64 protein-coding genes (1 of these 64 running past the window's edge) are annotated in these 57,440 nt (G+C 46.1%); all 64 read left to right on the top strand.

Annotation, left to right across the window (positions count from 1 at the left end; all coding sequences use genetic code 11):
- The first annotated feature begins 530 nt into the window (after window positions 1-530).
- Window positions 531-1,061 (top strand): YqeG family HAD IIIA-type phosphatase, encoded by a 531-nt coding sequence (locus tag REC12_RS19100; RefSeq protein WP_308897251.1) that lies wholly within the window; start codon window positions 531-533, stop codon window positions 1,059-1,061.
- A 95-nt stretch (window positions 1,062-1,156) separates the two neighbouring features.
- Complete coding sequence (gene aroE / locus REC12_RS19105; protein ID WP_308897253.1) at window positions 1,157-1,996, top strand: shikimate dehydrogenase; 840 nt, start codon at window positions 1,157-1,159, stop codon at window positions 1,994-1,996.
- 11 nt (window positions 1,997-2,007) lie between these two features.
- On the top strand, window positions 2,008-2,445 hold the full coding sequence (locus tag REC12_RS19110; protein WP_308897255.1) for a type II secretion system protein: 438 nt from the start codon (window positions 2,008-2,010) through the stop codon (window positions 2,443-2,445).
- Between the two features lie 73 nt (window positions 2,446-2,518).
- Window positions 2,519-3,664: a chorismate synthase gene (gene aroC, locus REC12_RS19115; RefSeq protein ID WP_308897256.1), complete on the top strand. Its 1,146-nt coding sequence runs from the start codon at window positions 2,519-2,521 to the stop codon at window positions 3,662-3,664.
- Between the two features lie 19 nt (window positions 3,665-3,683).
- A complete protein-coding gene (locus REC12_RS19120; RefSeq protein ID WP_308897257.1) occupies window positions 3,684-4,217 on the top strand; it encodes a shikimate kinase in 534 nt (177 codons plus the stop codon).
- Entirely contained in the window at window positions 4,189-5,283 is a 1,095-nt protein-coding gene (aroB, locus tag REC12_RS19125) for a 3-dehydroquinate synthase (RefSeq protein ID WP_308897258.1), read from the top strand. The genes REC12_RS19120 and aroB overlap by 29 nt, the downstream gene beginning before the upstream one ends.
- Before the next feature lie 269 nt (window positions 5,284-5,552).
- Window positions 5,553-5,885, top strand: a complete 333-nt coding sequence (locus tag REC12_RS19130) for a type II secretion system protein GspG (protein WP_308897261.1) — start codon at window positions 5,553-5,555, stop codon at window positions 5,883-5,885.
- A gap of 79 nt (window positions 5,886-5,964) precedes the next feature.
- Entirely contained in the window at window positions 5,965-6,357 is a 393-nt protein-coding gene (locus REC12_RS19135; protein ID WP_308897263.1) for a type IV pilus modification PilV family protein, read from the top strand.
- Window positions 6,344-6,904, top strand: coding sequence for a PulJ/GspJ family protein (locus REC12_RS19140; RefSeq protein ID WP_308897264.1), 561 nt, complete (start codon window positions 6,344-6,346; stop codon window positions 6,902-6,904). Before REC12_RS19135 ends, REC12_RS19140 begins: the two co-directional genes overlap by 14 nt.
- Entirely contained in the window at window positions 6,889-7,200 is a 312-nt protein-coding gene (locus REC12_RS19145; protein ID WP_308897265.1) for a hypothetical protein, read from the top strand. The genes REC12_RS19140 and REC12_RS19145 overlap by 16 nt, the downstream gene beginning before the upstream one ends.
- A 2-nt stretch (window positions 7,201-7,202) precedes the next feature.
- On the top strand, window positions 7,203-8,909 hold the full coding sequence (locus REC12_RS19150; RefSeq protein ID WP_308897538.1) for a GspE/PulE family protein: 1,707 nt from the start codon (window positions 7,203-7,205) through the stop codon (window positions 8,907-8,909).
- Window positions 8,910-9,049: 140 nt separating this feature from the next.
- Entirely contained in the window at window positions 9,050-10,249 is a 1,200-nt protein-coding gene (locus REC12_RS19155) for a type II secretion system F family protein (RefSeq protein ID WP_308897266.1), read from the top strand.
- A 44-nt stretch (window positions 10,250-10,293) separates the two neighbouring features.
- Window positions 10,294-10,797 (top strand): type II secretion system protein, encoded by a 504-nt coding sequence (locus REC12_RS19160; protein WP_374214232.1) that lies wholly within the window; start codon window positions 10,294-10,296, stop codon window positions 10,795-10,797.
- Window positions 10,798-10,845: 48 nt separating this feature from the next.
- Entirely contained in the window at window positions 10,846-11,625 is a 780-nt protein-coding gene (locus REC12_RS19165) for a prepilin peptidase (protein WP_308897269.1), read from the top strand.
- Window positions 11,626-11,639: 14 nt separating this feature from the next.
- Entirely contained in the window at window positions 11,640-13,109 is a 1,470-nt protein-coding gene (locus tag REC12_RS19170; protein ID WP_308897271.1) for a competence protein ComA, read from the top strand.
- Window positions 13,110-13,112: 3 nt separating this feature from the next.
- Complete coding sequence (locus REC12_RS19175; RefSeq protein ID WP_308897273.1) at window positions 13,113-13,664, top strand: hypothetical protein; 552 nt, start codon at window positions 13,113-13,115, stop codon at window positions 13,662-13,664.
- An 88-nt stretch (window positions 13,665-13,752) separates the two neighbouring features.
- Window positions 13,753-14,322: a LysM peptidoglycan-binding domain-containing protein gene (locus tag REC12_RS19180; protein ID WP_308897275.1), complete on the top strand. Its 570-nt coding sequence runs from the start codon at window positions 13,753-13,755 to the stop codon at window positions 14,320-14,322.
- Between the two features lie 120 nt (window positions 14,323-14,442).
- Window positions 14,443-14,889 carry a type II 3-dehydroquinate dehydratase gene (gene aroQ / locus REC12_RS19185; RefSeq protein ID WP_308897276.1) on the top strand — a complete coding sequence of 149 codons (447 nt, stop codon included), beginning with the start codon at window positions 14,443-14,445 and terminating at the stop codon, window positions 14,887-14,889.
- Between the two features lie 14 nt (window positions 14,890-14,903).
- On the top strand, window positions 14,904-15,965 hold the full coding sequence (locus tag REC12_RS19190) for a M24 family metallopeptidase (protein ID WP_308897278.1): 1,062 nt from the start codon (window positions 14,904-14,906) through the stop codon (window positions 15,963-15,965).
- Window positions 15,966-16,055: 90 nt separating this feature from the next.
- The gene (gene efp, locus REC12_RS19195; protein ID WP_308897280.1) at window positions 16,056-16,613 is read left to right on the top strand and encodes an elongation factor P; all 558 of its coding nucleotides are present in this window, start codon (window positions 16,056-16,058) and stop codon (window positions 16,611-16,613) included.
- A gap of 65 nt (window positions 16,614-16,678) precedes the next feature.
- Window positions 16,679-18,355, top strand: a complete 1,677-nt coding sequence (locus tag REC12_RS19200; protein ID WP_308897282.1) for a ribonuclease J — start codon at window positions 16,679-16,681, stop codon at window positions 18,353-18,355.
- Between the two features lie 179 nt (window positions 18,356-18,534).
- Window positions 18,535-20,073: a putative bifunctional diguanylate cyclase/phosphodiesterase gene (locus tag REC12_RS19205; protein WP_308897284.1), complete on the top strand. Its 1,539-nt coding sequence runs from the start codon at window positions 18,535-18,537 to the stop codon at window positions 20,071-20,073.
- 335 nt (window positions 20,074-20,408) lie between these two features.
- A complete protein-coding gene (spoIIIAA, locus tag REC12_RS19210) occupies window positions 20,409-21,446 on the top strand; it encodes a stage III sporulation protein AA (RefSeq protein WP_308897286.1) in 1,038 nt (345 codons plus the stop codon).
- On the top strand, window positions 21,446-21,955 hold the full coding sequence (gene spoIIIAB, locus REC12_RS19215) for a stage III sporulation protein SpoIIIAB (RefSeq protein ID WP_308897540.1): 510 nt from the start codon (window positions 21,446-21,448) through the stop codon (window positions 21,953-21,955). Before spoIIIAA ends, spoIIIAB begins: the two co-directional genes overlap by 1 nt.
- Window positions 21,956-21,974: 19 nt before the next feature.
- Window positions 21,975-22,172, top strand: coding sequence for a stage III sporulation protein AC (spoIIIAC, locus tag REC12_RS19220; RefSeq protein ID WP_308897287.1), 198 nt, complete (start codon window positions 21,975-21,977; stop codon window positions 22,170-22,172).
- An 11-nt stretch (window positions 22,173-22,183) separates the two neighbouring features.
- A complete protein-coding gene (gene spoIIIAD, locus REC12_RS19225) occupies window positions 22,184-22,570 on the top strand; it encodes a stage III sporulation protein AD (protein WP_308897289.1) in 387 nt (128 codons plus the stop codon).
- 4 nt (window positions 22,571-22,574) lie between these two features.
- The gene (gene spoIIIAE, locus REC12_RS19230; RefSeq protein WP_308897290.1) at window positions 22,575-23,759 is read left to right on the top strand and encodes a stage III sporulation protein AE; all 1,185 of its coding nucleotides are present in this window, start codon (window positions 22,575-22,577) and stop codon (window positions 23,757-23,759) included.
- 13 nt (window positions 23,760-23,772) lie between these two features.
- Window positions 23,773-24,348, top strand: a complete 576-nt coding sequence (locus REC12_RS19235) for a stage III sporulation protein AF (RefSeq protein ID WP_308897292.1) — start codon at window positions 23,773-23,775, stop codon at window positions 24,346-24,348.
- A 31-nt stretch (window positions 24,349-24,379) separates the two neighbouring features.
- Window positions 24,380-24,937 (top strand): SpoIIIAG-related protein, encoded by a 558-nt coding sequence (locus REC12_RS19240; protein ID WP_374214233.1) that lies wholly within the window; start codon window positions 24,380-24,382, stop codon window positions 24,935-24,937.
- 3 nt (window positions 24,938-24,940) lie between these two features.
- A complete protein-coding gene (locus tag REC12_RS19245; RefSeq protein ID WP_308897295.1) occupies window positions 24,941-25,519 on the top strand; it encodes a SpoIIIAH-like family protein in 579 nt (192 codons plus the stop codon).
- Window positions 25,520-25,643: 124 nt separating this feature from the next.
- Window positions 25,644-26,003 (top strand): response regulator, encoded by a 360-nt coding sequence (locus REC12_RS19250; protein ID WP_308897297.1) that lies wholly within the window; start codon window positions 25,644-25,646, stop codon window positions 26,001-26,003.
- Between the two features lie 226 nt (window positions 26,004-26,229).
- The gene (gene accB / locus REC12_RS19255) at window positions 26,230-28,137 is read left to right on the top strand and encodes an acetyl-CoA carboxylase biotin carboxyl carrier protein (protein ID WP_308897298.1); all 1,908 of its coding nucleotides are present in this window, start codon (window positions 26,230-26,232) and stop codon (window positions 28,135-28,137) included.
- Between the two features lie 11 nt (window positions 28,138-28,148).
- Window positions 28,149-29,495 (top strand): acetyl-CoA carboxylase biotin carboxylase subunit, encoded by a 1,347-nt coding sequence (gene accC, locus REC12_RS19260; protein ID WP_308897300.1) that lies wholly within the window; start codon window positions 28,149-28,151, stop codon window positions 29,493-29,495.
- A 248-nt stretch (window positions 29,496-29,743) separates the two neighbouring features.
- A complete protein-coding gene (locus REC12_RS19265; RefSeq protein ID WP_308897302.1) occupies window positions 29,744-30,139 on the top strand; it encodes an Asp23/Gls24 family envelope stress response protein in 396 nt (131 codons plus the stop codon).
- Between the two features lie 51 nt (window positions 30,140-30,190).
- Window positions 30,191-30,706 (top strand): alkaline shock response membrane anchor protein AmaP, encoded by a 516-nt coding sequence (amaP, locus tag REC12_RS19270; protein ID WP_308897304.1) that lies wholly within the window; start codon window positions 30,191-30,193, stop codon window positions 30,704-30,706.
- Complete coding sequence (locus tag REC12_RS19275; protein WP_308897306.1) at window positions 30,703-30,951, top strand: DUF2273 domain-containing protein; 249 nt, start codon at window positions 30,703-30,705, stop codon at window positions 30,949-30,951. Before amaP ends, REC12_RS19275 begins: the two co-directional genes overlap by 4 nt.
- 11 nt (window positions 30,952-30,962) lie before the next feature.
- Entirely contained in the window at window positions 30,963-31,433 is a 471-nt protein-coding gene (nusB, locus tag REC12_RS19280; RefSeq protein ID WP_308897308.1) for a transcription antitermination factor NusB, read from the top strand.
- A gap of 215 nt (window positions 31,434-31,648) precedes the next feature.
- A complete protein-coding gene (locus tag REC12_RS19285; protein WP_308897310.1) occupies window positions 31,649-32,491 on the top strand; it encodes a sulfide/dihydroorotate dehydrogenase-like FAD/NAD-binding protein in 843 nt (280 codons plus the stop codon).
- Complete coding sequence (gene gltA, locus REC12_RS19290; RefSeq protein WP_308897311.1) at window positions 32,491-33,885, top strand: NADPH-dependent glutamate synthase; 1,395 nt, start codon at window positions 32,491-32,493, stop codon at window positions 33,883-33,885. The genes REC12_RS19285 and gltA overlap by 1 nt, the downstream gene beginning before the upstream one ends.
- 153 nt (window positions 33,886-34,038) lie before the next feature.
- Window positions 34,039-34,890, top strand: coding sequence for a bifunctional 5,10-methylenetetrahydrofolate dehydrogenase/5,10-methenyltetrahydrofolate cyclohydrolase (locus REC12_RS19295; RefSeq protein ID WP_308897312.1), 852 nt, complete (start codon window positions 34,039-34,041; stop codon window positions 34,888-34,890).
- Window positions 34,890-35,525 (top strand): cyclodeaminase/cyclohydrolase family protein, encoded by a 636-nt coding sequence (locus REC12_RS19300; protein WP_308897314.1) that lies wholly within the window; start codon window positions 34,890-34,892, stop codon window positions 35,523-35,525. The genes REC12_RS19295 and REC12_RS19300 overlap by 1 nt, the downstream gene beginning before the upstream one ends.
- A 204-nt stretch (window positions 35,526-35,729) precedes the next feature.
- Window positions 35,730-36,932 (top strand): exodeoxyribonuclease VII large subunit, encoded by a 1,203-nt coding sequence (xseA, locus tag REC12_RS19305; RefSeq protein WP_308897315.1) that lies wholly within the window; start codon window positions 35,730-35,732, stop codon window positions 36,930-36,932.
- Window positions 36,933-36,935: 3 nt separating this feature from the next.
- Window positions 36,936-37,238 (top strand): exodeoxyribonuclease VII small subunit, encoded by a 303-nt coding sequence (gene xseB / locus REC12_RS19310; RefSeq protein WP_308897316.1) that lies wholly within the window; start codon window positions 36,936-36,938, stop codon window positions 37,236-37,238.
- 7 nt (window positions 37,239-37,245) lie between these two features.
- Window positions 37,246-38,112: a polyprenyl synthetase family protein gene (locus REC12_RS19315; protein ID WP_308897318.1), complete on the top strand. Its 867-nt coding sequence runs from the start codon at window positions 37,246-37,248 to the stop codon at window positions 38,110-38,112.
- A 14-nt stretch (window positions 38,113-38,126) separates the two neighbouring features.
- Window positions 38,127-38,567, top strand: a complete 441-nt coding sequence (locus REC12_RS19320) for a divergent PAP2 family protein (protein ID WP_308897320.1) — start codon at window positions 38,127-38,129, stop codon at window positions 38,565-38,567.
- A gap of 26 nt (window positions 38,568-38,593) precedes the next feature.
- Window positions 38,594-39,205, top strand: a complete 612-nt coding sequence (locus REC12_RS19325; protein ID WP_308897322.1) for a CNNM metal transporter family protein — start codon at window positions 38,594-38,596, stop codon at window positions 39,203-39,205.
- On the top strand, window positions 39,180-41,066 hold the full coding sequence (gene dxs, locus REC12_RS19330) for a 1-deoxy-D-xylulose-5-phosphate synthase (protein ID WP_308897324.1): 1,887 nt from the start codon (window positions 39,180-39,182) through the stop codon (window positions 41,064-41,066). The genes REC12_RS19325 and dxs overlap by 26 nt, the downstream gene beginning before the upstream one ends.
- Window positions 41,067-41,110: 44 nt before the next feature.
- The gene (locus REC12_RS19335) at window positions 41,111-41,920 is read left to right on the top strand and encodes a TlyA family RNA methyltransferase (RefSeq protein WP_308897326.1); all 810 of its coding nucleotides are present in this window, start codon (window positions 41,111-41,113) and stop codon (window positions 41,918-41,920) included.
- A 3-nt stretch (window positions 41,921-41,923) separates the two neighbouring features.
- Complete coding sequence (locus REC12_RS19340) at window positions 41,924-42,742, top strand: NAD(+)/NADH kinase (protein WP_308897328.1); 819 nt, start codon at window positions 41,924-41,926, stop codon at window positions 42,740-42,742.
- 111 nt (window positions 42,743-42,853) lie between these two features.
- Window positions 42,854-43,306, top strand: a complete 453-nt coding sequence (argR, locus tag REC12_RS19345) for an arginine repressor (RefSeq protein ID WP_308897541.1) — start codon at window positions 42,854-42,856, stop codon at window positions 43,304-43,306.
- A gap of 10 nt (window positions 43,307-43,316) precedes the next feature.
- Window positions 43,317-44,990, top strand: a complete 1,674-nt coding sequence (recN, locus tag REC12_RS19350) for a DNA repair protein RecN (protein ID WP_308897329.1) — start codon at window positions 43,317-43,319, stop codon at window positions 44,988-44,990.
- Between the two features lie 329 nt (window positions 44,991-45,319).
- Window positions 45,320-46,576: a SpoIVB peptidase gene (spoIVB, locus tag REC12_RS19355; protein WP_308897331.1), complete on the top strand. Its 1,257-nt coding sequence runs from the start codon at window positions 45,320-45,322 to the stop codon at window positions 46,574-46,576.
- Between the two features lie 216 nt (window positions 46,577-46,792).
- A complete protein-coding gene (gene spo0A / locus REC12_RS19360; RefSeq protein ID WP_308897333.1) occupies window positions 46,793-47,617 on the top strand; it encodes a sporulation transcription factor Spo0A in 825 nt (274 codons plus the stop codon).
- A gap of 213 nt (window positions 47,618-47,830) precedes the next feature.
- On the top strand, window positions 47,831-49,561 hold the full coding sequence (locus REC12_RS19365) for a sigma 54-interacting transcriptional regulator (protein WP_308897335.1): 1,731 nt from the start codon (window positions 47,831-47,833) through the stop codon (window positions 49,559-49,561).
- Window positions 49,562-49,870: 309 nt separating this feature from the next.
- Window positions 49,871-50,938: a Leu/Phe/Val dehydrogenase gene (locus REC12_RS19370; RefSeq protein ID WP_308897337.1), complete on the top strand. Its 1,068-nt coding sequence runs from the start codon at window positions 49,871-49,873 to the stop codon at window positions 50,936-50,938.
- Between the two features lie 209 nt (window positions 50,939-51,147).
- On the top strand, window positions 51,148-51,858 hold the full coding sequence (locus tag REC12_RS19375; protein ID WP_308897339.1) for a hypothetical protein: 711 nt from the start codon (window positions 51,148-51,150) through the stop codon (window positions 51,856-51,858).
- Between the two features lie 15 nt (window positions 51,859-51,873).
- Window positions 51,874-52,095, top strand: a complete 222-nt coding sequence (locus REC12_RS19380; RefSeq protein WP_308897341.1) for a 4Fe-4S dicluster domain-containing protein — start codon at window positions 51,874-51,876, stop codon at window positions 52,093-52,095.
- Window positions 52,088-53,161 carry a 3-methyl-2-oxobutanoate dehydrogenase subunit VorB gene (locus REC12_RS19385; RefSeq protein ID WP_308897343.1) on the top strand — a complete coding sequence of 358 codons (1,074 nt, stop codon included), beginning with the start codon at window positions 52,088-52,090 and terminating at the stop codon, window positions 53,159-53,161. The genes REC12_RS19380 and REC12_RS19385 overlap by 8 nt, the downstream gene beginning before the upstream one ends.
- Entirely contained in the window at window positions 53,158-53,907 is a 750-nt protein-coding gene (locus REC12_RS19390) for a thiamine pyrophosphate-dependent enzyme (protein ID WP_308897345.1), read from the top strand. The genes REC12_RS19385 and REC12_RS19390 overlap by 4 nt, the downstream gene beginning before the upstream one ends.
- Window positions 53,907-54,455, top strand: a complete 549-nt coding sequence (locus REC12_RS19395) for a 2-oxoacid:ferredoxin oxidoreductase subunit gamma family protein (protein ID WP_308897347.1) — start codon at window positions 53,907-53,909, stop codon at window positions 54,453-54,455. The genes REC12_RS19390 and REC12_RS19395 overlap by 1 nt, the downstream gene beginning before the upstream one ends.
- A gap of 112 nt (window positions 54,456-54,567) precedes the next feature.
- Window positions 54,568-55,107 carry an NUDIX domain-containing protein gene (locus REC12_RS19400; RefSeq protein ID WP_510167179.1) on the top strand — a complete coding sequence of 180 codons (540 nt, stop codon included), beginning with the start codon at window positions 54,568-54,570 and terminating at the stop codon, window positions 55,105-55,107.
- Entirely contained in the window at window positions 55,104-56,273 is a 1,170-nt protein-coding gene (locus tag REC12_RS19405; RefSeq protein WP_308897349.1) for an endonuclease Q family protein, read from the top strand. The genes REC12_RS19400 and REC12_RS19405 overlap by 4 nt, the downstream gene beginning before the upstream one ends.
- A gap of 30 nt (window positions 56,274-56,303) precedes the next feature.
- Window positions 56,304-56,903: a stage II sporulation protein M gene (locus REC12_RS19410; RefSeq protein ID WP_308897351.1), complete on the top strand. Its 600-nt coding sequence runs from the start codon at window positions 56,304-56,306 to the stop codon at window positions 56,901-56,903.
- Window positions 56,904-57,199: 296 nt separating this feature from the next.
- A protein-coding gene (gene ald / locus REC12_RS19415; RefSeq protein WP_308897353.1) for an alanine dehydrogenase crosses the window boundary here: on the top strand, window positions 57,200-57,440 show its 5' portion. Its footprint extends 875 nt past the window's final position; the window shows 241 of its 1,116 coding nt (coding positions 1-241); its start codon is at window positions 57,200-57,202; the stop codon falls past the right edge of the window.

Here is a 57,440-nt window from a genome sequence, read left to right on the forward strand (position 1 = left end):
TAAAGTTGAACCATTTGATTTTTAAATTCGTCAGTAAATGATCTGCGTTCTCGCTTGGTCATAGCAATCTCCTCAACTTTCATAATTGTTTCAAGTTTACTAGACCTTAAGAGAACTGTCTATTTTAGTGTAACCTATCCAGATGATATGTAAATTAGAGTGTATTGCAACAACAACTTACGGGTATATTTTATCCGCTGACTAAGTCGCTCTAAGACTCCCGCTTTGGCAAGCGGTGAGTTAAGAGTGGCTTAGCCCCTGGATAAGTGCGACTAATAGTGGTTGAATCCGCTGTTTCCTTTAATATTATCAATAGTGTGCTCATGACAAAATGTTTCCATAATGTTAGTATTGCAAATGAAATTCTAATGCATTTGAGGCGCCGGAGATTTCCTGATCTTACGTATCTAGGATTGAAAAAGCTATTTTAAAACGAGTGAATAAGGCAAATTCAAATAAATGTTCCCTCGACTTGCTCTAGAACCATTCTCTAAGGTATAATTATGAAAAGTCTATACTTGGAGGGTTCAATGTTTGACTATTTTCGACCGACACTTCAAGCTCTTTCTCTAGATCATATCGTGATTGAGCAACTTGTTCAAGATGGAATCAAGGGTCTCATTATAGATTTAGACAACACTATGACGCCTTGGAATGATCTTGAAGTGGGTCCAAAGGTTGCAGAATGGTTTATTAAAGTTAAAGCGGCTGGTATTTCAGCATGCGTCGTGTCGAATAATAAAAGACGGCAACGCGTTGCCGCTGTTGCAGAGCAGTTGGCCATTCCTTTTGTTTTTGGGGCGACAAAGCCGCGCGGAAGAGCTTTTCGGGCGGGAATGAAGCTTCTGGGGACAGGGCAAGAGGATACTGCGGTAATTGGGGATCAGTTGTTTACAGATATTTTAGGTGGAAACCGGCTTGGTCTCTACACAATTTTAGTGACTCCTATTAATGAGCATGAATTTATAGGGACACGGGTCATGCGTCGTTTGGAAAGAGTGCTTGTCTGGATAATGAAGCATTTTGCCCCTGCGAAACCGGCAAGTCCTAAAATCCATTAAGATGAAACAACAAAGGAATGGTCAGCCATTCCTTTTTCTCTATCGAATTGTCCTGAATCCATTGCTTTTTAAGCATTTTGTAAAGGAAGGTTACTATGGAAAAGCATTATGCAGTCATAGGCGATCCTATCGAGCATTCTTATTCACCGGGGATGCACAATGCAGGATATGACTCCTTAGGCATTGATGCGGTTTACCATCGCTTTCAGGTTCGCTCTGATCGTTTGGCTGAAGCAGTCGAGGGACTGTGTGCTTTGGGGTTTGCCGGGTGGAACGTGACCTTGCCTCATAAAGAAAGTATTATTGCCCATCTGGATGTCCTTACTCCTCAAGCGCTGCGTGCCGGTGCGGTGAATACCGTGAAAATTCACGAAGGAAAGAAGATAGGCCACAATACGGATGGGGATGGCTTTATCCGCTCGATAGAAGGAGATCTCCAAAGTATGGCGGGTAAAAAAGCGGTTCTTCTCGGTGCCGGCGGAGCTGCCAAAGGGATTGCCTTGGCTCTTGCCGAGCGGGGAATGCAAATACATATTCTTAATCGTACCCCTGAAAAGGCTATGGAGTTGGCTCATATTGTCCGGGAACTGGGGGAAAAAGGAAGCTGGGGCTCCTTTGAGCCCGGTCCATGGCTCAAAGATGTCGATCTTTTAGTTCAAACCACGTCATTAAGTTTACACGAAGGACCTTTTCCTTTTACTTTAGCGGGGATTTCTCGGCAGGCACTCGTGGTAGATATTATAGTGAAGGCCAGGGAAACGGCTTTTTTAGAGGAAGCCAGAAAACAGGGATGTCGCACATTTGGCGGAATGGACATGCTGTTATATCAAGGGGCCTTGGCCTGGGAATTCTGGTTAGGCGGACAAGCTCCCATTGAGGCTATGCGCAAGGGCCTGAAGGACCAACTGCTGCAACAAATGTTTTATAAGGGATAAGGAAGAAAACTATGTCTAAGGTAAGCGATAAAGAACATGGCTTTACCCTTCTGGAGATGCTGCTTGTTTTAACTTTTGTGGCGAGTGCGGGCTTTGTGCTTTTGCTCAAGCCCTCTAACCACCTAGAGAGAGATCGTCTTGCTTTTGCGACAACCCAATTATTAGAAGAAATACGAGATACCCGGCAGGCGGCTTTGGCGGAGAATGACTGGTATCAGGTTAAGTTTTACCCGCAAGCAGGAGACCATCATTATGAGATTTTGCGCGAAGGAACTAGAATTAAGGATGTTCATTTAAGGGATGGGGTTCAATTCTTAGGTCAACCGGAAAGTTTATTATTTAATGCCTCGGGAAGAAGTGCGGGTACAACGATTACTTTAACCAACTCTTTAGGTGAGCGCAAAAGCGTTGTTGTTGCGCCTGTGGCTATGCGGATCAGAGAAAAGTAGTTATTTAGGAAAGTGACTGCGAATACGAAATTTGAAGATAATTTTCAGCAGAATTAGAGGGAAGGGATTGAGTATGCGCTTTTTAACAGCAGGGGAATCTCATGGCCAAAAACTAGTCGGAATTATTGAAGGACTTCCCTCGGGAATGAGAATTTCCCAGGATCTTGTCGATCAAGCTTTAAAAAAACGCCAACAAGGCCCGGGACGCGGTGGCCGGATGGCTATTGAGCAAGATAAGGTTCATTTTCTGTCCGGTGTTCGTGGGGGATGCAGCACGGGGGCTCCACTGGCTATGGAGATTTTGAACCGGGATTGGGAAAACTGGGAGAAAATTATGGCTTGGGGAGAAGACGCTGACTTAGAAAGCCGCAAAGTGTTGACTCCGCGGCCAGGTCATGCCGATTTAACAGGAGCACTTAAATATCGAACTGAGGTCCGCAACATTCTAGAGAGGGCCAGCGCTCGCGAAACCGCTATGCGCGTGGCGATCGGCAGTGTTGTGAGACAAGGGTTGTCCCAACTGGGGGTGGAGATTCGAGGGCGGGTTCTGGCAGTCGGCGGAATTCAGGCCCCGTTGTCCGATGATGAGGACTACTGGGAGCGGGTTCGGCAATCAGAGTGGTCCGTGGGAGATCCTGACGCTGAGCGTAAAATGGGAGAGCAACTCCTGGCAGCACGAGAGTTGGGTGAATCTTTGGGAGGAACGTTAGAAGTTCAAGTTCTTCATCTTCCCGCCGGGTTAGGTTCACACGTGCAATGGGACCGTAAACTTGACGGGAAATTGGCTCAAGCAGTTCTCTCCATCCAGGCAATCAAAGGAGTTTCTTTTGGTCTGGGGTTTGATGCCGGCGCCAAAATGGGTTCGCAGGTTCATGACCCCATAGAGTATACTCAGGGTCAAGGCTATCATCGAGCTTCCAATCACGCGGGCGGCATTGAAGGCGGGATGAGCAACGGTGAACCGCTTGTTCTTCAAGCCGTTATGAAACCTATCCCCACCCTGTATCGGCCGCTTAATACGGTTCATTTAGAGACGAAGGAGACCGTTAAAGCCAGTGTGGAACGCTCAGACATCTGCGCAGTTCCCGCCGCTTTAGTAGTTTTAGAACATGTGGTAGCTTGGGTTATTGCAGAGGCAGTTCTTGAGAAATTCCCTGCCGACAGTTTTACGGAATTAGAAACAGCTTGGGAAAAGTATAAAGAGTATCTGAAATTATAGGGAGAGAGGAAGGATCTCCATGCGAAACATTGTTCTCATTGGGTTTATGGGAACCGGCAAAAGCACTGTCGGGAGGCGTTTGGCACAGTCGCTCGCTTGGAACTTTGCCGATACGGATTATGAAATTGGAGAAGTGACGAAGTTAAGTGTGAGTGAAATTTTTCGCCGGCATGGAGAGACTCGTTTTCGGTCAGAAGAAAGAATCGTTGTCGAGCGGTTGTCTCAGGAAGAGAAACTTGTCATTGCGACGGGCGGGGGGACGGTACTGAATCCGTCAAATTGGAGGGCCTTGGCTGAGAACGGAATTATTATCAGCTTATATGCTACCTTAGAGGTTATTCTCAATCGGATCGGTCATAGGAATGACCGCCCTCTCCTTAGGAATACCAGAGAAGAGATTGAAAGCCTGTGGTCAGAACGGCAGCCCTATTACGAAAAGGCTGATTTTACGATTGATACCACGTTTAAAACGATTGATGAAGTTGTGAGCGAGATTCTTGCTCTACTTGGGGGGATGGCTATCCATGAATTCACCAGAATGGCAAAAGATTGAAGTATTGGCGGATAGGAAATATCCGGTTTATTTAGGAACTTCCCTTGAAGAATTAGGTGCTTATTTGCCTGCGCTGCCTGAAAAAGTCGAACATATTCTGATCATCTCACACCAAAAGGTCCTGGACTTATATGGCGGGCGGCTTATGAAAGGCCTGGGAGACTATCGCGTCAATTTGCTAGTCGTTCCTGCGGGGGAAGCAGAAAAGTCTTTAGAACGTTTAAGCCAATTGACTACGGCGGCTTTAGGCTATGGTGCTGATCGTAAAACCCTGGTCATTGCTTTGGGCGGAGGAGTGATTGGGGATCTGGCCGGTTTTTTTGCCAGTGTTTTTATGCGGGGAGTGCGCTTGATACAAGTTCCTACCACCTTGTTGGCTCAGGTGGACAGCAGTATTGGCGGTAAAGTTGCCGTCAATCATCCGGCCGGCAAAAACATTTTAGGTGCTTTTCATCCGCCGCAAGCTGTTTGGACTGATTTTACGACTTTAGAAAGTTTGCCTTGGCTTGAAGTAGAAAATGGCTTGGCGGAAAGTATTAAACACGCCTTAATTGCCGATCCCGGGCTTTTCAATTTCTTTGAAACTCAAGTAGACAGTATAAAGCAGCGTGATCCTTTGATCTGGCGAACGATGGTGACAAGGTCTTCCTCAGTTAAAGTTAAGATAGTATCTCAGGACGAGCGGGAACAGGGGATTCGCGGGCTGTTGAACTTGGGCCATAGCTTTGGGCATGCTTTGGAAACCGAAATGAATTATCGAGGTGTAACCCACGGCCAGGGAGTTAGCATTGGTATCGTTGCGGCCGCCCATCTAGCCGGCGCTAAAGGATTCATTTCCTTAGCCGAAGTGGAGAGAATTAAACAATTGCTGCGCAATTATGGCTTGCCGATAGCAATCCCAGGTCAAAATCCTCAAGCCTTGCTGCAGCGGATGCAAGCGGACAAAAAAAATCAAGGGGGACGCAAAATTCTAATTCTGCCGCAAGGAATCGGGAATGCTGTGATTTCTCAAGACTGTACGGATAATGAAATCCTGGCTGCCTGGCAGCAAGTCATTTCGGGTTAGGGAAGCTTTTAAGAGTTGCTTGAATTTTATATAGAACTATAAGAGTAAGGTCTGACAGAGCGAAAAGATTCTGTCGGATCTTTTGTTTTATTTTCTATAAGAGATGGAAAATGCTTGAATTCAGAGATTAATTGGATAGAAGAAATAATGATTACTAATCTGGTAAGGATATGTCGAGCAAAGAAGGAGTTTTAAGACGAACAGAGAAGGGTTACAGAAAATAAGCCAATTTAGGGGAGAATGCTGAATAATAGCTGGAGTGAATTGTTTTGCAGAAGAATGAGCAATCAGGATATAGCTTATGGGAACTGGCCTTGGTATTGTTTTTGATGGGTGTCCTTCTTTGCCTGGTCGTCCCACACTTTAGCTCATCAGCTTATTTTGTCAGAAATCAAGTTGACATGGCTAATAAACAGAGGATAGAAGGCGCCGCTCAGATATATCGCTTGGATGTTGGGCGTTATCCTGTCCGTGTTTCTGATTTAGTTTCCCTACCCGTGGGTGTCAGTGGATGGCGAGGGCCTTATTTGAAGGAAATACCTGTAAGTCCTTTCAACTCAGGCCAGGATTATCAAATTGACGCTTATGGACAAGTAAAATAGAAAAGGGAGTGGATAATCAGAGTTACTTGAGTGTTAAGAATTATTTGCTGTTTGGTTTATTTGGAAAATACGGGAGGAGATGGCGACGGGGAAAGATGGATGTGCCAAAGGTTATATATTGTTTGATGTGTTATTGGCGGTTTTTCTTTATTCAATAGGTTTTATGGCCTTGTTTGGGCTGATAGAGGAGGGGATTTTCGAAACTCGTCAAGCTTTTTCTCTCCTGGCAGGAGCTAATCTCGCCCAGAGCATCATGGATCAATTAGCGGCTCACAGCTGGAAAGAAAATATCGCTGCTCAAGCCTGTATACCCGGAGGAATTGTCGAGGGGCAAGAAGGGGATTTTCACTGGTTTATACACTCGGAGTGGGGTGACCTGCCTCAATTGTTGAGAACCAGTGTGGAGGTGCGTTGGGTGGAGCGGGGCAAGGAAGTCCAGTATAAGTTGGAGAGTCTTTATGAAGTTGAATAGGGTGCGGGCGGATGGCGGTATGACTTTGCTCGAAGTGGTTTTCGCTTTACTTATTGCCAGTATCTTCTTGACGAGTGCCTTGAGTTTACTGAACGAGCAATGGAAAAGCGCCAATGCTCTGAGGAGTCAACTGGAAGCCCAGTATGCTTCCCTGACCGCGGGAGAAACAATAGCTGCTGAAATTCGACGGGCCAAAACTGTGCAATGGCTTTCCGACCGTAAAGAATTAATGATTCTGCCTCTGCCGGATGAGGATAACCCCAATCCTACTCAGGACTCTTATTTTATCGCTGATCTGGATAATGATGGAACAAAGGATCTGTATTGGAAACATTTGGGCGTATCTCAGCCTATTGCCAGCTATCTGACAAATTGGGAAAGCTCGGAGGTGGAACCAGGACTTTGGGAGGTCTCTTTACATATCAGTGCCGGTGGGCAAAACGCTCTGTGGAAAATGAGAATACGGCAGCGTGTGCCGGTTTTATCAGCTTGCTCATCCTTATTTTGTTGGCAACGTTCTCAGGACTTGGTATGGAAGTGTATTTGAAGGCTAATATTGAGAAACGGATGCTTAAACGTGAACTACAGAGCCGACAAGCTCTTTATGTGGCCGAAGGCGGAATTGAATGGGCGAAAGCACATCTGCAGGAAAACCCTGGGTTACGGCAGGGAGAGCTTGCTTTGGACACGGGGCAGGCAATAATCGTGATTCAATCAAGTAGCGGTGGGTATCAAGTGATTTCTGAAGGGCATTCAGGTTTAGCCGTTCGTAAAATCGAAGAAACTCTGCAACTCGATGGGGAAAGATGGAATATTACGGCTTATAAGGAGTTACACAGGTGATTATGAAAAAGGGAGATGAATTTGTTCAATATCTGCTCACATATGGTAATCTAGACCTCCAAAAGATATCCCGAGAGTTAGGACAAGAGCTGAGTTCTGAAGATGTCTCCGGAGAAGATCTTGTTCAGCGGGGATTTTTGTCTAAAGAGCAATTCAGTGAAGCGATGCGCAGATACTTAGGTATTCCCGAGGTTTCCCTGACTCAAGTCATCTTTGACCCGGCGGTAGTTGGACTAGTTCCTGAGGAGATGGCCCGCCGCTATACACTTATTCCGTTTCAACGCCAGGCCGGAGTTTTAAGGGTGGCCATGGCTGATCCTACGCATGAACGCGCTCTCCGGGATCTTCGGGTGATCACGGGGCTGCAGGTTGAGCCGGTATTTTCCGACCAGGAAGAAATTCAAGCAGCCATTCGACAGCATTTAACGGTCGAACAATCCGCGGCTAAACTCAATCATTTAGCTAAGCGTACTATGGAAGCAGCGGGAGTTTGCAGAGAAAACAGCGAGTATGACGTCCAGGAAGAGGATGCGCCTACCCTTAAATTAGTATACTCTGTGCTTCATGAGGCAGTCTTACAAGGAGTTAGCGACATTCATTGGGAGCCGCGCCAAAAGGATTTTGTCGTTCGCTATCGCGTTGATGGAAAACTCATCCGGAAACATACTTTTTCAGTGAATGTTGCCCGGAGAATTATATCCTCTCTCAAAATTATGGCTCAGATGGATGTAGCGGAACGGCGCTTGCCCCAAGATGGACGAATGACTTTTAACGTCGGAGCAAGGCGTGTAGATATGCGGATGTCCTCTCTTCCTACAGTGCATGGAGAGAAAATTGTGATTCGCATCTTGGACCCGGAGATGACCCAGCGTTCTTTGAAGGATTTGGGAATGCGCTCAGAGGTTGAAGCGGGGGTGCGGGGATTGTTAAAGCATCCGAACGGCCTGGTTTTAATCGTCGGTCCGACGGGAAGCGGCAAAACAACGACTTTGTATGCACTTTTGCGGGAATTGAATGCCGAGGAGCAAAATGTCATCTCGATTGAGGAACCCGTCGAGTATCAACTTACTGGGATCAATCAGGTTCAAGTGAATCTTCCCGCGGGTCTCAGTTTTGCGGTTGGCTTGCGGCATATTCTGCGCCAGGACCCGGATGTGATTATGATTGGTGAAATTCGTGATGAAGAGACAGCACGAATAGCGATTAGAGCATCTCTCACAGGTCACTTGGTATTATCCACTTTACATACGAATACCGCAGCTGAAGCCCTGGTCCGGCTTACTGATATGGGCATAGAGCCCTATTTGCTGGCCTCTGCGGTCAATGGGGTTCTGTCACAACGCTTAGTTCGCCGTTTATGTGACGCTTGCAAAGTAAGTTACCAGGTAGCTGAGGTTGAAAAACGAGTGCTTCAATTACCGAGTTCCACAACTCATCTTTATCGTCCAGGGGGATGCCCCCAATGTTTGGAAACAGGTTTTCGAGGAAGAATTGGAATTCACGAGCTTTTACCCTATAACCGGGAGATTAAGGAATTAGTACTTACTCAACATAATTCTCGGGACATTGAGCGGCAGGCGGCGGCTTCCGGAATGATGACGGTCTATGAAGACGGCCTTTTGAAAGTCATCCGAGGTTTAACGACTGTGGAGGAAGTACTATTCATGACTTCTAAAATTGATGAAAAAGAAGAGAGCGAGATAAGATGATTTCAATGAGAGAGCCTCATCAAGCGCCTGCGGTTATTCAAACAAATGATGGATAAAGGGATTTTGGAGCTTGCCGCCAAAGGTCTGGCAACTGATAGGATTGCCGGGGGAAAATTGCAGAGTTCCGGGGGTGTACGCAGATGAGCAAGCAATGGTTTGCCTGGAAAGCATTGAATGATCAACAAACTATGCTGAGCGGTTTGCAGATAGGAGAGGATGCAGCGGAGGTTCAGGCGCGTCTAAGGAGTGAAGGATATTTTCCCGTAGCCATAAGAAAATGCAAGAAGTCTCTAAAGGAATTCGTATTGTATCGGGGCAAGGTTCGCTGGAGTTTTCAAACCAGGCGATTAGCTAATTTATTAGAAGCTGGAATACCCTTACTTCAGGCTTTGGAAATTATGACCCTCTCAAAGAGTAGATTGACCTTCGAACAAAAACAATGGCAAAGAGTCAAAGATCAGGTTATGACGGGAGGTGATTTAGCGGAAGCTTTGAAAGATCTTGATTCTCCTCCCAGTCCCTACGCGCTTTCCATGATCAAAGCCGGAGAATATGCCGGAAACGTTGGCAAGGCTCTCAGCGACGTTGCTGATGAGTTAGAACGGGACGATACGTTTCGCCTGAAAATACAGACTGCGCTCGCTTATCCTATGCTTTTAGTAATAGCTGTCCTGGTTGTGCTTTTGGTCCTTTCCACCGGAGTGCTGCCAATGTATGAGAGACTGTTTGCAAGTATGGACGTGGAGCTGCCTTTTGTGACCCGGGTCATTTTTATGGTTGGGAGGGTATTGCCTTTCTTTCTATTAAGCTTATTTTTTCTGACGGCAGGAGGAATTCTCGTTTTCAGGTTTAAAAACCCCGGTAATTGGAAAATAAACCTTAAAGGTTTGATAGGGCATCTTCCCCTCCTTAGCAAGATCTATCGTTTAAGTGACTTGGTTCAATTTACCCGAATTTTGGGTTGTCTGTTAACGACGGGAATCCCTTTGCTGGAGGCTTTGAATTTGACGGCAGACACTTTGCGCAGTTCGGGCATGTTGAAATTGACGGAACAGCTTGTGCAAAGTGTCCGACAGGGAAACCGCATGGCCTATGTATTGAGTGCCAGCGGCATTTTTCCGGAAGAGGGAGCTGAGATGGTAGCCGTTGCTGAGGAAACCGGCAAACTGGATATGATGTTTTATCACATTACCTGTTTGTTTCGCAAGGATCTTGAATATCAGCTCGAACGGCTGACCCGTATGGTAGAGCCGGCCTTGATACTTTTATTAGCGGGATTTATTGGGGTAGTGGCCGGTGGGGTTATGCTCCCGATTTTTGAGCTCAGTTCACATGTTTAATTTAGTTAAGACTCTCTGAATTTGGAGGAGAAAGAATGAGAGGAATGAAAAGGCTCGGAAATGAAGGCGGTTTTACTTTACTGGAAGTTATGGCGGTCATCATTATCGTGGGCGTCATTGCAGCCATAATCATTCCTAAATTAACCTTAAGTACGGAAAATGCACGGAAAAAAGCGGATGTAGCAACGGCACATCAAATAAAAGCCGCACTGGACCGCTATCAGGTTGAAAATGGAATTTATCCTAAAAAAACAGAGATTGAGATCAAGGAAACGGGTGAAGTCAAGAGCGCAAAACTGATTCCGAAGTATATTGGAAAATTAGACAAGTCGACGACACAACAGGCTGTTGCAGAGGTGAATAAAGGGTTTGGACTTGCAGACCTAAAAGCTGATGCGGAGGATAGTTCACTTTTTCTCATTCCGGAACCTAAAGCAGGTGAGACAGTTCATACAATTATGATTTATTTAACGAATGATGGCCTGGCGGCTGAAGTTCGAGCTTATGACGGGGATTTAAAAAACGTCCTTTGGACGTCCGCCAATTGAACCTTGTGAGAGAATTTTGTAGTTCATCGCCTAGATTGAAGAGGGGGCATGTCGTTGTTTTTACCGCTGGAGAATATAATACTTGGAGTATTTGGCCTCCTAATCGGCAGCTTTTTAAATGTGGTAATTTATCGGGTTCCCCGTGAAGAATCGATTGTCTCACCCAGATCTCACTGCCCGAAATGCGGGCAGGTTCTGCGGGCTTGGGAGCTTATTCCTGTGATTAGTTTTTTGCTGCAACGCGGGCAGTGCAGAACCTGTAAAGCGCCTATTTCCTGGCGCTATCCTGCCGTTGAGTTTTTGACGGGTTTTCTTTTTTATTTGACAGGTGAATTTGGAGTCAGTATGGCTATTCATCCGGTACGATTATTATTAGAGCTGGTATTTGTATCTGTTTTGATTGCCTTATCACTGATTGATTTGGATACATTTTGTTTGCCGGATGTCCTAACTTTGCCGCTCTGGGGCCTGGGGATTTTGAGCGCTCTGCTCATACCGGGAAGCCCCAGTGGTTGGGATAGTGTCCTGAGTTCGCTGGGTGCCGGAGGGATTTTTTGGATGATTGCCAAAGTTTACCCCCAAGGAATGGGACTTGGAGATGTTAAATTAGTGGCTGCTTTAGGAGCGTTTTTAGGATTCCCCTCTATTTTTCTGGCCGTTTTCTCAGGGAGCTTTCTTGGGGCTCTTGTCGGAATTTTCTCCATTTTGACAGGCCAAAAAGGTTTCAGGCAACAAATTCCTTTTGGACCTTATCTCTCTTTTGGAGGGATCTTAGCGCTGCTGTGGGGAGGACGGATTTTCGATCATTACTGGCTATGGATGCGATAACAGGAGGGCACTCTATGGGTAAAGAGTCTGTGATTTATGAGATAACAGATTGTGAACTGCGGGTGTTTAAATTTCCTTTGCCTGTATTTAAAGGCCTTAAGCTTAAGGCTGAAGCTGGCGAAGTTAGCTTTGAGCGCATTTCAATTTCCGGAGTTATCGAACAAGGAATTGTTCAGGATGAAAGCGCGTTGCTTAGTGTACTGACCAAGTATTGCACTGAGCATTCCTGTAAATGCCATCAGGCCTGCTTAGCTATTCCTCTGCAAACAGGGATTGTGCGCTCCTATACTATACCTTGGCTTTCTAAGCGGGACAGAAGATCGGCAATTTCTCTTTTAGCTGCGGAAGAAATGCCGAGTCAGTCAGATTTAATCTATGATTACGCTGTTTTGGCTGAAGAAAAGCCTAAAAGCTTGAAACTAGTCCTGGGAGCCGTACGGAAAAGCATCCTGCAACAATATGTGGCAATTTTTAAACGAGCGGATATTGAGGTTGTAGGTATTAATTTCTCCTTGGCTGTTTTAGGACAAAGCCTGGGTTTTGAGTTCAACGAAGATGTACTTTATCTGGAGGGCGAATCCCAAGGGCTTCAGGCGGCAATATTTCGAGGAATTATACCGGAAAGCCTGCACCGGCTGCGCTCGCCGCAACAATGGCCTGGCTTATTCCCTGAACAGCAGAATGGGGCCAAGACGGATGAGCCTCTGGAGCAATGGGAAAATGAAATTCGGCGCTTTCTTTTATATCATAAGACTCAGCATCCTGATCTTAATTTTCAACGCCTGGTTTGGAGTGGTGACTTAAGAGTTGAGCGTCTGGCCCAAGCTCTTTTGGGCGCGGAACAGGTTTCGTCTGTGGAAAATATTGAGTTGAAGTCTGTACCGGAAGCTTGGCAAAAGGTCCTGGCGGAGTATAAAGGTCACAGTGAGGTGGCAGTGGGATATGGCCTGTTGATTCTCTCTCATCGGCCTGTTCTTAATCTTTGGCGACGCCCTCGAAGGGAACGGGCAGTGGAGCGAAGATATCAGGTACTGGCTCTCGTTCTTTGTGGACTCTTTTTCTTGGGAAATATAATTTGGTGCTTATTTTACGTAAAGTCTTTATCCTTAGAGAAAGAAGTTGAAGTGCTTGCCGGGCAAGGCGCTAAGATTGAGGCAGGAATACAGCAGCAGAATGATCTGGAGGCGGCTTGGAACAAGGTCAAAATTCATTCCGGGCGAATAGGAGAAGATTTAGCCCAAGTTCAAGCTTTGTCAGGACAGGAGCTGGAGATAGAACAAATAGTTTTCAAACAAGGAACCATGTCTTTACGCGGCAAGGCTAGAACCGCGCAGAATGTGGAAGCTTTAATCCAAACTCTGCGGGCAATGGGCTGGGATCAACCTGCTCTCTCAAGCTATCAATCGACAGCGCTTAACAATATTGAATTTTCTCTGACAGCCAAGCAGCGTAAAATGAGATTAACCTCTGATGAAGGAGGGTAATTATTGGCCTATTTTTCAAGAAAACCTTACAGTTCCGGTCTCAAAATTCCCGTGCTTTCCCGTTCCGGGAAGATTTCTCTGAATAAAGTCAAAGGTGTTGCGGCAGGACTTTTGCTTTGCCTGACCTTAGGGTTCCTTTTGCTTTGGCGTCCGGCATATGATCGTTCACAGGGTTTGCAAAAGGAAAAAGACTATTGGCAGCATGTCATAAAAATGGGACGTAATGAAAGAAAGCCTATTTTCCAGAGTATGCTCTTAAGTTTAGACCAATTACCCGATGCTATTGAGCAATGTCGAGATGTTTTCCAGCAGAAAGGTGTCAAAGTGGGAGCCTTGAATGTTGAACGGTTTGGAGGACACAATGACGAGAGTTTGAAAGTGAGTTTTGATTATGCCTTGGTTCGGCTGCATTTACAGGGGAAATGGGAAGGTATTATCTCTTCCCTTAACACTCTGGAAAGTGTGCCGGACCGTGTGATTTATGTCCAAGAAATTGCTTTGGCTGCGGAAGGTGGAGAAGTATTGCTCCGGATCTATTGTTATACAGGAGATTAAAATTTCGGAAATAATATCCGTATCATGAATATATAGGTAACGTGACATTCCTTCTCTGTCATAGCTTAAAGAAGAGGAGGGATCTTAGGTGATTAAAGAATACATTCTTCAGCCAGGAGACAATTTTCATTGTCTGGCCCAGCGATGGGGGTGCTCCTGTGACGATTTTATACAAGTCAATCCCAATCTTGACCCTTTGAAGCTTCAAATAGGACAAAAAATTGTCCTTCCTGATTTTAAAGGCGGTCTCAAAGGGACGGAACATTATGCCGATCTTAGTGTGGGCCAAGGCCAGGAATTTGTGGGGGAATATCTCGATAATGTTGAATTTGAAGTAGAAGGTGTTCGTTTTCGTCTGCGGCGCATCGGAGAACCTAAAACTCCCCATGAGATTCATTTTATTCTTCCCCGCACAGAGATTCGCAAAATTCAACCCGCTGGAGAAGGGGGACCGGCCGAATTACAAATCATGCTCAGCAATCTGGATGTCGTACTTTCTCCGCGTCTGTTAAGCGGGGAAGGGGACAAAGCTGAACAGGTCAAGGCCACACCTCAATCGACAGTTCGCACGAAAGTTCAACAAAGTCCTCAAACCTCCCTGCATTTTCCTCAGAAGCGGGCAGAGCAGGAATCTCGGGTTTCAGAGCAACTTGTCTAAAGTGAAAGTGTTTAGTTCCGCCTCCGTATAACGGAGGTTTTTGTTTGGAATAGTAACTATTAACTTTGCTACTCTGTTAAATTATGATAATATTCTTGGTAAAGACGAGGAAGTGATGAATTGGCAACTATTTGGGTGTTTCATGGTCCTAACTTGAATTTATTGGGAGTACGTGAACCTCAACATTATGGTTCGCGCACCTTAGCAGAGATAAATCAGGAAATGCTGGAGATCGCCAAGTCTGCCGGATTAAACGCAGAATGCCGGCAAACGAATCATGAAGGAGACCTGATTGATTGGATTCAAGCCCTCACCCCAGCGGATTTTTTAATCCTCAATCCGGGAGCTTGGACTCATACTAGTTACGCAATTCGGGATGCCATAAGTGCTGTCAAGGTACCTGTTGTTGAAGTTCATCTCTCGAATATTCATGCCCGTGAAGCATTTCGCTCCAGTTCCTTGATTGCGCCTGTTTGTCTTGGGCAAATATCCGGATTGGGAGCGGATGGGTACGCCTTGGCTATGCGTTACGCCATTGATTACCAAATTCGTCGTGAAAAAGAATAGAGGAGGTAGCCTTAATGAAGCGCTTGGAACAGATGCGCCAACGAATGCAGGAAGAAAACATTGATGCCTATGTGGTTCTTCGCCCGGAAAACGGAAGATACTTAAGCGGCTTTACCGGCGGAGAAGCTACATTGCTGATTACGCTCACTAAAGCTTTTTTGTTGACAGATTTCAGGTACATAGAGCAAGCTAAGGAGCAAGCTCCTGACTTTGAAATTGTAAAGACCGGACACGATCACTTTTTAACGATTAGTGAACTTGGGCTTCAGGTAAAACGGGTGGGCTTTGAGGGAGATTTTATTACCTATTCCGACCATGAAAAGCTGAAACAATCATTTTCCCAAAGTGAACTTTTATCCTTGCCTAGCCTTGTCAGTGACCTGCGTTCCGTCAAGGATGAGCAGGAAGTTAATTTAATCCGCCAAGCCGTGCGAATTGCCGATGCTGCCTTTTCCGAAACTCTGAAAACTATTGAAGTCGGGCAGACAGAACAGGAAATTGGGCTCAATCTGGAGTTTTCTATGCGTCGCTTGGGAGCTAGCGGCGGTTCCTTTGAATTTATCATAGCTTCCGGCAAGCGTTCTGCCCTGCCTCATGGCACAGCAACTCCGAAAAAGGTACAATTTGGAGAGCTTCTAACGATGGATTTCGGTGCAATTTACCAAGGATACTGCTCGGATATTACACGGACTATCGCTTTAGGTGAACCTTCTGAGAAACAACGAGAAATTTATGCCCTTGTTTTAGAAGCTCAAAAAGCCGGGATCGGAGCGGTTGCTCCCGGAAAAACCGGAAAAGAAGTTGATGCGGCAGCCCGCAAAATTATTGAAGATGCCGGATATGGGGAATACTTTGGGCATGGCCTCGGACATTCCGTGGGTTTGGCGATTCACGAGGGTCCGAATTTTAATGTGCGGGAAGAACGTGTACTGAAGCCGGGCATGGTGCTTACCGTGGAGCCGGGAATTTATCTTCCGGATTGGGGCGGCGTAAGAATTGAAGATATAGTTCTGGTGACGGAACATGGCTGTGAGGTCTTGACCCAGGCACCGAAAGAACTTATTATCTTGGAGTAGAATAAATATTGCAGGAACTAGTTGCACTTGGGCTATCCGGAAGTTATACTTTCGTTGGTACAAAAGAATTTTAGGAGGAACGATCGATTTATGATTTCTTCGAACGATTTTAAGACAGGACTTACTATTGAAATTGATGGCGACGTTTTTTCAGTGGTTGAGTTTCAGCACGTCAAACCAGGCAAAGGAGCCGCCTTTGTTCGTACAAAATTGAAAAATGTAAAAACCGGCGGGGTCGTTGAACGCAAGTTTAACGCCGGCGAAAAAGTGAATAAGGCTCATGTGGAGCGCCGCGAAATGCAATACCTGTATAAAGATACGGATCACTATGTGGTTATGGATAACGAGAGTTATGAACAAGTTTCTTTGACCCAGGACCAAATCGGCGATGGCGTGAAATGGCTTAAAGAAAATATGACCTTAGGGGTTCTTTTCTTTGATACGGAAGTCATTGGCGTCGATGTGCCCAATTCTGTCCAACTTCTTGTGACAGCAACCGAGCCGGGAGTCAAGGGTGATACGGCTACTGGGGGGACCAAACCGGCTACCCTGGAGACCGGAGCGATTGTGCAAGTACCCTTCTTTGTTAATGAGGGGGATGTCTTGATTATTGATACCAGAACAGGAAACTATGTTCAACGGGCTTAATTGAAACATGTTATCACCTCCTATGGGACACACTAGATTTAGTTGGACCATTAGGAGGTGATTTTGTGTTATCCCCGAAAACTGCAAAGTTAAGCGTGATTCCTCTGGGCGGAACCGGAGAAATTGGCAAAAACCTGCTTGTCTTTGAATATGAAGACTCAATCGTTGTCATCGACGGAGGTGTTAAATTCCCTGGTGAGGAATTGTTGGGGATCGATTTAGTGATTCCCGATATCTCCTATTTAGAAAAAAACCGTGATCGAATCCGAGGTCTTTTTATTACCCATGGTCACGAAGATCATATCGGTGGTCTGCCTTTTATTTTGCCGAAATTAAATATCCCTATTTATGGGACAAAATTAACGTTAGGCTTAGTCATGGCAAAGTTCCAGGAACGTGCTCCCTACCCCGAATCTTTAGTTCACCCTATTGAACCGGGCGAAGTGATTCAAGCCGGGGCTTTTCAAGTCGAAGCCTTTCGTGTAACCCACAGCATTCCCGACGCAGTGGGCTATTCCTTGCTCACTCCCGTTGGCAGGGTGGTCTACACCGGGGATTTTAAGGTTGATTATACACCTATTGATGGGCAAAACATGGATCTCGGCAAGCTTGCCGCTTGGGGAGAAGAAGGAATTTTGGCCTTGCTTTGCGATTCGACGAACGCGGAACGACCAGGTGTGACCATGTCTGAAATGGTTGTGGGGAAAACATTGAGAGAGTGGTTTGAACGCGCTGAAGGAAAAATTATTTTGGCTTCTTTCGCTTCCAATGTACACCGGATACAACAGGCCGTTGATGCGGCGGCAGACATTGGACGCAAAGTTTGTGTCGTTGGCCGGAGTATGGAAAGCGTTGTGAAAACGGCCACTGAGATGGGGTATTTAAAGCTTCCCTATGAAGAGATCCTAGTCGATAGTTCAGAGGTGGATAATGTTCCCGCGGCAAAATTGCTGGTTCTGACAACCGGCAGCCAAGGGGAGCCTTTGGCTGCTTTGACTCGGATGGCTACCGGCAGCCACCGGCAAATTAAAGTTGAAGTCGGAGATATGGTCATCATCGCCGCAACCCCAATTCCCGGAAACGAAAAACTCGTTGGTAAGACAATCAACCATCTTTATCAAATCGGGGCGGAAGTTGTCACTAAAGAGATGGGCCAAGTTCATGTTTCCGGCCATGCCAACCAAGAAGAGCTTAAGCTTATTATCCGGCTGGCCCGCCCCCGTTACCTTATTCCTCACCACGGCGAAATCAGGCATCAGGTTGCTTTACGAAGGATAGGGCAAACGCTCGGTTATGCCGACAAAGATATTGCTTTAACACAACTGGGCTCTCGGGTGGAACTTAGTCCGGGCCGCATGGAATTTGGAGAGAATGTGGAAGCTGGGAGTGTTAATATCGATGGCTTGGGTATAGGCGATGTGGGGCAGATTGTCCTGCGTGACCGTCAACAGCTTGCTCAGGACGGGGTTGTGATAGTGGTAGCGGCTTTTGCCAAAGAGAAGCCTTACCATCTTCTATCCGGGCCGGATATTATTTCCCGGGGATTTACCTTTATGAAGGAAGCGGGAGAGTTAGTGGACGGAGCAAAAAAAGTGGCAAACAATACGCTGACAGTCCAATTCCAGAAAGAGCAGTTTGAATGGGGTCTTTTAAAAACCCTTCTTCGCGACAGCCTGGGCAATTATTTTTGGGAAAAGACTCATAGGCGTCCAATAATTTTGCCGGTGTTGCTTTCAATTTAAATAAAAAAAGGAGGGTCTTCCTCAAACGGAGAGTGCAACGGGTTGTTTTAAAGCAGCTGGGGGCACTCTTTATTAATTGTCTTTTTTTTCCTCGGATTAAATTGCGATCTGGCCTGGTCTATTTGCAGGGAATTATTCGTCTTTTGGAGAATATGATCAAAAGAAAGGAGTCCTTGCACGTGGGCATAAGAATACGGAGATTCAAGTTAAACAGACAGACATTTCGCAGCATCTCTCCTTTGAAGGTCGCAATTCTCTATGCCTTGTTTAGCGGAGGATGGATTCTTTTGTCAGACCATTTCTTAGAGATGACCGTTTCCAATCAACAGTTGTTTTTGGAGTTATCAACCTTGAAAGCTTTGCTCTGTGCTCTCTTCACGGCGTTTTTGCTTTATCTTTTACTTCAATGGGGATTTAAAGAGTTGGCCTATAAAACTCATCATGATGCGCTGACAGCTCTGCCCAACCGCCTGCTGTTTAATGAACTTTTAAAACAGGCTTTAGCCCAAACCAGGCATAAACGCGGTCAGCTGGCTGTTTTGTTTTTGGATTTAGACCGCTTTAAGCTGATCAATGATACGATGGGCCATAATCTGGGAGATCTTCTTTTAAAAGCGGTCGCAGAGCGAATACGTGGAACCTTGCGCGAAGGGGACACGATCGCCAGACAGGGCGGAGACGAATTTTTAGTTCTTCTGCCTGAGATCAGTCACGATCAGGAGGCTGTCAGAGTGTCGGAGCGGATCTTAGCAGCCTTCACGCAACCGTTTATCATAGACGATAGTGAAGTGTACATGAGCACAAGTGTGGGAATCAGTCTATACCCAAGAGGAGCCAGCGATATTGAATCTTTGGTAAAACAAGCGGATACAGCCATGTATTACGCTAAAGAATTAGGCCGGAACAATTGTCAGCTTTTTACCAATGGTCTTAACATTAAAGCCAATGAACGGCTTTCAACGGAAAATAATTTGCGCAAAGCTTTAGCGCGCAATGAGTTCATTCTTCATTATCAGCCTCAGGTTGATTTTCATAAAGGCTGTATTGTTGGACTTGAAGCCTTGGTCCGCTGGGATTCCAAAGAGCACGGACTTGTTTCCCCGTTGTCATTTATTCCTATTGCCGAAGAAACGGGTTTGATTGTTCCGATCGGGGAATGGGTATTGGAGACTGCCTGCAGGCAAAATATGATTTGGCGGGCTCAAGGGCACCCCTTTATGCGCATGGCTGTGAATATATCGGCCCGTCAATTTCGTGAGCCGAATTTTGTTAAAAGGGTGGCGGAAATTTTGGCCAAAACCGGGATGGAGCCGGAATGGTTGGAACTGGAGATTACGGAAAGCATCGCTATGGAAAACGGGGAAGCGTCACTCGAAATGTTAAGACGTTTCAAGGAGTTAGGTGTGAGAATTTCGATTGATGATTTTGGAACAGGGTTCTCTTCCCTGAATTATCTGCGCCGTATGCCTATTGATACGTTGAAAATAGACCAGTCGTTTATTCGGGATATCAGCAGCGGCGACAATGGCAAAGAAATCGTCACGGCCATTATTCAACTTGCCAAAAACCTTCGCTTAAAAGTGGTTGCAGAAGGGGTGGAAACGAGTTCACAGTGGTCTTTTCTCAGAGATAAACGATGTGATGAAATGCAGGGATTTCTCTTTAGCAAAGCGGTCGGCCCCAAAGAAATGGAAATGCTGCTCAGCCGATTAGCTTAATTTAAGAACAAAAGATTATTTTACGAGAGCAAGATTTCCTAAATTCGATTGTCATTGTTAAACAAATTGGAGAGTAAAAAAGCCGGGTACATGCAGTCTCATTCATGTACTCGGCTTTTTTATACAGTTGGCCAAACATGCCGCGAAGCGGCACCACTGATCAATAAAAATAGACCTTTGGGGGTCGGGCAGCTTCGCCCACATTGTTCACTCAGCATTCCGAGGCTTGTCCGTTTTACAGCCCAGCCCTTCCAGCTAGTGAAAATACTTTTTCCATTCCAACCATGTCTAAAATAGTCAAGGCGGACATACCTTCAATTAAGGGGGGCAAAGACGTGTCGCTGCATTATCAATTATCTGTCATCCAAAGAGAGAAAATAGTGCCCGCAGCATCGAAACTTTCAGTTTCTAAGCAAAATGTATCGGCCTTGAAAGATATGTCCAAGTGGTTTGGCGAGAGCGTCCGCTTAATCTTGAATAAAGTTCAGGATCTTGGATTTCAGGAAGTCGAAGAAATCCGTTTAAGGGTCGGTCAGCCATTCTTGCTCAGAACCGCCAATAAGGATCTTTTTCTCAACAGCGACGGTCAAATTACTGCGCCGGACAGAGCTTATATAGTGACTTCGGGGGACCTGACAGCAACTCTGGAAAGGATGACTCAAAGTTCGGTCTATGCAGTTGAAGAAGATCTGAGACAAGGCTTTTTAACGCTGCCCGGAGGGAACCGAGTAGGGGTAACAGGAGAGGCGGTTCTTCAGCAAGGTCAAATCCAAAAGATGAAGCATATTTCCTCTCTGAATATTCGTCTTGCTCATGATGTTAAAGGTCAAGGCTGTTGTGTTTTACCTAAACTTCTCCAAAGCGACGGCTCACTTTGTCATACTTTGTTAATCTCTCCTCCTCGAGCAGGAAAAACTACTCTTCTGAGAGATCTGGTCCGCATAATTAGTAACGGAGTTCCTCACCTGGGGTTTGAAGGACAGAGTGTGGGAGTTATCGATGAACGTGGTGAACTCGCCGGTATGTGGCAGGGGATGCCTACCTATGATTTGGGTTACCGCACAGATGTCTTGGATGGATGCCCCAAAATATCCGGTTTGAGTATGCTCATTCGTTCCATGGCTCCTCAAGTTATTGTCATGGATGAGTTGGGTCATCGCGATGAAGCTGCGGCTTTGCGAGATGCGCTGCGTACAGGGGTGAAAATTTTAAGCACGGCTCATGCCAGTTCTTGGGAAGAAGCGAAAAGCAGGCCAAGTTTAGCCTATTTGCTTGAGGAAGGAGTGTTTGAACGTTTGGTGGTGTTGAGCAGACAAAGCGGTCCGGGGACGATCGAGGAAGTTTACGATCTTAAAACTGGGAGGAGCCTGTGATGATAGTATTGGGGTGTATAGCACTGATTGCCGGTTGTGGATCAATGGGCTTGTGGCTGGCTCAGCGAATTCGACGCAGGCCAGAAGAATTGAGAGGATGCCTGGTCGCTCTGACTCTCTTGGATACGGAAATTGTTTGGGGGTCAACACCTTTACCAGAGGCCTTTTGTGTTTTGAAAGAACGAACAGATGTACCTTGGCAAGGGTTTTTCTCCGAATTGCAAAAACGCTTAGAACGAGGGGAGCCTGCCGGTGAGGCCTGGAATAATGAAATATCCCTGCAAAGTTCTCGATTTTGTTTGAAACAGGAAGATTGGCGGGTGATTCGAGATATCGGCAAAGGACTCGGGCGCTCCGACGGCCAGGAACAGCATAAACAGCTGGAACTTGTGCTGCGCCAGCTTACTATGTTAAAAGACCAAGTCGGAATTTGGTCGGAAAAGCAGGCAAAAATGTGGTCCTATCTAGGGTTCCTCTGTGGGATCGCAGGAGTACTCATTCTAATATAGCAAGAGAGGAGTCAAGAGCATGAGCTTTAATCTAATCATTACCGTTGCCGGAATAGGAATTTTGGTTGGGGTACTTGCTTCCGTTTTGAATCAATCCGGACGAGGGGAAATGGCTCAAGGTGTAACCATTATCGGAGTCATCGTGGTTCTCTATATCGTCGTCCAATCGATTTCAGAACTATTCACTTTAGTAAAGAGTGTTTTTAACCTGTACTAGGGGGCTAAAATGTGGAAATATGGCAAATAGTGGGACTAGCCCTGATCGTAACGATTATCAGCGTTGTTTTAAAACAGTTTCGACCGGAAATAGCTTTGCAGCTTTCGATTTTAGCCGGCGCAACCATATTTATATTAATTTTAAGTAAAATTAAAGTTGTCATTGATCTGCTCCAAACCTTAGCCGACCAAGCTAATATCAGCTCTTATTACTTATTGATCGTCTTAAAAATTGTCGGTGTGGCCTATCTGGCAGAGTTTGGGGCACAAATTTGCCGCGATGCCGGTGAGGGTGCTTTAGCCACCAAAATTGAAATTGCGGCTAAAGTCGGAGTTATTGTCTTAGCCATTCCAATTATTGTAGCCATTACCGAGTCCTTAGTGCGGCTCGTTCCGTGAGGTGATGTGTTTGAGGGTTACGATCGCCAAATTAATTCTTTTTCTCGTTGTCTTATGCAGTGGGACAACTCCTCCGCTATTAGCAGATGAGGTTTCCTCACCCCAGGCGCCGCAAAGCGCCGAAATTTCCCAGGGGGTCGATTTAAGCCAGCTGCAGGGCTTTTTGGACCAATTGGATCACGATGTGCAAAAGGGGATTACGAACTTTTCCCTCGCTCAAATGTTCGAAGACTTGAAAAGCGGCAAATTAGATTTATCACCGGAAAAGTTCGGTCAGATGCTGCTGGGTATCTTAACGAGAGAGATAGGAAACAGCGTTCCCCTGATTGGGAAGCTGCTGGTTCTGGCGGCTCTCGCCGGTATTTTAGGCCAGCTGCAGACAGCGTTTAGCGGAAATGTTGGCAAAACCGCTCAAGTAATGACCTACCTTGTTTTGCTGAGCATTGCGCTTACGTCGTTTCGTGAGGCTTTGAGCATAGCCTCGAGTGTCATTGACCAAATGGTAGGCCTGATGCAGACTTTATTTCCGGTTATGCTGACGTTATTAATTACCATGGGAAACCTGACAAGTGCAGCCTTATTCAAACCGCTTATCATGGGCAGCTTGACCGTCTTGGCGACAATCATTAAAACAATTATCCTGCCACTGTTCTTCCTTGCCGCGGTGCTGAAACTCTTTAATCATATTTCAACCGAGTTCAAGCTCAGCAAATTAGCCGGACTTTTTGAATTCGTAGGCAAGATTGCCCTAGGGGTTGTGATGACCATATTTATTGGAGTTATGACCGTTCAAGGAGTAACAGGTGGTGTGGCTGACAGTGTTGTTTTTCGGACAGCGAAATATTCTGCCGATCTTGTGCCTGTCGCCGGGAAGTTTTTCAAAGATGCAGTGGAGTTAGTGATAACTTCCGGATTGCTGTTAAAAAATGCCGTGGGAATTATTGCTTTGTTAGCGCTTGTTGTTATTTGTGTCGGCCCTCTGATTAAGCTTCTGGCGATGATTCTGGTGTTTCGGGTTTCGGCTGCTCTGGTAGAGCCTCTTGGCGAAAAGGGTTTGGCAGACAGTCTTCAGGATATGTCCAAAAGCCTGATATTTATCATAGTAACCGTCGCCTCCGTTGCGATTATGTTTTTCATGATGATAGCTGTCGTGATAGGTACAGGGACATTTTCCGTGATGTTGCACTGAGGAGGGGAGCATTGTGCAGACTCTGCAAAATTTAGTACGAAATCTGGCTCTGATTTTATTAGTGGCAACCTTTCTGGAAATGCTTTTGCCGAATAAATCAATGCGCGGATTTGTCCAGATGGTTATGGGCTTGTTTGTCATTTCCGCCGTCCTTGCCCCAATATCCACCTTGCTGCACACCCCCTTGTCCATGGAGATTCCCGCATGGAGCGAGGCTGCTCCTCAAGACCTTCCGGTGATTGCTGAAGAGCAGGGAGTTAAAGCCGGACGGAATGCTGTTCAAGAACAATATCGCCAAATCCTTGTCAACCAGATCGAGGCCTTGGCGCTAAGCACAAAAGGGGTTGAATCTGCCTCGGTGGATATAAAGTTTGCAGATGGAACAGGCGGTGTTGCTGATCAGCCTAAAATATCCGCCATAGATGTAACCTTGACGGCGGCCAAAGAGGAAATAGAACCTGTTCAGCCGATCACTATAGGGCCTAAGCCCCAAGCTCCCCAACAATCTCCCAAAAGCGACGAAGTTCGGGATAAAATCTCGGTCTTTATGAGCCTGCCTAAAGAGGCGATTCACGTTCAGGAACGTTAATTAATTTTTCAAGGAGGTCGATGGTGTGAAAATGCTCAAGCTCATTTCTTCAGAGAAAATGTTAGTAGGTTTAGTTGCGCTTATTGCGGTGGGCATGTCCTTTATATATTTGGGAAAAGGAACGGAGTCGCCGGCTCAAATGCTGCAGACAAAGCCGGCAAGTTCAGCAGTATCCGTCTCGGAGACTAAAATCAGTGCCTTGGAAAAGGAACTGGAAAATAAACTTAAAGCCAACCTTTCTTTAATGGATGGCGTAGGAAAAGTTCAAGTATCCGTGAGTTTGTCTACAGGGCTAAAAAGTGAGTATGCCCGCAATCAAAATGTTACCAAAAATACGTCTAAGGAAACGGACAAAGCCGGAGGAACTCGGGAGACAACCCAGGTCACTGAAAACAACCAGGTAGTTATGCCGAACGGTACATCTCAGCCCGTTATGGTGATGGAAGACCGTCCGGAGGTTGCCGGAGTTTTGGTTATCGCTGAGGGAGCTCGTGATCCTAAGGTTCGGGAAGGGATTCATACGGCGGTTCAAACACTCCTGAATATTCCAAGCGCTAAAATAACCGTTGTGCCAATGGGAGGAGTATAATGAATGGTAAAGGGAACATTAAAATCTGAACTCATGTTTAGTGACCGTCTGCTCCTTCTGGGAAAATTATTGGGACTTGTCGCCAGCTTGGGATTGATATTAGGGGCATTTTCAGTATGGTTTAATGCGCATCAGCGCCCTTCAGCCGTTTCCGGCGTACCGGCCTTAGCCGCTACGGCCTCTACTGTTGATCCCAATATAAAAATTCAGTTTGAAACTATTAAACCGGATGGCACCGGGGAAAACTATTTCGTAAATTATCGGTTGAAAAGAGAACAGTTTCGTCAGGAAACCAAGGCCATGCTCTCCGAATTACTTAATTCCAGTGTTGAAAAAACAAAAGCTCAGGCCCAAGAAAAATGGCTGGAGCTTAGTACCAAAATCCAAAGAGAAGATGAAATCGAAAACCTCCTGAAAATCAAAGGCTGCAAAGATGTCGTCGCTGATGTCAATCCGGACAATGTCACCTTGATTGTTTATGCCCCGAGTTTAACGCTTGATGAAGTCAGCTTAATCCAAACGATTGTTGTGCGGGAGACAAATATACAGTTGGCTAAAATTATGATATCTGTTGAAAATTAGGATTTTTGCAAATAATAAAGTTCTTTTATAAAAAGTTCTTTACCCTGAGCAGGAAAATGTTTCTTGAGAGCGAATTATAAGAGATAGGACTAAAGTCCTGGTTGAGAGGGAGAGGACTCCGAGAATGAACAGAATCTTAATTGCAGATGATGCAAGCTTTATGCGCTTAATGATTTGTCAAATCCTAGCGCGTAAAGGCCTTAAAGATATTGTTGAAGCTGAAAATGGCCGCCAGGCTGTTGAGCTTTACAAGTCTTATAGGCCAATTTTGACATTCATGGATATTACAATGCCTGAACTTGACGGGTTAGCGGCCCTTGATGAAATCTTGGGATTTGATCCCTCGGCTAAGGTAATCATTTGCAGCGCTGTGGCGCATGAAACGATGGTATTAGAAGCCCTACAGCGAGGAGCAGTTGATTTTGTTTCCAAACCTTTTCGTCCGGACGAACTTTTGAGAATCGTCAATAAGCACCTTAATTAAGCGGCCTGAAGAATTTTATTGAGCTGGCACTGGTGTGACAGCTTTTTAATTTGCCCAAAATACAATATACTTATTTAGAGTGCGTTGAAAATGGTTTCATTGCCCCATATAATAAGACATATGTTTTACTTGGGAAAGTATTATTTCCAGAGACAAAGTCTTATTCTAATTCGACAATATACCTTATTAAAAGTTTTGATGAGGTTATAGAAAGAGGGGTACGGCAGTGAAACCAGTTAAGATTACGGATACGACACTTAGAGATGCTCATCAAAGCCTTTGGGCTACTCGAATGCGTACGGAAGATATGCTGCCGATTTTAGAAGAAATAGACGAGGCAGGATTTTTCTCACTCGAAGTATGGGGGGGAGCCACTTTTGATGTCTGTCTTCGTTTCTTGGGAGAGGATCCTTGGGAACGTTTGCGGGAGATTAAACGCCGGGTGCACAAGACTCCGCTGCAAATGCTGCTTCGAGCGCAGTCCTTAGTTGGCTATCAACACTACCCGGATGATGTGGTGCGTGAGTTTGTTTCTTTAAGCGTAAAAAATGGAATTGACATTATCCGGATCTTTGATGCACTTAATGATGTGAGAAATATGGTTGTTCCTATGGAAGCTGCTAAAAAGGCAGGGGCTCATGTTCAAGCATCCGTCGTTTACACAATCAGTCCGGTTCACACCATAGAACATTACCTGGAAACTGCAACGGCACTTGCCGAGTTGGGCGCGGATTCAATTTGTATCAAAGATATGGCGGGGCTTCTCACACCGTTTAAAGCTTATGAATTAGTCTCATTGTTAAAGAAGGAACTTGGGATTATGATTCATTTGCACAGCCATTATATCGGAGGGATGGCAGTAGGCGCTTATTTAAAAGCAGCGGAAGCCGGTGTCGATGTCATTGACACCGCAAGTGTCCCTTTAGCTTTTGGGGCAAGTCAGCCTCCCGTGGAGACCGTTGTACGGGCATTTCAAGATTCGGCTTATGATACCGGGTTAAATCTTAGAAATCTGTTTCATATAGCCAAATATTTTGAAGCATTGCGTAAAAGCCGCGGTTTTGAGCGGGGGATAACCCGGATTTCTGACATGAGAGTCTTTGAACACCAGGTTCCCGGGGGCATGATCTCTAATTTGGTGTCTCAGCTAGAAGAACAAAGGGCTCTTGAGCGCATTCACGATGTTTTGGATGAAATCCCCAAGGTTCGAGCTGAGTTGGGATATCCTCCTTTAGTTACTCCAACGAGCCAAATTGTGGGGACGCAGGCCGTATTAAATGTTCTAAGCGGGGCAAGATATAAATTAGTGCCTGGCGAAGTTAAAGCTTATGTTCGCGGTTTATATGGCCGTCCTCCTGCCTCAATCAATCCTGAGATTCAAAAGAAGATTATCGGTGATGAAGAGCCTATGACCGTTCGCCCGGCCGATAAACTGGAACCGGGAATGGAGAAGGCCAAACGGGACAGCAGCGGGTTTGCCCATTCTCCGGAGGATGTCATTAACTTTGCTATTTTTCCTCAAATAGCTCGGAAGTTTTACGAGGAGAGAAAGCAGGGGGTTCTTCCCAAAAAAGAAATCCAAAGTACAGCGAACGAAACGAAATTAACCAAAGAAATGTGGCCGACGGGATTGTCTAAGGAGGATTCAAAAATGAATTTAAATGAAATAAAAGAACTAATTAAAATTATTGATAAAACTGAAATTAGTGAGTTGAATCTGGAAAGCGATGGAGTAAAAATCTGTATCCGCAAAGGGGCAAATGCTGCTTTCGGTGTGCCGGTCATTGCTCCTGCTCGTCAAGACGTGAAAGCGAGTGTCTTGGAGAGTGTGGGCTTTCAATCCGATGTAGGCATGGAGGCCCCGCTTAAAGCCTCAGAAACAGTTTTACGTCAGAATACCGAAACGATAACGGCACCGATGGTGGGAACTTTCTATAGTGCTCAATCTCCTGATGCCGACCATTATGTTGAAGTAGGCCAAAGAATCAGTGTTGGGCAGCCTGTCTGCATCATTGAAGCCATGAAGTTGATGAATGAGATTGAATCGGATGTTGAAGGAAAGCTAATTCAGATTCTGGTTGAGAATGGTCAGCCGGTCGAATATGGTCAGCCGTTGTTTATCATTGAGAAATAAGGAGAAAATTCATGTTTAAAAAAATCCTGATTGCCAATCGTGGAGAAATTGCTCTGCGCGTCATTCGGGCGTGTCGCGAGCTTGATATTGAAACTGTCGCAGTATTTTCTGAAGGAGATCGGGAGGCTTTGCATGTAAAGGCTGCGGATGAAGCGGTATGTGTGGGACCAGTGGCAAGTGCAAAAAGTTACTTGAATATTCCCAATATCATCAGCGCGGCGGAATTGACTGGGGTCGACGCTATTCATCCCGGATATGGTTTTTTATCTGAAAATGCTCGTTTCGCTGAGATCTGTGAGTCATGTGGGATCACCTTTATTGGGCCGTCCGCTCAGGCTATTGAAACAATGGGAGATAAAGCGAAAGCCCGAAAAACAATGATTGAGTCAGGAGTTCCTGTGGTTCCGGGGTCAAAGGATATCATTAAAGATGAACAAATGGCTGAGCAAGTCGCGGAAAGCATTGGTTACCCGGTTTTAATTAAAGCCTCGGCTGGGGGCGGAGGCAAGGGGATGCGGGTTGCTCAGAACGTTAAGGAACTGAGTAAAGCGATCCAAGCCGCTCAGAGCGAAGCTCAAGCAGCCTTTGGCAGTTCCGATGTTTACTTGGAGAAATATGTCGAGGAGCCGAGGCATATTGAAATCCAAATTTTAGGTGATAAATACGGCCACGTAGTACACCTGGGAGAAAGAGACTGTTCTTTGCAGCGTCGCCATCAAAAGCTTTTGGAAGAATCGCCGTCCATTGCTTTGAGTCCTGAGTTAAGGGCAAAGATGGGGGCTGTAGCAGTCAAGGCCGCTAAGTCGGCGAATTATTCCAGTGCGGGCACGATTGAATTTTTGCTGGATCGCCATGGAAATTTCTACTTTATCGAAATGAATACCCGGATTCAAGTAGAGCACCCGGTCACCGAATTGGTAACAGGACTCGATTTAGTGAAAGAGCAAATACGTTTAGCCGCGGGTGAGGCTTTAGGCTATACTCAAGAGGATATCCAAATACGCGGCTGGGCCATCGAGTGCCGAATTAATGCCGAAGATCCGGACAGGAATTTTATGCCCTCCCCCGGCACTTTGAAAATTTATCACGTTCCGGGCGGTCCCGGAGTGCGGGTCGACAGTGCGGCCTATCAGGGATATACTGTTCCGCCTTATTATGACTCAATGGTTGGAAAGCTGATAGTTTGGGGTGCAACCCGGCAGGAAGCTATGCAGAGGATGAAACGTGCTCTTGAAGAATTTGTGATTGAAGGGATTCATACGACAATACCTTTCCATCTGAAAGTTTTAGAGAATGCTTTTTATCGGCGAGGGGAAGTATATACAAACTTTATTCAGCGCCGCATCCTGGGAGAGTAACTTGCAGGTTTTTAGCAGGCAATAATTTAGGGCATCAAGATGGGGCGTTCGCAAAGATTGACAGAATAATCTTTGCCAGAATGCCCTTGATTTGTTATAATAGCAACGATATAGTGGATTGATTAATGCATTGCAAGGTCTGGGCTGATCTTATCCAGGAGTTAAATGCGCGTTGTACATACTCCGGCCTGGGACTTCGAACCTCGAAATATCGAATATTGAACACCGATTCTATAGGAGGTGAGAAAATGGAAAGCTTGGGAACTGAGAACTCCCTTGGTTCTATTCGGATTGCCGATGAAGTTGTGGAAGTTATTGCCGGATTAGCAGCTTCTGAGGTCGAGGGTGTTGTTGGCATGAGCGGAGGCCTTGTGGGAGACCTGGCGCACATGCTGGGAAGAAATAAAAATCTCTCCAAAGGGGTCAAAGTGGAAGTAGGCGAACATGAGGTTGCCGTAGACCTTTTTATTGTGGTAGAGTATGGCGTATCAATACCTGAAGTCGCTTTCAAGGTGCAAGAGGCCGTAAAAGAAGCCATTGAAAGCATGACAGGCCTTAAGGTTGTTGAAGCTAATGTACATGTACAGGGGGTTAATTTTAAACCTCTGCCGGAAATCAAAGAGGAAGACTTCCGTCTGAAGTAGATTAGGCCCCCCCTGGAAATACCAGGGGGGGCTTCTGAAAGGAGGACGACAATGTTAGCCTTTTTTTGGGGAGTTCTCATGGTTCTGGGGGCACTTTGGATATTTGCCATGGCCACAGGGTGGGGGCTCCCTTATGCGTTATTAATTAGAGGAATCGACTGGTTGAGATGGAACCCTTGGGATAGCTTGATTGTCGCTGTTTTATTGCTTCTGGGAGGCTTGCTTCTTCTTGTTCGGCCGCGAGAAAATGGCAACCGCACCTTCCGGACTCCCGCGAGCGGCGGGGATGTGCGGATTTCCCAGGAGGCTTTAGAGGAGATTATTGCCCGCAGCGCCACTGCCTTATCCGGTGTGATGCAGGTGCAATCAAGCCTGCGGGAACGTGAAGCAGGTCTTCAAATCACAATATCATGTCAATATGAGCAGGGTGTTCAAATACCTCAGATTTCCAAGGAACTGAAAGAGAAGGTTAAACAGGACGTTGAGCTTTATACCGGAATTACTGTGACAGAGGTGAAAGTGTTGGTGCGGCGTCTGGAAAAGGTGCACACGGCACGTGTTCGATGAGCAGTTTTTGGCAGGGCATAGGAGAGAAGCTTTCCCGATTTGTTACTTGGGCCTTGGAGTATCATCCCGGGAAATTTATCGGAACCTTGATCGGCTTGATAGTTGGATTATTAATGGTAACTCTTGGGTTTTGGCGGACTATGGTGCTGGCCATCTTTGTTCTTCTGGGATTTGTCTTGGGTAAGCGTCAAGATGATCATCAGGATATTATTGCTTGGTTGGAGAAAAATATTAACAAATACTAGGAGGAATTTCCTTGAGCCGAAGATTAGCCCGTGAAACAGCATTACAGGTACTTTTCCAGAGAGATTTGACGAAAGAGCCCCTGTCAACGACAGCGGAAGTTCAGCGTTGGGCGGAAGAATTTAAAGTTCCCGAGGCCAGTAAAGTATTTGCTCAAGCACTCGTTGATGAGACAGTCGCTCATCTGGAGGAGATTGACAAAACAATCGCTACCTTCGCTCAAGATTGGGCAATAAAACGAATGGCCAATGTTGACCGCAATGTGATGCGCCTGGCTACCTGTGAGATTCTTTTTCGCCCGGATATACCGGGACGTGTAAGTCTGAACGAAGCTATTGAGTTAGCCAAACGCTTTGGCGGAGAAGAATCAGCAAAATTTGTTAACGGGATTCTGGATAGAATTGTGGACAGTGTGGCTAAAAACACTGTTAATGTTGCTTTGGAATCGCACACTAATTCGGCGAAACCCCTGAATAATGCTTAAAAATCCCTGGAATTTACGCTAAATTAACTCTTTTTTCTTGTAAAAGACTTTATTTTGGAGATTGTTGACCCCCGATTTTTCTAATTCTCAGATGTGTTTAATTCTTTGAAATTTAATGTAATATTGCTGAAGGAAATTGCTTAAAGATCTCGAATAATCATAAAATGCGAGCAAAATTTCTGGAGCAAAATTTCTGGACATTGAGGAGGAGTCAAATGTACCGAATCGTTAAAAAAAGACTCTTGGCACAGGGTATTGCCTTGCTGGAAGTCGAAGCTTCGGCCGTGGCTGCGAAAGTGGAGCCTGGCCAATTTGTAATTGTTCGTGTTGACGAAGTTGGTGAGCGAATTCCGCTTACCGTTATGGACTTTAATCGCGAAAAAGGTACAATTACAATTGTTATTCAAGATGTTGGGTATTCTTCGGCAATCATCACCAAGATGAACGAAGGGGATGCCTTCCAAGATTTTGTGGGTCCGCTGGGGGTAGCTTCAGAAATTGAAAATTATGGAACGGTTGTATGTATTGGCGGGGGCCTTGGCATAGCTCCAATCCATCCGATTGCCAGAGCGTTAAAAGAGGCGGGCAATCATGTGATTTCTGTTTTAGGTTCAAGGAGTGCGGATCTTCTGATTTTGGAAGACGAAATGCGCGCTGTCAGCAGTGAGGTAGTCATTGCCACAAATGATGGCACGGCTGGGGTCAAAGGATTTGTTACAGACGGCTTAGCCAAAGTCTTAAGTGAAGGCCACAAGGTTGCTGCCATTTGGGCGATCGGTCCGATGGTTATGATGAAAGCGGTTGTGGAATATACTCGGCCTTTGGGCTTGAAGACCATTGTCAGTATGAATCCGATCATGGTGGATGGCACCGGTATGTGCGGCGCCTGTCGGATTAGTGTCGGCAATGAAACAAAGTTTGCCTGTGTTGACGGCCCTGAGTTTGATGGTCATTTAGTAGATTTTGACTTAGCCATGAAACGCCTCGCCTTTTATAAGGACGAAGAGAATCGTGCTAAGGCCCGTTTAGAATGCAATCACGAAGGAGGGCATCATTAATGGCAGCGAAAGTTAAAATACCCCGTCACGAAATGCCCTGCCAGGATTCCAAGGTCAGAGCGCATAATTTTGAAGAGGTCGCTTTGGGTTATACTCAAGAGATGGCCGTAGAAGAAGCCCAGCGTTGCTTACAGTGCAAGAAACCTTTATGTCGCACCGGTTGCCCCGTAGAAGTACTTATCCCTGATTTCGTCAAACAAATCGCCGAGGAAAACTTCGAGGAAGCTGCCAGGGTTCTGAAAATAAAGAATTCCCTGCCTGCCGTTTGCGGGCGCGTTTGTCCTCAGGAATCCCAGTGCGAAAGCAAATGTATTTTGGGAATTAAAGGAGAATCCGTAGCTATCGGACGCCTGGAACGCTTTGCGGCAGATTTCGGCATGAAATTGGAAAAAACGGAACCGGAAAAGGCGGAACCGAGCGGTAAACGAGTGGCTATCATCGGCGCCGGACCGGCAGGATTAGCCTGCGCAGGAGATTTGGCCAAAGCCGGACATGCGGTCACAGTTTTTGAAGCCTTGCACGTTGCCGGCGGGGTTTTGATGTATGGAATTCCCCAGTTCCGTCTTCCTAAGGACATTGTGCAGACGGAAATCGATACCTTAAAGCAGATGGGGGTTGAAATCCTCACCAACCAAGTTGTGGGCAAAGTGACCTCAGTGGACGAACTTATGGCAAACGGCTATGATGCCGTGTTTATCGGCACTGGAGCCGGCCTGCCATACTTTATGGATATCCCGGGAGAAAACCTCAACGGCGTATATTCTGCAAACGAATTCCTGACCAGAACTAATCTGATGAAGGGCTATAAGTTCCCGGATTATGCAACCCCCGTTAAGGTGGGCAAGAACGTGGCAGTACTCGGTGCGGGCAATGTGGCCATGGACTCCGCGCGTACGGCTTTACGGCTCGGTGCTGAGAACGTCTATATTATTTATCGTCGTTCCCGCGCCGAAATGCCGGCACGGAAAGAAGAGCTTGAACATGCCGAAGAAGAAGGCATTCAATTCCAGCTCCTGACTAATCCGGTTTCCATTCAGGGCGATGAGCGTGGTTGGGTCAGGAGCTTAACCTGCCTGCGCTATGAGCTGGGAGAACCGGATGCCTCCGGGCGGCGTTCTCCTGTGGCTATTCCCGGTTCGGAGTTTGAAATTGAAATGGATACTGTCGTCGTGGCCATTGGTCAAGGCCCGAATCCTTTGGTGACGACCTCAACTCCCGGTCTGGAGTTGAACAAACGGGGCAATATCGTTGCTGATCCGGAAACCTTGATGACCTCCAAGCCAGGTGTTTTTGCAGGCGGAGATATTGTTACGGGTGCAGCGACTGTAATTCTGGCCATGGGAGCCGGCAAAAAGGCTGCCGCCGGTATTGACGCTTATCTGAAAACAAAATAATTGACCGTTTAGGCTGAATCTGGTTTGGGAAAAGCTGATTCAGCCTAAACTAAGTGTAGAAATTTCAGTGTTTTGATAATCTTGAGACGAATCTCGCAACGTTTTTGTGATTGACGGAACAGGGTTAATATAAGTCTGAAAGGAGTGTCAAATTTGGCTCAATTATTAGATGGCAAAGCTGTAGCCAAAGTACTTAAAGAAGAAATTCGCGAGGAAATTGCTCAGTGGAAGGAAAAGGGAGTACAGCCGAAGCTCGCCGTAATTTTGGTTGGGGATGACCCGGCTTCTGTGGTATATGCGCGTTCAAAGCAAAAAGTCAGTGAGAGTCTGGGAATGGCCTTTGAACTTTTTGTAATGCCCGGCAATACGCCTGAAACTGAGGTTCTTGCTCAAATTGAGAAGTTGAATCAGGATCAGAATGTTCATGGGATTATGATTGAGCTTCCCTTGCCCAAAGGTATCTCTAAGGAAAGAGTGATGGCGGCAGTTCGTCCGGATAAAGATGTCGATGGAGTGCATCCCATCAATCGAGGGTATATCTTAAGCGGTGAAGAAGGGTTATTCCCCGCGACCCCGCAAAGCTGTATAGAGCTGCTTTTGCGCTCGGGCGTGCAAATTTCCGGGAAACATGTTGTCATCGTCGGCCGGGGAGAGACTGTTGGCAAACCTTTAGTATTCCTCATCCTGAAACACAATGCCACAGTGACGATCTGCCATTCCAAAACTCCGGATCTGGGAGCCTTTACGCGCCAGGCCGATATTTTAATTGCCGCTGTCGGGCGCGCTAAGTTGATTAAAAAAGAAATGATCAAACCGGGTGCCGTTGTTGTTGATGCTGGAATTAACGAAACGCCGGAAGGAATTTGCGGAGATGTGGATTTCGCGGCCGCCCAAGAGGTGGCGGAGTTGATCTCACCTGTTCCGGGGGGAGTCGGCTCTCTAACAACCGCTCTGATTATGCGCAATGTTCTCAAGGGTATCGTTTTACAAGGAGGGAAACAATAATGGACTCCAACCAAATATGGCAGTGGACTACTGAAGAGTTTTTAACGGTATCAGCCAGTTCCTCTCCAACCCCGGGCGGAGGAAGTGTTTCCGCTTATGTTGGGGCCTTGGCGGCTTCGATGACCTGCATGGTTGCCAACCTTACCATCGGAAAGGAAAAGTATAAAGACGTAGAACCGAAAGTCAAAGAGATTCTGGCTCAGGCGGAGATGGTCCTGGACCTGTTGAAAAAGGGACTCAGCCAGGATATCGCGGAGTTTTCCAATTTCATGGCGGTTTTAAAATTACCTAAAGAATCTGAAGAGGAAAAAAAGGTTCGGGCCGGTAAGCTGCAAGAAGTCCTGGTTTCCGCTACGAATACTCCTTTAGGGATTGCCCAGAATTGCTTCAAGGTTTTGCAGCTGGCTCAGGAACTGGCCCCCATTGGCAATAAGGGAGCTATCAGCGATGTTGGAGTCGCGGCGTATTTAGCGGAAAATGCCTTGAAATCGGCGATGCTCAGTGTCGATATTAATCTTCCCCAGATAAAAGACCAAGGTTATCAAGAGAAAGTAAAGGCCGAACGGACAAGATTGTTTGAACAGGCGGCGGCAATTTGTGTTGAAACTGTTGGAGTTGTACAAAGCAGATTGTAATTTAAGGTATTGGAGAATATTAAGATCTTTAAACGAACCTGCTTCGCTTAAAGGTCTTAATTTTTTTATTGGCTGAGGAAAACGGTTTTTGCCCTTTGATTTACTTAATAAGGTTTTACTTAACAAGGACGACGACCATGCCTGCTCCTTCAAACTTGACTCCGGCCTGATTTCTAATGGTATAATAAGCTGGAGGTGAAGGGTGTGCCCAAAATATGGTCGGTGTCGGAGCTTGTTGGTCAAATTGGCCAGGCGCTGCAAGAGCGTGCGGATTTTCAAAATTGTTGGATAAGCGGTGAGCTTTCCAATTTTAAAAATCACCGCGCCTCAGGACATTGGTATTTTACTTTAAAAGACGAGCAGTCAAGCCTTAAAGGAGTTATGTTTAAAAGCCGGTCCGAACGCGTTCGTTTTGTTCCGTCGGATGGGTTAAAGGTCATAGTACGCGGGAATATTCGTATCTACGAGCGCGAGGGAACGGTTCAATTTTATGCGGAAGAAATGGAGCCAAGCGGGCTTGGTCAGCTTTACTTAGCTTTTGAGCAGCTTAAAAAACAGCTTGCCGCAGAAGGCCTGTTTGATCCGGCGCGAAAAAAGGAGGTTCCACGCTATCCTCGCTGTGTGGGGATCGTGACCAGCCCGACGGGAGCTGTCATCCGGGACATTAGCAATGTCATGGGCCGCCGCTATCCGAGCATGTCTTGGGTTTTGTCCCCCGCGGCCGTTCAGGGGGAAACGGCACCAAGAGAAATCTCCGCGGCAATTCACCGCCTAAATCGTTCAAATCTTGTGGATGTCATTATTGTTGGCCGTGGCGGAGGGTCTTTAGAAGAACTGTGGGCCTTTAATACGGAAATAGTTGCCAGGGCAATCGCTGCTTCCAGAATACCAATTATATCAGCTGTTGGACACGAAACAGATGTAACCATTGCAGACTACGTGGCGGATTTGCGGGCCCCGACTCCTTCGGCGGCCGCCGAGCTTGCCGTGCCCATACTTTATGATTTGCAGTTCCAAGCAGACCAATTTCGCGCTCGCTTGCAAAGTGCCTTAGAATCTCAGATCGAGCGGAAAAGACAACGTCTTGAGGGAATTGCCAATAAAGGACCGCTTAAAGATCCTTTTTGGAGGATCGATCAGAGTCGCCAGCGTCTGGACGCACTCCATATGCGCCTGCAAGAGGGCATGACTAGATTTGTCGATGGCAAAAATGGTATACTAAATCTATTGGCTGCGAAATTGGATTTGTTGAGTCCGCTGACCATTTTAGGCCGGGGCTATGCTATGGCTTATAATGAAGAAGGGCGTCTTCTTCGTTCGGTTAAGGATGTTGAACTGTCGCAGCAGATTTACGTTCAGCTCAATGAGGGACGTCTGGGCTGTAAAGTAACAGAGAAGGAGATTTAATCAATGATTAATGAAGAGTGGTTAGAGAACCTCTTCTCTGAGGATTCCCTGGCTCAGGATAACAAACGAGAAGAAACATTGATTTCTTTGGAAGCAGGGTTTGAGCAATTGGAGACTATTGTTAAAGCCCTTGAACAAAAAGATCTGCCCTTAGAAAAAGCTTTGGCTTATTTTAAGCAGGGCGTTACTCTCGTTCAGCATTGTTCAACGATATTAAATCAGGCTGAAAAGCAGATGCAAATCTTGCTGGAAACTCCCGATGGCCATTTACAGTTGAAGCCGATAAGCTTTGAAGTGAAAGGGTGAGTGAGCAGTGTTCAAAGAAACCCTTCAGCACTATAGTTCCATGATTGAAGAGTACATTGCTCGAATACCTTGGGGGAAGGATATTTTAAATGAGAGCATGGCTTATTCACTTGTCGGAGGGGGAAAACGCATTCGTCCGGTGTTAGCCTTGGCCTCAGCGGAAGCAGTAGGCGGCAACCCGGAGAAGGTTTTACCTGCTGCTGCAGCTCTGGAATTAATTCACACCTATTCTTTAATTCATGATGACTTGCCGGCTTTGGATAATGACGACTATCGCAGGGGAAGATTATCTAATCATAAGGTATTTGGCGAAGCGAATGCGATTTTAGCCGGAGACGGTTTGCTGACCTACGCTTTTGAATTCCTGACAGAGCCGTCCCTTGGGCAGCCGGGACAACAGTTACGGGTCATCCGGGAAGTTGCTGTGGCTGCCGGAAAAAACGGCATGGTGGGAGGACAGGTTCTGGATATTGCCGGGGAAGGAAAACAGCTTTCTCTCGCAGAGATCGAGGAAATACATAAAGGCAAAACGGGAGCTTTGTTAACCGTTTCCGCACGACTTGGCGGAATTTTGGCAGGCGCTGCGGAACAAGAGATCGAAGCCCTGACTCGTTATGCGCAAGCTTTGGGATTGGCGTTCCAAATAAAAGATGATATTTTGGATGTTGTGGGAGACAGTGAGACTCTTGGCAAGCCCGTTGGAAGTGACCTCCGGCAGGGAAAATCAACCTACGTTTCTTTATTAGGACTTGAAGAAGCAACTCGACAGTTGCATTCCCAAACTGAAAAAGCCCAAGCTGCTTTAAAGTTGTTAGGGGAAAAATCAGCTTTTTTAAGCGAACTTGCTGTTTATATAGAACAACGTCAGCATTGAAAGAGGTTGTTACCATGCCAATTTTCCCGGGAATTTTTTATAATGCAATTCTTGTTTCAGCAGTAACAGCCTGGCTCGTTGCCCAACTTCTGAAAGTCGCCGTCAGTCTTTTTGTTGCCCGCAAGCTTAATCCGCAATTAATTTTCAGCTCCGGCGGTTTTCCGAGTTCTCATTCGGCTGCCGTAAGCGCTTTGGCTTTAGGAATTGGGAAGTATTATGGCTGGAATTCTCCCATATTTGCAGTTTCGGCTGTCTATGGTATGGTTGTGTTATATGATGCGGCGGGAGTGCGGCGAGCGGCAGGCAAGCAGGCGGAAGTTCTTAATCAGTTGGTCGAACGTTTGTACCAGGGATCTGATTTTGCTCAAGAGCGTTTAAAAGAGCTGATTGGCCATACCCCGCTGGAAGTCTTCGGAGGGGTTATTGTCGGGGTTATTGTGGGGCTTCTGATCTGAGTTGTGGTGAGGAGGTTTACGAATCGTTGGTTCGCAAACGGAAAAGTTGGAAACATCTTAGCCTTGTCTTTATTGGAAGCTTTTTGATCGCAGCTATTGTTGGAATTGGTTCAGAGCTGTTGATGCGAAAAACAGCGTCGTTGTGGGTTGCTCTGATTTTGCTCATGACGGTCATTGGGGTGCACATTTTTTTTGATGTGATAGGAATTGCAGCCACGGCTGCTCAAGAAGCACCTCATCACGCCAGGGCGGCAAACCGTGTCAAGGGTGCCAAGCAAACGGTTTATCTTGTACGGCATGCCGACTTGGTTGCCAATATGGCAAATGACGTTGTGGGCGATGTCACGGGAACATTGAGCGGAGTTTTAGCGGCAGCTATTGTCATAGATATTGTTCGCTTATATCCTTTCTTTGGCACGAAAGAGATTTGGGTAACGACGATTATTTTAGCTTTGGTAGCGTCAATAACCGTTACGGGTAAAGCAATGGGAAAATCTCTGGCGATTCAAGAAGCCGATAAAGTTATTGCCTGGGTCGGGAGTGCTATTGCTGCGTTCGAGCAAATTACGGGTTGGAACCTGATTGGACCGAAGAAACGAGGAGGCAAAAAAGATGGGGCTACTCGAAAAAATTCATGAGCCGCAGGACCTGCGCTCATTAAGCATGATAGAGCTTAAGGATCTGGCTCAAGAGATTCGGCAGCATATGATTGATGTGGTCTCGAAAAATGGCGGACATTTAGCGCCAAATCTTGGGGTCGTGGAATTAACCATAGCCTTACATAGGATTTTTGACAGTCCTCAAGATAAAATAGTTTGGGATGTTGGTCATCAGACTTATGTCCATAAGCTCTTAACAGGCCGCCTGGAGCGATTTGATTCTTTACGCCAATATCAGGGTTTGTCCGGCTTTCCCAAACGGTCGGAAAGTGTTCACGATTGCTTTGAAACGGGCCATTCCAGTACCTCTATTTCTGCCGCAGTGGGCTTTGCTAAGGCACGCGATGTCCTTGGCGAACACCACCATGTCGTTGCCGTGATTGGAGACGGCGCTATGACCGGTGGCATGGCCTACGAAGCTTTAAATCATGCCGGGCATAACGAAACTAATATGATTGTGGTACTTAACGATAATGAAATGTCCATTTCGCCCAACGTTGGGGCTATGTCTTCTTACCTCAACAGATTAAGAACAGATCCTTTATACGATAAGCGAAAAGAAGAAATTGAAGAACTGCTGAAACGTATTCCGAAAATTGGTTCCAAAGTTGCTAAAATGGTAGCCAAGGCCAAAGACAGTTTGAAATATCTTTTGGTACCGGGGCTGATCTTTGAAGAATTGGGATTTACTTATTTAGGCCCCATCGACGGGCATGATCAGTCATTATTAGAGGAAGTTTTAGATCAAGCCAAGCAAAAAAACGGACCGGTGCTCGTTCATGTCCTGACCTGTAAGGGAAAAGGATTTAAACCCGCCGAGGAGAATCCGGACGTTTTCCATGGGGTGGGACCCTTTGATCCGCGAACAGGAAAGATCCTGAAAAAATCAACAATTCCCACATATACTGCAGTATTTGGAGATACACTTTGTACACTAGCTCATGATGATCCGAACATTGTGGCCATCAGTGCCGCTATGCCGAGCGGAACAGGTCTTAATGCCTTTGCCCAACAGTTTCCTGAGCGGTTTTTTGATGTCGGAATAGCCGAGCAGCATGCTGTGACCTTTGCGGCCGGTTTGGCTTTCGGGGGATTAAAGCCGGTTGTGGCAATTTATTCCACATTCTATCAAAGGGCTTACGACCAGGTTCTTCACGATGTCTGTCTGCAAAATGCCAATGTCGTTTTAGCAGTTGACAGGGCTGGAATAGTGGGTGACGATGGGCCGACCCATCACGGAGTTTTCGATATTTCTTTTTTTAGGATTATCCCGAATTTGGTTATAATGGCGCCTAAGGATGAGAATGAGCTGCGTCATATGCTTTATACGGCAATCGAACACAATGGACCGGTTGCTGTACGTTATCCCAGATCCGTTGGCCAGGGTGTTGCGCTGGAGGAACCACTGCGGAAACTTCCCCTTGGCAAGGCTGAAGTCTTGCGTGAAGGAAAAGACGTTACCTTGATCGGAATTGGCCCGATGGTTCACCTTTGCCTCTCGGCAGCTCAGGAATTGCGGCACCGCGGAATTGACGCTGCGGTGATTAATCTGCGGTTTATCGCGCCTCTCGACCGGGAATTACTGGTGCACTATGCACGCTTGACGAAGCGCTTTGTTACCATAGAGGACCACGTTCTAAAGGGAGGTATGGGCAGTGCCATCCTCGAACTTTTAGAAGAAGAAGGGTTAGAAGGGATAAGTATCGAACGTTTAGGTTATTCGGATTTTGTGGAACAGGGATCAATTCCTCAACTCCACCTGACTCAAGGCTTGTCGGTCAAAGGAATCATACAGGCTACGGAGCGTTTAAAGTTAGTTCGACGTATCGCGCAATCCTAAGAGAAGGTGTCCGCTGGGCAAATGAAGGGACGGAAGGAATACCATTGTCTAAAGGAAAAGAACGGATTGATGTTTTAATGGTCAGAAATGGCTTAACACCCAGCCGGGAGAAAGCGAAAGCTTTAATTATGGCTGGAATCGTATTTGCCGGCGGGCAACGCGTGGACAAACCTGGAGCGGAATTGCCTGGCAATGCCCTCATCGAACTAAAAGGTGAAATCCTGCCCTATGTGTCAAGAGGCGGACTGAAACTGGCCAAAGCAGTAGAAGTGTTTTCCCTGCGCTTTGAGGATCAGGTTGTAGTCGATATTGGGGCCTCAACCGGCGGTTTCACAGACTGTGTTTTGCAAAACGGAGCAAAACGTGTTTACGCTGTGGACGTTGGCTATGGACAGTTAGATTGGAAACTTCGAACCGATCCGCGGGTTATCTCTATGGAACGGGTAAACGCCCGTTATTTAGGCAAGGATTCATTGCCGGAAACAGCGGATTGGGTGGTTTCCGATGTGGCATTCATTTCAATTACCAAAATATTTCCGGCAATGAAAGAGATTTTAAAAGATCATGGGCAAGTACTCACCCTGATAAAGCCCCAATTTGAAGCAGGAAAAGAACATGTGGGGAAAAAGGGTGTAGTTAAAGATACAATGGTGCACAGACAAGTGCTGCAGAATGTCCTTAGCCAGGCTGAAAGCTTTGGCTTTCAGGTATTGGGCCTGGATTATTCGCCGATTCGCGGTCCGGAAGGAAATATAGAATACTTGGCTTGGATGGCCTTAATGTCCCGGCAAGGAATTAATTGGCAGAATGAGCTTGAGTTTCTCGTTGCTCAGGCTCAGAAAGAGACGGAATGATAAATGGAAAGAGTCGTGGGTTTATGGCTCAATAAGGGTAAACCGGAAGCCGTTGCTTTAGCTGATGAAATAAAAGATTGGTTGCAAAAACATAACTGGCTGGTTTTATCCGAGTGGCAGGATATTATTCAGCATCAAGCGTCCTTTTTGATTTCCTTAGGAGGGGACGGGACCCTGCTCCAAGCTGCTCGTGAAGGAGCCCCTTACGGAATCCCGGTGATGGGTGTGAATTTTGGCCGTTTAGGCTTTCTCTGTGAAATAGAGAAGAGTGATGTGTTTGAGGCTTTACCTAAGATTTTACACGGGGAATATCTAATTCAGGAACGATTAATGTTGCAAGCCGTAGTCAAGCGAGGCCTTGTGGAAGATCATCCTCAACTGGCTTTAAATGATGTTGTTTTCTTTCGAGAGGGCAGGGAAGGTGTGGTTACTCTCCAAGCGAACCTTTCCGGCGAACCGTCTGTGAGCTATCCAGCGGATGGCTTAATTGTTTCAACGCCAACGGGTTCTACCGCCTACTCCCTTTCCGCCGGCGGCCCCATTCTCAGCCCTAACGTTCAAGCGGTTCTGCTGACCCCTTTAGCGGCTCACACCTTATCCGCCCGCCCGATGCTTGTTTCGGACCAGGAAGAGATTGAAATTTTTTTAGCGAGCGGGGAAGAGTGCGTTGTAAGTTTTGATGGGCGAAATAGCATTACACTTCATTCCGGAGAATCCGTAACCATTAAAAAGGCTTCTATCCGGGCCCAGCTTATTCGCTTGGGAAATCGCAGTTTTACCCAAGTAATTCGGGAAAAGTTGAGGGATCGTTGGCATGAATAATAATTCACTGGGCAAGGTTCAAGCAGGAGCATAAATTTGGGTGGACAGGTTAGTGCTAAATATTCGTTGTTTTTGGCATTATGCAGTGAAACAGAGGGAGGCAATTTTTTGATGAAAGCTCGTCGCCAGATGAAGGTTCAGGAAATTATTACTAAGGAAATTATTCGTACTCAGGAAGAGCTTGCCGATAAATTACATCAAACAGGTTTTAATGTCACTCAGGCGACGGTCTCCCGGGATATTAAAGAGATGGGTTTGATAAAAATCCCCACTGCAGATGACGACTATCGCTATGCGATCCCCACGGAAGTACACCCTATGAATCTCCAAGATCGCCTGAAGCGCTTGCTGCGTGAAACTGTGGTTTCTATTAACGATACGGAAAGTTTGATTGTAATTCGAACGATCCCGGGAAATGCTCACGCTCTAGCTGCCGTAATGGATAATACGAATTGGGACGAGGTTATCGGAACTGTGGCGGGAGATGACACAATACTTTTAGTTATCAAGCCTAAGGAAGCCGTTGCCACGGTTTTGAAACGGATGACGACCTTGCTTGGATAGGAGGGAGATTATGCTTGAGGAGTTGCATGTCGAAAATTTTGGCCTGATGGAAGATGTCCGTTTAACTTTTGAACAAGGCTTAACCGTATTTACGGGAGAAACCGGAGCCGGAAAATCCATGTTGATTGACGCTTTGGGAGTGCTTTTAGGCGGACGCGCGAGTTCGGAACTGATTCGGCACGGCGAGAAACAGGCTAAAATTGAAGGGATTTTTCAGGATCTGGCGCCGGAATGCTTGTCAAGACTGGAGGCTGCCGGTTACCCGGTGGAAGAGGGTCAGCTGTTTCTTTATCGAGAAATGAATTCCTCGGGCAAGAATCTTTGCCGTGTTCAGGGGCGGACGATCCCTCTCACCCTCTATCGTTCTCTTTGTGCAGGACTTGTGGATATTCATGGTCAAATTGAACATCTGTCGCTCTTTAATTCGGATACCCACCGTGAATTGCTGGATGCTTTGGGTGGCCTTCAGGATGAGCTAGGCTTGGTGAATGATGCGGCAAAGACTTTTCAAAGGATCTTGCGCGACGAGCGAAAACTGTCTGTTTCCGAAGAGGATCGTCTTAAGCGGGAAGAAATCTTACGTTATCAAATCGAAGAAATTAATACGGTTAATCCGCTTCCCGGTGAAGAAGAAGAACTTACTCAAGAAAAAAAGCGTCTAAGTAATGCGGAACGGATTACTAACCTTGTGAATGAAACTTATGGTGCCCTGTATGAGGGGTCTGCGGGAAAATTTGCGGCCATTGATCTGCTGGCTCAATCCCTTAAAGCGCTTCAAGAGCTGGCCCGTTGGGATGAAGGTTTTAACCTTTCTGAATCCATAGAGTCCATCTACTATGCGACAGAAGATTTAGCCGCTCAGGTTCGGATGTATAAGGATAATTTGGAATTCGAACCGGGAAGGCTGGATCAAATCGAGGAGCGTCTGGTTCAACTGGCGAAGCTGCGGAAGTATGGATCAACGTTAGAGGAAGTGTTAGCGAAACGAGTTGAACTGCTTCAAGAGATGGAGCAAATAACTCACTTTCAGGAACAGTTTGAGAAAATCCAAAAAGAAAAGCAAAAAGCCCGTCAAACTTATGAAAAGGTGGCACGGGAGCTTAGCCTCAAGAGAAGAGATATTGCGGAACGCCTTGAGAAAGGATTATCTCTTGAACTTGCCGATCTGGGTTTGGAAAGAAGCTGTTTTGAGGTAAGGTTTACGCCGCATGATGAACCTGCCGCCTATGGAGCGGAAACTAGCGAATTTTATTTCTCAGCAAATCCTGGAGAACCCCCTAAACCTTTGGCCAAAGTTGCTTCAGGCGGAGAAATGTCACGTCTCATGCTGGCTTTAAAAAGCTTATTGGCAAAAGTCGAGTCAGTAGGGACTTTCGTTTTCGATGAGGTAGATAGTGGAGTTGGCGGAAGAACGATCCATAAAGTGGGGGAAAAACTTGCCGGAATAGCTCAAAGCAAACAAGTTTTTTGCATTACCCATGCCGCACAGGTGGCGGCTTTTGCCGATGTCCATTATGGTATCGTCAAAGATGTTAATAATGACAGGACACGAACTATGGTGAAGCCGTTAGCGGAAGAGGAGCGCCTGGAGGAGTTGGCCAGAATGCTCGGGGGCGGAGAAGCCGAGATTACCCGCCAACACGCTCGTGAATTATGGGAGCGCTCCAGACGTCATAGCTCGTGAAGCTTCAAACTTGCCCAGGGAGCGTGAACTTGAAGATTGAGAGATTTATGACAACCAGCACCTGTTTAAGGGGATGCTGAAATGTTTTTGAACTTAGAGATGGAGTTTTAAGGAAAATAAATTTTTAATTTTAAAGACTGTTTTGTGCGGTCTTTATTATTTTTGTCTCGGTTGCCAATGTTTTTGGAAATATGGTACGAAATTTACAGGATGAAACGCGAGAAATTTGGACAATTTAAGATTAGAATTCACTTCAAATCCTTAAAACACTCTAAAACGAGGAAAAAGGAAGAAAAATGGGGAGACTTAGAGTGGAGGGTGATAAGAGAGTGAGAATAAGAAGAATCTTTGTTTTGTTCAGTCTCATATTCTGCACCTTCCTTTGCCTGAATCCTAGCTTTCAACAGTTGATGGAGTTTCCTGAACAAAATCTGGTTCTAGTCAACCAAACAGAGCCTCAATTGTCGGGTTTTTGGTCTAAAATTGTCAAAGAAGAAAAGATATCCGATCCAACAATTTCAGTCTCTTCGGGTTTGAATTCCAGCATAGCGGAAAAATTAGACGTAGTTTATAAGTTATTTGGAATTTTTCCGATAAAATCCGGTGAGATTGAAGTTATGTCTCCCATGAAACTAATCCCTGGGGGACAATCTATTGGTGTCTCCTTACAGACCAAAGGAGTTTTGGTAGTTGGTCAGGCGCCTATTATTGATCAAAACGGGCGAAAGGTTTATCCGGCAAAAGAGGCTGGCATTGAAGTAGGAGATATTCTCCTCAAAATTAACAATCAGGAAGTTCGCACAGATCAGGATGTTTCCAACTCAATTCATTTAGCCGGAGAACAAAAAGGCCAGGCGGATGTTTTATTTAAACACCAAGATCAGATTCTGGAGAAGGTTATTAAGCCGGTATTTTGTTCCGAAACAGGACGCTATCGAGTGGGGTTATTTGTCCGGGATGAAGCGGCAGGTGTTGGCACCCTTTCTTTTATTGATCCGGAAACAAAGCAATATGGCGCTTTAGGGCATGTCATCACGGATGCGGACACCAATCAAAAAATTGAGGTATCTAATGGCAAAATTATGGCCTCGACAATCTATGCTATTGAAAAAGGAAAGCGCGGTCATCCTGGAGAAAAGATCGGTTCCTTTGTTTCCAATTCCCCGTTTTCAGGAACTATCGAAAAAAACACCATGACAGGAATTTTTGGCCGCATCAATGGCCAAGTAGACAATCCGTTTTATAAAGAACCTATTCCGGTTGGCTGGGAATCTGAAGTAAAGACAGGTCCCGCCAAAATTTATACTGTAATACAGGGAGAAAAAATCGAGGAATTTGATGTAAATATTGATAGAGTCATGCACAATCGTACGGACAGCAAGAATATGATTGTCCGGGTCACAGATCCCCGATTGCTTCAGGCTACGGGTGGGATCATCCAAGGCATGAGCGGCAGCCCTATCATTCAAAATGGAAAAATAATCGGGGCTATCACTCACGTGTTTGTTAATGACAGTCAACGGGGATATGGAGTGTTTATTCAAAATATGATTAATGAAGGTATCGATAAAAAACAAGCTGCTTAGTTTTTTAGAGAGTGAATACAAAATTCACTCTTTTTTTTATTCACATCAAAAGGTTTTCCCGCACTTTTATTTTTGTCTCTTTAGTACGGCTTTTACAAGATTCCCCAAACCGAGTCATTAAAAACTATAATTTTTCTATTATATAAAAGAAGGAGTATGGGAAACAATTGTCGAAATTATAAATCGATATCTAGAATAATGAGGAGGATCCTGGGAATGCAAAGGCCAATACGAGTCTTACTAGCAGATGACAACCGGGAATTTGTAGAGATTGTTAAAGAATTTATTGAGCGGCAAGAGGATATGAGCCTTGTAGGAGTCGCGTATCATGGAAATGAGGCTCTTGAATTAATTGCACGTGAAGAACCGCATGTCGTACTTTTAGACATAATAATGCCTCATCTGGACGGTTTAGGGGTTCTGGAAAAGCTTCAGACCGTAAACCTCAGACCTAAAATAATTATTCTAACGGCTTTTGGTCAGGAGTCTATGACTCAGCGTGCAGTAAACCTAGGAGCCAACTATTACATATTAAAACCTTTTGATCTGGATACTTTAGGAAAGCGTATTCGTCAATTGCAGGATGATTTTCCGGACCCGTTAAATTCCGCTCAGATCTCCAATTCGGCTTCAAGCCATAAATCTATTGCGAATAACCCGGTTCCCGCCGGTATTCTTCCGCCTACCTCCAAGAATCTTGAAGTTGAAGTTACACGCATGATTCATCAGATGGGAGTACCGGCTCATGTCAAAGGATATCAATATTTACGGGATGCTATTGTTAGTGTCGTTGTTGATGTCTCCTTGCTTGGCGCGGTCACCAAAGAACTCTACCCTATGATTGCCGAAAAATACCAGACGACTCCCAGCCGGGTAGAAAGGGCGATTCGCCATGCCATTGAATTGGCTTGGGATCGGGGAAATGTGGATTTTATGAATCGGTTTTTTGGCTATACCATTAACATCGATCGGGGTAAACCTACCAATTCGGAGTTTGTGGCGATGGTTGCCGATAAACTGCGGATGGCTATTATGTATTAATAAGAATGCCTGATTTTAAGGACGGTTTTAGCCGTCCTTTATATTTGTACAGGAAAATATAAGTTGCCAGCTTGTGTATGCCTGAGGTCCAAGCAGTCCTAACAGGCGCCGCTGGTTAGTGCAAGATATTGCAAAGCAGGATTTTGCAGTTGTCTGACGAATAAAATATCTACATACTATCTAGGTTGGGCTGTTCGGAGAAAGGGGATGGGCATGTTTAGACGTCGTGAGTTTGAGCAAATGGCGGCAGAATTAAATCAAGCTATTATCGGAATCAATCTCTTAAATGAAATTGTAATCTGTAACTCACTGGCAGCCAGATTCTTCGAGTTGACGCCGGAAGAGATTCTAGGCAAAGATTTGTGGCAGCTCATGCCGGATGACCCTTTGCCTTACATTCGAGAGTCGCAAACCGTAGAGTTTAATAAGTTTAGCCGCATAGGAAATAAAATGGTCATAGCCAGCCGAATACCCTTCCAGGATGATCAAGGAAGGGTTATCGGTGCTATAGCTTTACTTCAGGACATGACCGAGTATGAAGAGCTTAAAGCTAAAGTCAATTCTTTGCAGGAGCTTAGAATTCTGCTGACAGCAATTATCGATTCCACGCAAGACGCAATTTCTGTTGTGGATGAAAATGGGCTGGGTTTTTTAATTAATCAAGCGTATACCCGTTTAACGGGCTTTACGGCTGAGGAAGTTATTGGCAAGCCTCCGACGGTTGACATTGCCGAAGGAGAAAGCATGCACATTGAGGTTGCCAAAACCCGCCAACCCGTTAAGGGTGTTCTGATGAAGGTCGGTCCCAAGCGCAAAGAAGTTATTGTCAATGTTGCCCCAATTATTATATCAGGACAGTTTCGGGGAACTGTGGGTGTTCTTCACGATATCTCTGAAATTCATAAGCTTTCGGAGGAGTTGGAAAGAGCAAAGCGAATCATTCGTCATTTGGAGGCGAAATATACATTTAGCGACATCATTGGTGAAAGTGAAGCGATTAAAGCGTCAATTGGGCAAGCGGGGCGCGCCGCTGTGACGCCGGCTACAGTTCTGCTGCGAGGAGAGAGCGGCACCGGTAAAGAATTATTTGCCCATGCAATTCACCGCGCAAGTGATCGTCAGAAAGGCCAATTTATTCGGGTGAACTGCGCGGCTTTAGCGGACAATTTGCTGGAGAGCGAATTGTTTGGCTATGTTGAAGGAGCTTTTACCGGGGCAAAACGCGGAGGCAAAATTGGCCTTTTTGAAGAGGCCAATGGCGGGACTATTTTTCTGGACGAGATTGGAGAAATTAGTTTAAACCTGCAAGCCAAGCTTTTACGGGTTCTGCAAGAACGGGAAATTGTCAAGGTTGGAGATAATAGGCCGTTCAATGTAGATGTCCGTGTTATTGCCGCCACCAATGCCAATCTTGAGGCAGAGCTGCGAGCGGGACGATTCCGGGAAGATCTGTATTATCGTTTAAATGTTGTCCCGGTGATTATTCCTCCTTTAAGACAAAGGAGAGAAGACATTCCTTTGCTGGTGCATCACCTCATTGCCAGTTTTAATCAAGAGTACGGGCGGTGTGTCGAGGGGATTAGTCAGGAAGCTCTGCAAATTCTGGTGGGCTATCATTGGCCGGGAAATGTCCGCGAACTGGAAAATATCCTAGGCCGGGCAATTATTAATATGCGAATTAATGAAACGGTTATAGAATCGCATCATTTGCCGGTTTTGGCTTTGCCCAGCGTAAATACTTCGGAATTTCGTTTTCTTGACATTCCTACCCCCGCGTCGTCAGAAGAAGAGGCCGGCTTTGAAGCACTGCAGAGACAATGGGAACGGGATTTATTACTCGCTACCTTGCAAAGAACAGAAGGAAATAAAACAAAAGCTGCAAAGCTCTTGAAAATGTCAATTCGCAATTTTTATTATAAACTTGAACGTCATGCCTTAATTTAATCTTGATAAAGACAAGAGATCCGCCAATACAGCGTTTGCAAGTATTTGCAGATGTCACATTGAAAATTCATGCATGCAAAAACAAGCAAGCATGAATTTTTTTGCAGTTATATTAGGCTTTCTGTAAAAATGTTTAGGGCCTTTTAGTGTGCGCGGTTACAATGGGAAAGGCGATAAACCCGGAAATTTAGAGACAAAGTCAATCAAAAGAAATTAATAACCTATGCTAAAAATCCCCGGCGAATTCTGGCACTCTTATTGCAAGTTGTTTTAGCCAGGAAACTTTAAAAGACCTAAGGAGGAGCGACAGTGGAGATTTTTGAATACTTAGAAAAATACGATTACGAACAATTAGTGATTTGTCAGGATCAGACATCGGGTTTAAAAGCAATTATTTGTATTCATGACACAACCTTAGGGCCGGCACTTGGGGGAACACGGATGTGGAATTACGCCAGCGAAGAAGAGGCAATTCTTGATGCTTTGCGGCTGGCGCGAGGGATGACGTATAAAAACGCCGCGGCCGGGTTAAATCTCGGCGGTGGGAAAACTGTTATCATTGGGGATTCCCGTACTCAGAAAACTGAGGAATTATTCCGCGCCTTTGGACGATACGTACAATCCTTAAATGGAAGATATATCACTGCGGAAGATGTGGGAACGTCGGTACGCGATATGGATTGGGTGCATCTCGAGACTGAGTTTGTAACAGGGGCTTCTTCTTCCGGGGCTTCCGGTGATCCCTCTCCTATGACGGCAAGAGGAGTTTGGAAAGGGATGAAGGCTGCGGCCAAAGAGGCTTTTGGGGACGATTCTCTGCGCGGAAAGACGGTGGCAATCCAGGGGTTGGGACATGTCGGTTACTATTTGGCCAAGCATTTGCATGAAGAAGGTGCCAAGCTTGTCGTTACAGACATTCACGAAGATGCCATAAAACATCTGACCGATGAAATTGAAGCCACCGTCGTGCGTCCTGACGAAATTTTTGGAGTTGAGGCCGATATCTATGCTCCTTGTGCCATGGGGGCAGTTGTCAATGATGAAACCATTCCCCAGTTTAAATTTAAGGTGATCGCCGGAGCGGCGAATAATGTGCTTAAAGAAGAACGCCACGGGGATAAACTCCATGAACTGGGAATCCTCTATGCGCCGGATTATGTCATTAATTCGGGCGGTGTTATTAACGTAGCTGATGAGTTGGAAGGATATAATTACCAAAGAGCTTTGCAAAAGGTTGAAATGGTCTATGATAATGTTGCCAAAGTCTTGCAAATCGCTAAGCAAATGAATATTCCCACCTATAAGGCTGCCGATCGTATGGCTGAGCAAAGAATCCAACGCTTAGGGCAAATTCGTTCCAACTATTTAAGAAAATAAGCACAGAAGACCGGATGCCCAAGTGTTCCTGAAGTCAAGCATGGCGGGAAGGGACCCTCTGGCGCAGGCAGCTGCCTGGTTTGCTCTTATGCCGGAAGAAACTATGTATCAAAGTTATAGATTTTGACAATAAAATAATAGGTGCCTGACCAGTTTTGGGATGGCACCTCTTTAAGTAGTAAATCTCTACAGGGAAGGAGGGGTGAGGAATGGCCCGGATAGAAATATATACCGGACATTTCGGCAGCGGTAAAACAGAAGTTGTTCTTAACCGCGCTTTGGCCTATGCCCAGCAAGGCGTGACGGTTCATCTGGCGGACCTGGATATCGTCAAGCCTTATTTTCGTTCACGAGAAGTTCATCACCTTCTTCATAAGACAGGAATACACTTAATTACACCCGGTGGAGATTTGGAAAATGCCGATCTGCCTGTAATGAGCCCGAAAGTGTTAGGTGCCTTGACGAGTGCAGAGGGAAGGATATTGTGTGATGTCGGGGGAGATCCCATGGGGGCAACGGCTTTAGGCGCTTTTGCTCAATTACTTAAAAACAAGAGCTATGAAATGTTTCTGGTTTTAAATCCTTTTCGGCCCTTTACAAGAGATGAATTTTCCGTTAGGACGATGCGAGCCGAGATAGAAGCCGCCTCCCGTCTGAAAATAACCGGTATTATCAGTAACCCGAACCTTGGGCAATCAACTTCCCTGGAGGATTTGCACTCCGGCCTTTCAGTTGTGCGGAAGATGGCTGCGGCTTTGGAGTTACCCATCGTGTTGACGTCCCTAACAGAAAATTATGCGGACGATCTGGCCTCTGAGATCGAAGGACCGCTCCTAAAGCTAAAAAATTACCTTCTTCCCCCTTGGGAGCAGGAAGAAGGACAAGTTTTTCAAATTGAACTGCCCTTGAAGTCGTCTTAAAAGGAGAGATATGAAATGCTTAAGGTTGAGTTCGATGAAGACCGGTGTAAAGGCTGTGAACTCTGCACGGACGCTTGCCCCAAACATCTAGTGAGTATGGCTGAGCATTTAAATGTCATGGGCTTTCATCCTGCTGTTGTTCTCGACCAGGAAAAATGTATTTCCTGCGGTTTTTGTGCCAGGATGTGTCCGGACGTCGTGATCACGGTGCGAAAGGAGGAAAAAGGAAATGGCTAAAGTGCTCATGAAAGGAAATGAAGCTCTGGGAGAAGCGGCAGTTCGTGCCGGCTGCCGCTTCTTTTTTGGATATCCGATTACCCCTCAAAATGAGATCCCCCATTATTTGGCGAAACGCCTTCCTGAAGTAGGCGGAGTATTTGTCCAGGCTGAGTCTGAAATTGCAGCTATTAATATGGTCTATGGCGCAGCCGGAAGCGGAGCGCGGGTTATGACCTCTTCTTCAGGCCCGGGAATAAGTCTTAAACAGGAAGGAATAACCTATATCGCCGGAGCGGAACTGCCCTGTGTTATTGTCAATATGCAGCGGGGAGGTCCGGGACTCGGCAGTATTCAGCCGGCTCAGTCCGATTATTTTCAAGCGGTTAAAGGCGGCGGGCACGGGGATTATAAATTGCTCGTTTTAGCTCCGGCTACAATTCAAGAAATGGTGGATTTGATGGGAAAAGCCTTTGCTTTAGCCGATGAATATCGCAATCCTGTGATGATCCTGGGAGATGGAATTCTCGGTCAAATGATGGAAGCAGTCGAATTGCCGTCCGAAAGCAAGATGCCGGAAATCCCCTCCAAGCCTTGGGCTACCACGGGTGCCAAGGGGAGAAATCCCAACCTTATAAATTCTTTATTTTTGGACCCGAGTGAGCTTGAAAAACATAACCTTCACCTGCAAGAGAAATACACACGGATGGGTAAAGAGGTTTTGTGGGAGAATTATAAGACGGATGACGCCGAGTTAGTGCTTGTTGGCTATGGCTCTTCGGCCCGGGTTGCCAAAGCGGTTGTCGATCAAGCAAGAAGACGGGGATTGAAAGTCGGCTTATTCCGGCCTATCACCTTATTCCCTTTTCCCAAGCAGGCGCTTCAGGAAGCCTGTCGGCAGGCCAGCCATGTTTTGACTGTTGAGATGAGCCTGGGACAACTTGTCGAAGATGTTCGCTATAACTTGGAATTTAAGGTGCCCGTTCATTTTTACGGACGTGTCGGAGGTATGGTTCCCACGACCCGTGCTGTTATGGAAGAGGTTGAACGCTGGCTGAATGTTGAGCAAAGGAGGGAAGACGCATGATCACTGTTTTCGAACGACCAGAGTCACTGACCTCAGCTAAGACTCACTATTGTCCGGGCTGTACCCACGGGATTATCCACCGCCTTGTTGCCGAAGTGATTGATGAGCTGGGGATCCGGGAAAAGACGATCGGGGTTTGTCCGGTGGGATGTTCGGTTTTGGCCTATAATTACTTTAATTTGGACATGCAGGAAGCTGCCCATGGCCGGGCTCCTGCGGTGGCTACCGGAATTAAACGGGTTCACCAGGATAAGATAGTTTTCACCTATCAGGGTGACGGCGATCTTGCCTCCATCGGCACCGCTGAAATCATTCACGCCGCCGCCAGAGGCGAGAAATTTACGACAATCTTTGTCAACAATGCGATTTACGGTATGACAGGGGGGCAAATGGCACCGACAACCATTCTTAACCAAGTAAGTCAAACTTCGCCGCAAGGCAGAGATCCCTCGACCCAGGGGTACCCTATTCGCATGTCGGAACTTTTGGCTACAATTGAAGGCTCCGCCTATATTGCCCGTGTATCCGTGCACAACCCTCAGGAGGTTCTTAAGGCTAAAAAAGCCATAAAGACGGCTTTCGAATTGCAAATAGCAGGGCGGGGATTTACCTTGGTTGAAGTGTTGTCCACCTGCCCAACCAACTGGGGCTTTACTCCGAAAGAAGCGTTGCGCTGGTTGGTCGAGAACATGATTCCCGTTTACCCCCTTGGCGTCAAGAAAACAGTCGAGGAGGGGAAAATCTGATGCTGCAAGAAATTATCCTGGCGGGCTTTGGCGGGCAAGGGGTTATGTCCATGGGTCAGCTGCTTGCTTATGCAGGCCTGGAGGAAAATAAGTTTGTCAGTTGGATTCCTTCTTACGGTCCTGAAATGAGAGGGGGAACGGCAAATTGTTCCGTTACAATATCCGATGAAGAGGTTAGTTCTCCCATTATTACAGAACCAAACACCTTAATTGTCCTGAATCGTCCCTCTCTGGAGAAATTTGAAAAAGATGTCCAACCTAATGGGTGGATTCTTCTCAATTCTTCCTTTGTCGATCTGGAGCCGCAGCGGCGGGATCTGAGTGTTTTAAAAATCCCGGCTATGGAAATTGCCAGTGAAAAATTGAACAATACCCGTGTGGCCAATATGATTATTCTTGGGGCCTTTGTTCAATTGACAGGTGCCGTGAATCTTGAATCAGTCATAGGAGCTCTCAAAAAAGTCTTGCCGGACTATCGGCATCATCTGATCCCTCTTAACCGTCAAGCCTTGGAGTTGGGAATAGACTTAGCCTTAAAGGCTCTTTAATATAAAAAGCAAAGTGTTTGGAAAGCAGCTAGTTATTGTTTAGCTGCTTTTTTGTATTTGAGGGTGCAATTGGAGTAAACTATGATTAAATGGTCGGAAAGAAGGATTGGTTGTGAAGGATAAGCAAAAATTGTCTGAAACACGGATCGAGAGTGAAGTGCTTTTTGCAGGGCGGATGCTTCGTTTGGAACGGGATAGAGTTTTGCTGCCCAATGGTGTGGAGGCGTCGCGTGAAGTAGTAAGGCATCCGGGAGCAGTTGCCATCGTCGCTTTGCAGGATCAGGAGATTCTTTTAGTGCGGCAATATCGTTATGCAATCGCACAGGAAACTTTAGAAATTCCTGCCGGAAAAATCGATCCGCATGAATCCCCTTTAGCCTGTGCGATTCGGGAACTTCGGGAGGAAACGGGCTACCGTGGAGTTATGGAACCTATGGGGACATTTTATACAACACCGGGTTTTTCGGATGAAGTGATGCATCTTTTTTTGGCTCGGGATCTGGTCTGGGACCCACTGACGGCGGACGAGGACGAATTTTTAGATGTCGAGAAAATCCCTTGGCAGGAAGCTCTTAAGCGTGTCCGGCAAAATGAGTTTAACGATGCCAAAACTGTATTGGGAATTTTGCTTGTTCAGGGGAAGATTGAATGATTTATGCCGATTTGCATATTCACATCGGGCAAAGCCTGGATGGGAAAGCTGTCAAAATTACCGCTTCAAAATCCTTGACATTGCCGAATATTTTGAACGTTGCCCGTGATATTAAGGGTCTGAACCTTATCGGGATTGTCGATGCCCATTCTTCAGGCGTTCAAGAGGACTTTAAAGCCCTGTTAGCCTCCGGGCAGCTTCAGCCGCTGGCCGGAGGCGGATATCTGGCCGGAGGTTTAACAATCATTCCCGGACACGAAATCGAATTGCAAATAGGCGGGGGGAGTGCTCATTTTCTGGCCTATTTTCCCTCTCTTGAACAGGTAAAGAAATATGTCCGGGAATTAAAGCCAACTACAAAAAATTGGCAGCTCAGTACCCAAAAGGCGTATGTTTCTGCTGATACCTGGCTAAAGGCTGTACAAGGGGCGGAAGGAATATGGTTTCCGGCTCATGCTTTTACTCCCCATAAAGGAATTTATGGAAACTGCTGCCGCCGGCTTAAGGATGTTTTGCCAATGATGCCCCAGGCTCTGGAAATTGGCTTAAGCGCTGATCGAGCTATGGCCAAAAGCATCAATGAGCTGGAAGCGGTTGTTTTATTCAGCAACTCAGATGCTCACTCCCTGGCAAATATCGCCCGGGAATACAATTCTTTGACAGGCGTTGAGCCTTCTTTCGGCGGGCTGTGGGATTTATTACAGAAAAAGCCTCCCAATGCCGTTCGCAATTATGGGCTGCCCCCTCAGGCGGGCAAATATCATCGGACCTATTGCTTGCAGTGTGAACGCGTTGTCTTGGCTTCCCCGCCTCAGTTATCCTGCCCGTCTTGTGGAAGCCAGCATGTCGTGATGGGAGTCTTAGACCGGTTGCTGAGCATCGCTGATAAGGAAGCGGAAAATCATGATCCTTCCGGCTATGTCTATCAGGTTTCGCTTCAACAGCTCCCGGGAATTGGGCCTAAAATGTATCAGAGATTATTAAAATCTTTCGGAACTGAAATGACAATCCTGCATGACGTTCCTCCAGAAGATTTGCTGCCTATAGCCGGAGAAAAAGTGACAAGCTGGATATTGAAAGCCCGAGGTAATGAACTGAAGTTTCTTTCCGGTGGAGGAGGTGTATTTGGCAGAGTTGTGGACATACTTTCCCCTAAAGAGGAATAAAATTCCATAGAAAGGATGGGGGGAGTAGGCATGTGGAGACAATTAAATGAACATATTTGTAAATACTGGGTAATCTACCTTACGCTTTCGATCGTCTACTTAGCGGGAGTGGTGTTTGGGGTGCTGGGAGTCAAAGCCTTGGGAGATTCGGCGATATCCCAGCTGGGGAAATTTCTGGATACGCTTTTGCAAAATCAGCCGGCGGCTTTAAATCCAACCTTTCTCGGACAATTGGCGAGAGACATGTTTATAGTAATGGCCGGGATCTGGATTTTAGGGCTTACTATTATCGGAGCCCCATTAATTTACCTCATCGTTTTTACCCGGGGTTTTATTCTTGGGTTTACGATTAGTTTTATCATTGGTTTTAAAGGAATATTGGGGCTTGGTTTAATTCTGACTTCCGTTTTGATTCCTGCCCTCTTAGGGACTCCTTTATTACTTTTAGGAGCCGGTTTGGCGACAATCTTTTCCTTTTTATTGCTCAGAGGGAAGGCGAGGGGAGAATCTCTGCGCAGAGAGTTTTTGTACTATACTGCCGCCGCCGCTTTTGTTTCCTTGGGTGCGGCTTTTGTGGGCGTGACTCAAGGGTATTTTTCAGTGTTGGGCATTAGGGTTTTGGGTTTGTAGGCCCCCAAAACGCTTAGATTGTCCGATAATGTGAAATTTGCTCGCTTTGTTCAGAGGGACATGTAAATCTGCAAAATTATGCACTGATTAAATTTGCATGCATATTTATGCAGAGTTAATCAGTGCCTTTAAAGCAGTACCGGAGTGCTTGGCCTATGCGAAAGCCTGATAATTCAAACAAATTCTTTCTGCCCAAGGGATTTGCCTGCTAAACTATTTATTTGCTTGCTTCTGGCACGATATTTGCATTATAATAGCAAAAGCAAGGACTAATGATGAAGATGGAGGTTTGCATTATGCTGATTGGAGTACCGAAAGAGATTAAAAACAATGAAAATCGTGTAGCTATTACGCCCGCGGGTGTCCATGCTTTTGCTCTGACTGGGCATCAGGTTGTTGTCGAAAAGTCCGCCGGTGAAGGCAGTGGGATCACCGACCAAGAGTATGTTGCGGCTGGTGCCCAAATTTTGGATTCTGCGGCCGACGTCTGGAACGCGGATATGATTATTAAAGTTAAAGAGCCCTTAGCTTCTGAGT

This window comes from Candidatus Desulfosporosinus nitrosoreducens, assembly GCF_030954495.1.
Lineage (GTDB): Bacteria > Bacillota > Desulfitobacteriia > Desulfitobacteriales > Desulfitobacteriaceae > Desulfosporosinus > Desulfosporosinus nitrosoreducens.

What these genes read in the sequence shown, in the direction of transcription:
- REC12_RS19100 (WP_308897251.1), top strand. Translation starts at nt 531, where the DNA reads ATGTTTGACTATTTTCGACCGACACTTCAAGCTCTTTCTCTAGATCAT.
- aroE (WP_308897253.1), top strand. Translation starts at nt 1,157, where the DNA reads ATGGAAAAGCATTATGCAGTCATAGGCGATCCTATCGAGCATTCTTAT.
- REC12_RS19110 (WP_308897255.1), top strand. Translation starts at nt 2,008, where the DNA reads ATGTCTAAGGTAAGCGATAAAGAACATGGCTTTACCCTTCTGGAGATG.
- aroC (WP_308897256.1), top strand. Translation starts at nt 2,519, where the DNA reads ATGCGCTTTTTAACAGCAGGGGAATCTCATGGCCAAAAACTAGTCGGA.
- REC12_RS19120 (WP_308897257.1), top strand. Translation starts at nt 3,684, where the DNA reads ATGCGAAACATTGTTCTCATTGGGTTTATGGGAACCGGCAAAAGCACT.
- aroB (WP_308897258.1), top strand. Translation starts at nt 4,189, where the DNA reads ATGAATTCACCAGAATGGCAAAAGATTGAAGTATTGGCGGATAGGAAA.
- REC12_RS19135 (WP_308897263.1), top strand. Translation starts at nt 5,965, where the DNA reads ATGGCGACGGGGAAAGATGGATGTGCCAAAGGTTATATATTGTTTGAT.
- REC12_RS19140 (WP_308897264.1), top strand. Translation starts at nt 6,344, where the DNA reads ATGAAGTTGAATAGGGTGCGGGCGGATGGCGGTATGACTTTGCTCGAA.
- REC12_RS19145 (WP_308897265.1), top strand. Translation starts at nt 6,889, where the DNA reads ATGGAAGTGTATTTGAAGGCTAATATTGAGAAACGGATGCTTAAACGT.
- REC12_RS19150 (WP_308897538.1), top strand. Translation starts at nt 7,203, where the DNA reads ATGAAAAAGGGAGATGAATTTGTTCAATATCTGCTCACATATGGTAAT.
- REC12_RS19155 (WP_308897266.1), top strand. Translation starts at nt 9,050, where the DNA reads ATGAGCAAGCAATGGTTTGCCTGGAAAGCATTGAATGATCAACAAACT.
- REC12_RS19160 (WP_374214232.1), top strand. Translation starts at nt 10,294, where the DNA reads ATGAAAAGGCTCGGAAATGAAGGCGGTTTTACTTTACTGGAAGTTATG.
- REC12_RS19165 (WP_308897269.1), top strand. Translation starts at nt 10,846, where the DNA reads ATGTCGTTGTTTTTACCGCTGGAGAATATAATACTTGGAGTATTTGGC.
- REC12_RS19170 (WP_308897271.1), top strand. Translation starts at nt 11,640, where the DNA reads ATGGGTAAAGAGTCTGTGATTTATGAGATAACAGATTGTGAACTGCGG.
- REC12_RS19190 (WP_308897278.1), top strand. Translation starts at nt 14,904, where the DNA reads ATGAAGCGCTTGGAACAGATGCGCCAACGAATGCAGGAAGAAAACATT.
- efp (WP_308897280.1), top strand. Translation starts at nt 16,056, where the DNA reads ATGATTTCTTCGAACGATTTTAAGACAGGACTTACTATTGAAATTGAT.
- spoIIIAB (WP_308897540.1), top strand. Translation starts at nt 21,446, where the DNA reads ATGATAGTATTGGGGTGTATAGCACTGATTGCCGGTTGTGGATCAATG.
- spoIIIAC (WP_308897287.1), top strand. Translation starts at nt 21,975, where the DNA reads ATGAGCTTTAATCTAATCATTACCGTTGCCGGAATAGGAATTTTGGTT.
- spoIIIAE (WP_308897290.1), top strand. Translation starts at nt 22,575, where the DNA reads ATGTGTTTGAGGGTTACGATCGCCAAATTAATTCTTTTTCTCGTTGTC.
- REC12_RS19240 (WP_374214233.1), top strand. Translation starts at nt 24,380, where the DNA reads ATGCTCAAGCTCATTTCTTCAGAGAAAATGTTAGTAGGTTTAGTTGCG.
- REC12_RS19245 (WP_308897295.1), top strand. Translation starts at nt 24,941, where the DNA reads ATGGTAAAGGGAACATTAAAATCTGAACTCATGTTTAGTGACCGTCTG.
- REC12_RS19250 (WP_308897297.1), top strand. Translation starts at nt 25,644, where the DNA reads ATGAACAGAATCTTAATTGCAGATGATGCAAGCTTTATGCGCTTAATG.
- accC (WP_308897300.1), top strand. Translation starts at nt 28,149, where the DNA reads ATGTTTAAAAAAATCCTGATTGCCAATCGTGGAGAAATTGCTCTGCGC.
- REC12_RS19265 (WP_308897302.1), top strand. Translation starts at nt 29,744, where the DNA reads ATGGAAAGCTTGGGAACTGAGAACTCCCTTGGTTCTATTCGGATTGCC.
- amaP (WP_308897304.1), top strand. Translation starts at nt 30,191, where the DNA reads ATGTTAGCCTTTTTTTGGGGAGTTCTCATGGTTCTGGGGGCACTTTGG.
- REC12_RS19275 (WP_308897306.1), top strand. Translation starts at nt 30,703, where the DNA reads ATGAGCAGTTTTTGGCAGGGCATAGGAGAGAAGCTTTCCCGATTTGTT.
- REC12_RS19285 (WP_308897310.1), top strand. Translation starts at nt 31,649, where the DNA reads ATGTACCGAATCGTTAAAAAAAGACTCTTGGCACAGGGTATTGCCTTG.
- gltA (WP_308897311.1), top strand. Translation starts at nt 32,491, where the DNA reads ATGGCAGCGAAAGTTAAAATACCCCGTCACGAAATGCCCTGCCAGGAT.
- REC12_RS19300 (WP_308897314.1), top strand. Translation starts at nt 34,890, where the DNA reads ATGGACTCCAACCAAATATGGCAGTGGACTACTGAAGAGTTTTTAACG.
- xseB (WP_308897316.1), top strand. Translation starts at nt 36,936, where the DNA reads ATGATTAATGAAGAGTGGTTAGAGAACCTCTTCTCTGAGGATTCCCTG.
- REC12_RS19320 (WP_308897320.1), top strand. Translation starts at nt 38,127, where the DNA reads ATGCCAATTTTCCCGGGAATTTTTTATAATGCAATTCTTGTTTCAGCA.
- dxs (WP_308897324.1), top strand. Translation starts at nt 39,180, where the DNA reads ATGGGGCTACTCGAAAAAATTCATGAGCCGCAGGACCTGCGCTCATTA.
- REC12_RS19340 (WP_308897328.1), top strand. Translation starts at nt 41,924, where the DNA reads ATGGAAAGAGTCGTGGGTTTATGGCTCAATAAGGGTAAACCGGAAGCC.
- argR (WP_308897541.1), top strand. Translation starts at nt 42,854, where the DNA reads ATGAAAGCTCGTCGCCAGATGAAGGTTCAGGAAATTATTACTAAGGAA.
- recN (WP_308897329.1), top strand. Translation starts at nt 43,317, where the DNA reads ATGCTTGAGGAGTTGCATGTCGAAAATTTTGGCCTGATGGAAGATGTC.
- spo0A (WP_308897333.1), top strand. Translation starts at nt 46,793, where the DNA reads ATGCAAAGGCCAATACGAGTCTTACTAGCAGATGACAACCGGGAATTT.
- REC12_RS19365 (WP_308897335.1), top strand. Translation starts at nt 47,831, where the DNA reads ATGTTTAGACGTCGTGAGTTTGAGCAAATGGCGGCAGAATTAAATCAA.
- REC12_RS19375 (WP_308897339.1), top strand. Translation starts at nt 51,148, where the DNA reads ATGGCCCGGATAGAAATATATACCGGACATTTCGGCAGCGGTAAAACA.
- REC12_RS19380 (WP_308897341.1), top strand. Translation starts at nt 51,874, where the DNA reads ATGCTTAAGGTTGAGTTCGATGAAGACCGGTGTAAAGGCTGTGAACTC.
- REC12_RS19385 (WP_308897343.1), top strand. Translation starts at nt 52,088, where the DNA reads ATGGCTAAAGTGCTCATGAAAGGAAATGAAGCTCTGGGAGAAGCGGCA.
- REC12_RS19390 (WP_308897345.1), top strand. Translation starts at nt 53,158, where the DNA reads ATGATCACTGTTTTCGAACGACCAGAGTCACTGACCTCAGCTAAGACT.
- REC12_RS19395 (WP_308897347.1), top strand. Translation starts at nt 53,907, where the DNA reads ATGCTGCAAGAAATTATCCTGGCGGGCTTTGGCGGGCAAGGGGTTATG.
- REC12_RS19405 (WP_308897349.1), top strand. Translation starts at nt 55,104, where the DNA reads ATGATTTATGCCGATTTGCATATTCACATCGGGCAAAGCCTGGATGGG.
- REC12_RS19410 (WP_308897351.1), top strand. Translation starts at nt 56,304, where the DNA reads ATGTGGAGACAATTAAATGAACATATTTGTAAATACTGGGTAATCTAC.